Here is a 57,671-nt window from a genome sequence, read left to right as displayed (position 1 = left end):
GAAAGCTTGCATTGCAGGATTGTTTGGACTACCATTTTCAACCATGTGGAATACATTTTTAAATAATGTTTTTTCTGGTTGATTGATCCAGAAATCATCAGTTAAGTTTGGTCCAATTCCTCCTTTTCCACCTTCACTGTGACATGATACACAGTTTGTTTTGAAGATTTGTTCTCCTTCTGCAATATTATCTGCATTGTATTTTGCAGTTTCGATAGTCGCTTTAGGAGTAACCGCGTCATAAGCTGCGATATCTGCTAATTGCTGTTTGTGCTCTGCTTCATATTCTTTGTCTGGGTGAGCAAAATCTGAAACTGAGTATGCAATTAAATAAACTACTGCATAAATTACGCCAAAGTAAAATAGACCTAACCACCATTTTGGTAATTGATTATCTAATTCTTTGATGCCATCAAAACCGTGGTCAATAAGGATGTCTTTTTCTTCAACATCTGATTGTTTTTTGAAAGCACTATCATATAATCTTTTGAAATATGGTATTTCTTTTTCTTTTAAGAAAGTTGCTTTTTCTGCATCTGTCATTTGCTTGAATCTTTCGTTTTCAGCTAATGCACCGATTGCATTGAAAATGTATGCTAAAACAATACCAATTACTATGGTTCCCCAGAAATAAGGAGAAGATAAGAAAGAGGTATTTTGTATAAACATGTAGAATAAAAATACTAAGATAAATAATATTGCTACTATGTTTACAAGTACGGGTGTTCTATGTTTCATGACTCTTGTTTTTTAGAACTTTTAATTGTTATGATCATCTTCTAAAGGAGCTCTTTCAACTTCGCTGTAGTGTTTTTTCGGTCTAGAAAGAACGTATAACACAGTGCTGATGAAAAATATGATAAAGATAATCATAGACAATGTTTGGTAGATTCCTGCATTATCTATATTTGCTAAGATATCTTTTATATTACTTGGTATCATATTGAAAAAACTCCTTTATTAGATTATTAATTATTGCTTGCTGTCTTTACTTCGGTAGTTTTAATATCTGTACCTAATCTTTGTAAATAAGCAATTAAAGCAACGATTTCTCTCTTTTCTACAGGAACAAATGCTGCACCTTGCTGAGCTTTTTGAGCATCAAATGCTTTTTTGATTTCAGCATCACCAGAATAGATTCCTTCTACAATTTTAGCAGCTTGTTCGTCTACTAATTTGTCTACATTATTGATTTCTTCATCTGTATAAGGGTGACCAAATACATTTTTCAATAATACTAATTTATCCTTAGTTTTAGTTCTGTCTAGTTCGTTATAGATTAACCATGGATATCTTGGCATGATAGAACCTGGAGAAGTTACTCTTGGGTTTAACATGTGTTTGAAATGCCAAGTATCTGGGTTTTTACCACCTTCTCTGTGTAAGTCTGGTCCAGTTCTTTTAGAACCCCATAAGAATGGTCTGTCATAAATAAATTCACCAGCCTTAGAGTATTGTCCGTTTTTACCATTGTAACGTACAACTTCATCTCTAAAAGGTCTAATCATTTGTGAGTGACAAGCATTACATCCTTCTCTGATATATAAATCTCTACCTTCTAATTCTAGCGGAGTATAAGGTTTCACAGACGCGATTGTAGGAACATTATCTTTTACAGTTAATGTAGGGATAATTTCTACCATACCACCAATTGCTAATGCTACGAAAGATAATAGAGTTAAATATAATGGCATTCTTTCTAACCAAAGGTGTTTTCCTTCCCCTTCTTTTCTAGCATCAGAAATTTTTGCTAATGCAGGAGCTTCTACTGGAACATCTTTTTCGAATGAACCTTGTCTTACTGTTGCAATAAGGTTAACGACCATTAAAATAGAACCAGAAATGTACAATAATCCACCTACAAATCTCATTTGATAGTAAGGAATAACCGCAGTAACTGTATCTAGGAAGTTTTTGTAAACTAAAGTTCCGTCTGGGTTAAATTGTTTCCACATTAAACCTTGTGTAAATCCAGAAACGTATAATGGAATTGCATAGAAAATAATACCTAATGTACCTAACCAGAAATGCCAGTTAGCCAATTTTACCGACCAAAGTTTTGTTCTCCAAAGGATTGGTAGTAAGTAATAAAGCATACCAAATGCAATGAAACCATTCCATCCTAATGCACCTACGTGAACGTGACCAATTACCCAGTCTGTATAGTGACCGATTTTATTTAAAGTTTTTGTTGCTAAAAGTGGTCCTTCGAAAGTTGCCATACCATAACAAGTAACTGCTACTACGAAGAATTTAAGAACCGGATTTTCTCTTACTTTATCCCAAGCTCCTCTTAAAGTTAATAAACCATTAAGCATACCTCCCCAAGATGGTGCGATAAGAGCAATAGAGAATGTAGTACCTAAAGCTTGAGCCCAACCTGGTAATGCAGTATAAAGCAAGTGGTGAGGACCAGCCCAGATGTAAATGAAAATTAATGACCAGAAGTGGATGATAGATAATTTGTATGAAAATACAGGTCTATCAGCAGCTTTTGGCATGAAATAATACATTAAACCAAGTACTGGAGTTGTAAGGAAGAATGCTACCGCATTGTGACCATACCACCATTGTACCAAAGCATCTTTTACACCAGCATAAGCTGAATAAGATTTCCATCCTGCAAATGATAATGGAACCTCTAAGTTGTTGAAAATGTGTAACATTGTGATTCCGATCCATCCTGCGATGTAGAACCAAATCGCTACGTAAAGGTGTCTTACTCTTCTCTTGGCAATAGTACCAAACATATTGATACCGAATACTACCCATACTAGAGCAATCATAATATCGATTGGCCATTCGTGTTCTGCGTACTCTTTAGAAGTGTTAATTCCCATAAGGAAAGTAACTACTACAGTAACGATAATTAATTGCCAACCCCAGAAATTAATCCAAGAAAGAACATCACTGAACATTCTTGCCTTTAATAATCTCTGAATAGAATAATAAACTCCTGCGAAAATACAGTTTCCTACGAATGCGAAAATTACTGCACTGGTGTGAAGCATTCTCAATCTACCGAAACCAAATGCGCCTTGAGTTTTTACTAATCCCATAATATTACTATTTGCACTAATAGTAACATCATCTGTACCGAAAATATATTCCGGAAGTGAAGGGAAGAAGAGCAATGTTGCAACGATTAACCCTACCAAGAAGCCTACTACACCGAAGACTACCATTGCGTAAAGAAATGCGCGCACAATGCTGTTGTCATAACTAAACTTTTGTGTTTCCATATTAACTAATCACTTTAATTTTTTTCTGTTTCTTCTTTGTTTTCTGTTTCTTGCTTCTTGTCTTCAAGAAGTATTCTTACAGCGGGAGATTCGTCATCGTCAAACTGACCATTCTTGGCACTAATAATAAAAACTATTAGAAAAATTACAGCAATAGAGACGCTGCAGATGATCATTAAATAGAGAATTTCCACGATTTTACAAATATAAAATGAATTTGCGCTTCAAAATTAATGTTTTTTAATGACTTTCATCATGGTCTGTTAAAAAAACGTTAATTTAAAAATATTCTAAATAAGATTTTTTTATCTTATTATTAAAATTTGAAGTATTTTCTTGACCTTAACCATGTTGATAATGAGGTAAATGCGACTACACTTATCGAGCTTAAAGGCATCAAGATTGCAGCAAACAAAGGAGACATCTCACCCAGAACTGCTGCAGTTAAACCTACCACATTATATAGAAAACTAATCCCAAATGTTAATTTTACAATGATCATAGCATCTTTTGTGAGTGCAAAATAGTCATGCAACTTTGTCAAAACACCTCCATTCATGATGACATCTGAACTAGGCGTGAAAGAATTGGTGTCATCTGCAATCGCAATTCCTATGTTACTTTGTTTCAGAGCACCTGCGTCATTTAATCCATCTCCAAGCATAGTTACTTTTTTACCTTGATCTTGTAAAGACTTGATATACTCTAACTTATCTTCCGGAGATTGACTAAATCTCATCTCAGTGATATTTGGAATAAGATTTTTAAGTGTTTGTTCTTCCGAAGAATTGTCTCCACTTAGTACATGGATTTTATAATCTTTCAGTTCTTTTGCCATTTCGGCTAAACCATCTCTGTATTCATTCTTGAAGATAAATTTTCCTAAAAACTCACCATCTCTTTCTATGTAAACGGCAGTTTCTAGTGATTTAGCTTCTTGATGAGTGAATTTTGCAGAACCAATTTTGTAAACTTTTCCTCTTACTGTGGCTTCGTAACCTTTTCCGGCAGTTTCTTTGAAGTTTTCAATTGGTAAATATTCATCTTGTACTTCTAAAAATTCGTAAAGCGATTTAGAAAGCGGATGATTAGAATTTTTGAGTAAAGATTTTATGTTTTTTAAATCAAATTCAGCGATCTCTTTACCTTCAAAACTGATGTTGGCTTTTTTGTTATAAGTAATTGTTCCCGTTTTGTCAAAAACCAAAGTGTCAATTTTTGCCATTTTTTCAATGGTGTGAGCATCTTTCACATACATTTTATTTCTGCCCAAAATTCTCATGATATGTCCCATCGTAAATGGAGTAGAAAGCGCCAATGCACATGGACAGGCAACAATCAAAATCGCAGAAACCACTTGGAACATTTTTTCAAAATCTATTTGATACCAATAAATTCCAGCGAGAAGCGTAATTCCTAAAATGATAAAGGTGAAATATTTAGAAATTTGATTCACTAACGTATCGAGTCCTAATTCTTCTTTTCTGAAGGCTTCTTTATTCCAAAGTTGAGTTAAATAACTTTGGTTCACAGTTTTGATGACTTCCAGTTCTAGGATAGAACCAATTTGTTTACCTCCTGCAAAAATTTTATCCCCAGGATTTTTGGTAATCGTAGCACTTTCACCAGTGATGAAACTATTGTCTATGTTTCCTTCTCCATTAATTAAAACCGCATCTACAGGAATAATTTCTTGGTTTCTTACTAAAATTCTGTCGCCAACTTTAATGTCAGAAAGTAAAATGTTTTGTTGTTGTCCTCCGAAATCTACTTTGGTTACCGCAATTGGATAAAAAGATTTGTAATCTCTATCATAGGAAAGTGCAGAATAAGTTCTCTTTTGAAAAATTTTACCCAATAACATGAAGAATAACAATCCACAAAGCGTATCAAAATATCCAGGACCGTAATTGGTTGCGATTTCGTAGACACTTCTAAAGAATAAAACGAGAATTCCTAAGACAATCGGGACGTCTATGTTTACAATTTTATTTTTCAAACCAAACCAAGCAGATTTGTAATAATCTGATGCAGAATACACAACCACTGGAATGGAAAGTAAGAAGGTTAAAAATCTGAAAAACGGTGCGAACTCTTCTAACCAGAAATCTACGGAAGAACCCGTGTTTAAATATTCTGGGAACGCAAACATCATCGCATTTCCGAAGGCAAATCCTGCAACTGCCACTTTTATCGTGAGACTTCTGTCTACTGCGGCTTCTTTTTTGTCTGCCGTTTCTAATGAAATCACAGGTTTATAACCAAGATTCGTAAGGAATTTTGCCAGTTCACTCAGAGGTAATTCATTTTGGTTAAAAGAAACTTGTAGTGTTTTCTTGGTGAAATTTACCTGAGAATATCTAATATTCATATTTAAGTCCTGTAAACTCTCTAATAACCAAATACAAGAGCTACAGTGAATCACTGGGATTTTAAAAGTGACTACACTTGTATTCCCTTCAGAAAAATCTACTACTTTTTCGAAAATTTCTGGAGTATCTAAATAATCAAATTGAGAGAGATTTTCGTCTGGTCTAATTCCAGAATTTTTATTTAATTCATAAAAATTTCCGAGATTATTTGCATTAAGAATTTCATAAACAGATTTGCATCCGTTACAACAAAATGCCTTCTCATCGAAGAAAATTCTATCTTTATCTATTTCTTGTCCACAATGGAAACAATTTTCTGCCATCTGTTTTTATTAAATGTGCAAAAATAATACAAAAATTCTTTATGATTAATAAGAAAAAAATGATAATTTTGCTGACGAAAATCATAAAAATTCATCTATGTCTTTAGAAAAACAAATTTTTATTGAAAACAAGTTTCTAAGTGTTTTTAATGACAAGGCTTTTAAGGAAATTCTATCTAAAGAAGATTACACTAAATATATCAATGCTAAGCAAACTCTTTTCTTTAACAAAGGAGAATCTCTTTTCGAGGAAGGAAGAAATGTAGAAGGTGTTTTTTTTATAGAAAGTGGTACAGCAAAACTTTATAAACTAGGTTTTAATAGAAAAGAACAAATCTTAAGATTCATCAAAGAAGGTGATATTATTGGTTATAGAGCATTGTTAATTGGTGAAGCTTATCAAGCAACTGCTGAAGCGATGAGCGATTTACAAGCTACTTATATTCCTGCAGATGTATTTCTTCATTTGCTAGAAGTAGACCCTCAATTGTCTTTTGCAATGCTTCAGAAAATCTCTTTCGAATTGGGCGAAAGTTCTAATACGGTAACTTTCTTGGCTCAAAAAACAGTAAGAGAAAGATTAGCAGAAGTACTTCTTCTTCTAGAGCAGAAATTAGGAACAGACCCAGAAGGTTTTATCAAAATTTCTTTAACAAGAGAAGAAATAGCTAACTTAATCGGAACTGCTACAGAAAGTGCCATCAGATTAATTTCAGAATTTAAACAAGATAACTACATAGAAGTGGAAGGAAGAAACTTAAAAATCTTAAACCACGAAAAACTAAGAAAATTAGGACACGTAGTTTTATAAAAATCAAAAATGTCGACCGCGAGTCGGCATTTTTTTATACATTTACTCTTTAAAATTTATTCCCATGTCAGTACATTCCGAAATTAAAAAAGTAACGACCGAAACCTTACGAAAAATGAAATTCGATAAGGAAAAAATCACAATGCTTACTGCGTATGATTATACCACTGCCAAAATGGTAGATGCAGGTGGAGTAGATGCTATTTTAATAGGAGATTCGGCGGCGAATGTAATGGCAGGTCACGAAACTACTTTGCCTATTACTTTAGATCAAATGATTTATCACGCTCAGTGTGTAGTAAGAGGAGTAGATAGAGCATTAGTAGTTGCAGATTTACCATTCGGAACGTATCAGTCAGACCCGCAAAAAGCTTTGGAATCTGGCGTAAGAATGATGAAAGAATCTGGAGCTCATGCTGTGAAAATAGAAGGCGGCGAAGAAATCGCAGATTCTGTTTCTAGATTAATTAATGCAGGAATTCCAGTAATGGGACATTTAGGTTTAACACCACAATCTATTTATCAATTTGGAACTTATAAAGTTCGTGCTAAAGAAGATTCAGAAGCCGAAAAACTAATAAAAGACGCTAAAATTTTAGAAGAACTGGGTTGTTTTGCTTTAGTTTTAGAAAAAATTCCTGCTGACTTAGCGAAGAAAGTTTCAGAAAGTATTTCTATCCCAACGATAGGAATTGGAGCTGGACCAGATTGTGATGGTCAAGTTCTGGTTTATCATGATATGGTGGGAATGAATAAAGGGTTTTCGCCGAAATTTTTAAGAAGATATTTAGACCTTTATACAGAAATTACAGGCGCCGTTTCGCAATATGTAAAAGATGTAAAAAACGTTTCCTTCCCGAATAAGAACGAAAGCTACTAGATAAATAAAAAGTTGAGTTTTTTGCTCAACTTTTTTTATTTTCTAACTTTGCAACTTTCAACTGAAAATGCAAAATATAAACTCAAATATTGCTTCTCAAATCATCTATGAAGATAATCACCTTCTGGTTATCAATAAAAAAGTGGGGCAATTGGTTCAAGGTGATAAAACTGGCGACGAATCTCTACTAGATTCTATTAAAAATTTTATCAAAATAAGAGATAATAAACCTGGAAATGTTTTCCTAGGATTAGTTCATAGAATTGATAGACCAACTTCTGGTTTAGTAATCTATGCCAAAACTTCTAAAGCGCTTTCTCGTCTCACACAAATGGTGAAAAATCGTGAGATTAAGAAAACATATTGGGCAGTTGTAGCCAAGGAAATGATTCCGCCTTCTCAAAGATTGGTTCATTATCTCAAAAAAAATGAGAAAAATAACAAAGCAATTGTTTTCCCGAAACCTACTGAAGGTGCAAAAGAAGCGATTCTTACTTATAATATTGTTAAATCTTTAGACAATTATCTTCTTTTAGAAATCGATTTGGAAACGGGAAGACATCACCAAATCAGAGCACAATTGTCTAAAAACGGAACGCCCATAAAAGGCGATTTAAAATACGGATCACCACGCTCAAATCCTGATGGTGGCATTCATTTACACGCCAGAAAATTAGAATTTATACATCCTGTTACGAAAGAAAATATAGAAATTACAGCGCCAGTTCCTCAGAATGATGCAATTTGGCGTGCTTGCGAAGGTTGATTTTCTGCTTTTTTATAAAGACTTGCAAAACAATCAAAACAATCACCAATTAGATGCAGTTGGTTTTGTGAATCTACCATAAAACTGTCTCTAAAACCACTATTGTAAATAATCATGTCTTTAACTTTATTGTCGAGAACAGATTTTTCTCGTGAAATTTTATAACTGTTTTTTTGTTTTAAAACGCTATTCTCATAAACTTTTACAGAATCTTTTGTAATAACAATTTTCACTTGTTTTTCTATAGAAACGGGCGTTTCTGTTCTGCCATCAATTCCACCTGTAGAAGAAATCCATTCCCAGTTTCCTATTAATGATTCTTTAGCAGAATTTTCATCTTGTCTTTCGCATGATATTGCCCAAACAAGAACTAGAAGTAAAAATAATTTTTTCATGGTGATTTAATTTAAAATTTATAAACAAAACCAGTATAAACGCCAATGAAATAAGGCGAAAACGAGTTTTGTTTGTCTTTGAATGTATTAAAATGATATTTAAAAGTAGGTTCTAATTTCAAGTCTAAATTTTTAGAAAAAGGATAAGAAAAACCGAGTCCTAAATTCCCTGTAAAATGTACATCGTTGATATTGTTAGACTTACCTATTTCTGTTTTCGTATTATTAGATGAAACGGAAACTGCATTTTTATTTAAAATGACAGAACTGAAACCCGTTATAGTATTGATTTTCAATTTTTTATTGAGTAAATTGTAAGAAAATTCAATAGGAATTTCTATAAAACTCATCTCTTGGTTCAGTGTCCCTGAATTTACAGAACCTACTACATCTGCATTGTAAAAAGAGGCATTATTATTAAGGATAACCATATTCTGTCCGTTTTCATTTAAAGACAATGTTTTGTAGCTATTGTTGTAACTAATAGAAGCCGTACTGTTGGCTTTAAAGAAAATTATATTTTCGGTTTTATGATTAAGGCTATAATTATTAACGCCCGTTCTTACAGAAATTTTATCATTAATAGCATACTGAATCCCAACTCCAAAACTGTTATTATCATCAAAAGTTTTAGTATTGTTATCAAAGGAATTACTTATCGCAGAACCTTTAGTAGAAGAAGCAAAAAGTGGAGTATAATTAGCAAAAACGGATAATTTTTTAGATTTTTTTTGCGTTACTTTTTGCGTTTCTTTTTCTAGTTTTGTTTTAAAAATATCTTCTTCTGAATTATTTTGAGCTAAAATATTTTCTTCTTTTTTCAAAACTTCTTGTTCTTTTTTAGCCGAATTTTCGAGATTGTTTTCAGCTAAAACAATTGGCGATTTTTCTTCTTTATTTTGTTGATTTGGTGTAATTTCTGGTTGAAGATTTTTCGCCAATTTTTTTTCCTCTGAAGATGGATTTTCAAGATTTGTCTTATTTTTTTCTACAGAATTTAGGGTATTGTTTGTTAATTTTATATTTTTTGAAGTATTGCTTTTAGTCAAAGAACTTTCTGCAGTAATTGTATTAACGGAAAAATTTGTGTTTTTAGAATCGGTAATGTTGTTTTGATGGTTAATGATTTCAGCAGTCTTTGCATCTATTTTTGAATGATTATGTAAGTTGTTTTCTGTAATTTTTTGATTCTGAATTTCAGTATTTTGATGAGCGATTTCAGTGTTGTTTTTTGGTAAATTGCTGTCAATGTTATCATTAAATAAGAAATAACTTATCAATAAAACCGCGGCTACGCTAGTAGAAACAATTGCAGATTTCAACCAAAACAGAGGGATAATCCTTCTTTTCTCTTCTTTTTCATTTATTTTTTCGGAAATAAAATCCCAAGATTCTTGTGGCGGATTGGCTTCAAAATCTCCGAGTTTTTCCTGAAAAATTTGCTCTATATCTTTTTTATTTTTCATGGTAATAAAGCGTATTTTTCTGTTGTGATGTAATTTTTTGTTTCAAAATCATTTTGGCTCTGCTCAAATTAGATTTGCTGGTTCCTTCTGAAATATTAAGCATTTCTGCGATTTCACGATGGCTATAATGGTCTAAAACATAGAGATTAAAAACCATTTTGTATTGAGGAGGTAGTTCTTGTACCAATTTTAGAAGTTGGTCTATAGAGAATTCCTCTTCTTCATTTATTTCTTCATGGGTTTCTATAGTTTCTAAGTCTGTAAAAGCTAAATTCTTGTTTTTTTTGAGTTGAGAAATACAATGATGAATAGTGATTTTTTTTGCCCAAAAAAACAAATCGCTTTTAAAGTTAAATTGATGTAAATTTTTGAAAATTAAAATAAAACTTTCCTGAAAATAATCTTTGGCATCATCTTGATTTTGAGCGTATTTTAAACAAGCACCAAAAAGTTTTGGTGCGAGATAATCATACAATTCACGTTGTGATTGTGCGTTTTTTTGTAAACAAGAAGAGATTAGTTCTTTAAAATTCATGTAATACAAATTACAATACCGAAAATAGTGATTTTATTCTACAACTATGGTTTTAGTAATCCATAAATCATTTCCAGCATTGTCTTTTCCGTTCCAAAACTTAAAAGTGTAGGTTCCTTTATCTACAGGTTTAAAGTTAAATTGATTAGCGCCTACATAAGCAACTTGTGTACAAACATTATTTTCTTTGTAGGTGTAAGAAGTTACAAATCTATTCAGATTATCAATTCTATAATCATAATCATAAAATCTATCACAACCAGAAGTATAAGTAGAGTAAGTTTTAATGGTTTGAGTAGTAAATAAATCCATTTTCTCTTGAGGGATTTTCACACTATCTATTTTAATTATAGAAATACTAATGTTGTTTTCTTCTCTAGTATCACAAGAAAATAGAAATCCAAGAGTGCATAAAGCCATTGTAGTAAAAAATAATTTTTTCATAATCTTAATCTTTTCTTATATAGAGATGAAATCAATGCAAAGGTTGCGTCTTAAAACAAAAAAAGATTTCTAAAATTTAGAAATCTTTTTGATATTTACTGATTGGGTAATCCAGAATCTTCTTTCTTGTCTTGTTTTAACAAGTTCGGATCTTCTTTTACCAATTTATTCTTAGTAGGAAGTTTATAATTGATAGAAATTCCAAAATTTTGAGAATCAAAATTATTTCCTAAATAAAGATTAGAATTGTTATAAAGCGAGGTTACCGCATTTACGTTGCTTCTAAACAAGTCATTTGCAAAAACAGATACGGTAAGTCTATCATTCAAGAATTTTTTAGTAGCAGTAAGGTCGAAGCTATTCATCCACGGTTTTTCCATTCTGTAGTAGTACCAGTTTCCTTTGGTCATGGTTCCGTAATTAGCAACTAGTTTAATGTCTTTTGGCAAAATAAATTGAGCCATGATGTTAAAAATCCAGAATCCTTTATTGTCATTATCTGGCAACTGATGAAGTTGATAACCTGTGTAAACGTATAAGAAGTTCATTTTATCTGGATTGATATTAAATTTCATTGTTTCCTTTAATCCTTTAGTAAAAAGCATAAAAGGAATAGGTAAACCGAAATTAAAATTATGAACTTTCATAGAAGAAACGTTTATAAAACCATTACTTACACCATAAGCTTCTCTATTTTCTATGATGGGTTTCTCTGCAAAGAAATATTTCTTTTCTGCAAATTGTATAGATTGATTTTCGGCGATACTTAGATTATAGCCAATAAAAGCATAATCAAAGACTGAAAATTTTGCTTCGAAATTATTAAAAATAGTAGGTTGTAGATTAGGATTTCCTCCGAAACTGATGTTTCCGTTTTGGTAATTGGTGTTATTTGGGTTAAGCCAAGAAATATTAGGCAGTTGAATTTTTCTGTTGTAATTCAGTGCAAAATAGACTTGTTTCCCAAAGTTATATTGAATGCTTGCATTCGGGAAAAAGCTGAATTTTTTAAAAGGAATTAGATCTTTAGTAAGTTTTCCGGTGGTTAAATCTATGGTTTTTCCAGAAATATCATACGCTTCTGCTCTGGTTCCTAAAATAAAATCAAAATTCTTTTTCTTTGCTTGAAGTTCTGCATACGAAGAAGTAGTTTGTCTTTGGTATTCTAAATTGGTAATGCCGAAAAAATCTGTGTCGTAGTTTAATTTTTCAAACAAACCACCGAAAGAAATTTTCCCTTCGTCTAAAATTTTAATAGGTTGTGAATAATCAATTCTAAGTGTAGCTACGTTTTGGGTAGAACTTGTTTCTAAATTGTTATTTTGAGTAGTAGAGTTGATAAATTTTTTGCCATCAAGATTATAGTCTGAGTCAAAAGTGTTATAACTGGCGTTCAAATCTAATTTTTTATTTTTATCGTCAAATTTTATTTGATACGTTGCGCTTAAATCTTTTCTCCAGTTTTCGGTTTCTCCGAAATCTTTGGTCGTATAATCGTCTATACTGTAAATGTAATTAGGAGCAGTTCCTGTTCTATTGGCTATAAAACCAGAACTGCTATTTTCGGTGTCATTATTATTATGGTTGATGTCATAATTTACCAATAATCTATCTTTTCCAATGTTAAAAGTAAGTGCAGATTTCACAAAATAACCTCTATTCACTTGCTCCGAAAATACGTTAGAAACCTTGTCTATGATAGATTCTCTGTAAGCTTCTCTATAATTTTGCCCAAAATTTAACTGCCACCCGAAATATTTATTTTTGGCATTTAACAAAATAGAATTATTGGTTCTGTTTCTGTATTTTTCGTAATTGGTGAAAGCGTATCTCCCGGTGTAAGTTGCAGAAAGATATTTTTGTGCGTTTTTATTGGTAATAATGTTAATGATTGCACCACCAGAAGTTGCAGGGAATTCTGAGCCAGGTTGGGTTACAATTTCTACACGCTCTACAGAGTTGGCAGGCATTCCTTCTAGAAAAGCTTGCAGCTGATTACCGCCAATATTTAGCGGTCTTCCGTCCATGTAAACATCTAATTGCTTCCCTTGATACATCATTCCAGCAACATCAGAGACGATAAGTCCTGGCAATTTTTTAAGACCTTCACTTACATTTCCAGTGTTGAGATGAGCTTGTTCTGAAAAATCAAAAATAGTTCTGTCTGCTTTTTGTTCTACTGCTTTTTTGGCTTTGGTAAGGGTTACACCGTCTATTTGTTTCTCTTTTAGTGTTTCATTTTTAGTGTTTTGAGAAAAAAACAAAGTTGAGGTGAAAAGAAATCCAACAGCGATGATATAATTTTTTTTCATATTCATTTTTAAATTCTTCTATAAGACTGCCTAAACTTTATTTTGTTACAAAAGTTGTTATAAATAAAGAAAATGAACTTTAATTAAATTTGCGATAAGTAAGTTTTTTAAACATTTTTTAAATTTTAACCAAATAAGAAAACCACCCGAATTTTCGAGTGGTTTTTTAGTATTTATGAAAAAAAAACTTATGCTTTTTTAGCTTCTTCAGCGATTAGATTAAGCGCAGAACCGGCTCTAAACCAACCAATTTGCTGTTCATTATACGTGTGATTAGCAAGAATAGTATCCGTAGTTCCGTCTGAGTGTGTAATCTGAATTTGAAGTGGCGTATTGGGTGCGAAACCTTCTAGATTTAAGAAATCAAAAGTATCATCTTCTTGGATTTTATCATAATCCTCAGGATTTACGAAAGTTAATGCAAGCATACCTTGTTTCTTAAGGTTCGTTTCGTGAATTCTCGCGAAAGATTTTACTAAAACTGCTTTTACACCAAGATGTCTTGGTTCCATTGCAGCGTGTTCTCTAGAAGAACCTTCTCCGTAGTTTTGGTCTCCTACTACAATTGAAGGAACGCCTGCTGCTTTGTAAGCTCTTTGTACTGCAGGAACTTCACCATATTCTCCAGTTAATTGGTTTTTAACTCTGTTGGTTTCTTTGTTAAAGAAGTTTACAGCACCAATCAACATGTTGTTAGAAATATTATCTAAGTGACCTCTGTATTTTAACCAAGGACCAGCCATAGAAATGTGGTCAGTAGTACATTTTCCTTCAGCTTTAATGAGAAGTTTAGCTCCTGTAATATTTTGACCATCCCAAGGAGAGAAAGGCTCTAATAATTGCAATCTGTCTGAAGTAGGAGAAACAATTACTTGAACAGCAGAACCGTCTTCCGCAGGAGCTTGGTAGCCGTTATCTTCTACGTCAAATCCTTTTGCTGGAAGTTCAGAACCTTTAGGTTCATCTAGTTTTACTTGTTCACCATTTTGGTTGGTCAAAGTATCAGTAATCGGGTTGAAATCTAATCTGCCAGAAATTGCTACAGCAGCTACCATCTCAGGAGAAGCTACGAAAGCGTGAGTATTTGGATTTCCATCAGCTCTTTTAGCAAAATTTCTGTTGAAAGAATGGATGATAGAGTTTTTCTCTTGTTTTTCAGCGCCTTCTCTGTCCCATTGTCCGATACAAGGACCGCAAGCATTGGTAAAGATTCTAGAATTTTCAAATTTTTTGAAAGTATCTATCAATCCGTCTCTTTCTGCTGTAAATCTTACTTGTTCAGAACCTGGGTTAATTCCTAAGATAGCTTTTGGTTTAACACCTTTTGCTACCGCATCTTCTACAATAGAAGCTGCTCTAGATAAATCTTCGTATGATGAGTTGGTACAAGAACCAATTAAAGCCCATTCTATATCTAGAGGCCAGTCATTTGCAATAGCTTTATCTCTCATTTCAGCAACTGGAGTTGCTAAGTCTGGAGTAAAAGGACCATTAAGATGAGGTGTTAATTCAGAAAGGTTAATTTCAATTACTTGGTCGAAATATTTTTCTGGTTCTGAGTACACTTCAGCATCACCAGTTAAGTGTTCAGCAATTTTATCAGCAGCATCTACTACTTCTTGTCTTCCTGTTGCAGCAAGATATCTTCTCATAGAATCATCATAACCGAAAGTAGACGTAGTAGCTCCAATTTCTGCACCCATGTTACAGATAGTACCTTTTCCTGTTGCAGAAAGAGATACCGCTCCTTCTCCGAAATATTCTACAATAGCACCAGTTCCACCTTTTACAGTAAGAATTCCTGCTACTTTTAGGATTACGTCTTTAGCTGAAGTCCAACCGTTTAGTTTACCAGTAAGTTTTACACCAATTAGTTTTGGCATTTTAAGTTCCCAAGCCATTCCTGCCATTACGTCTACTGCATCAGCTCCTCCAACTCCAACTGCCACCATTCCTAATCCACCTGCATTTACAGTGTGAGAATCGGTGCCAATCATCATTCCACCAGGGAAAGCATAATTTTCTAAAACTACTTGGTGAATAATACCTGCTCCTGGTTTCCAGAAACCAATTCCGTATTTATCACAAACTGAACTTAGGAAGTTGAAAACTTCGTTATTTTTATTCAGTGCTTCTTGTAAATCTTTATCAGCTCCAATTTTTGCTTGAATTAAATGGTCTGCGTGAACTGTAGAAGGAACGGCAACTTTAGTTTTTCCTGCTTGCATAAACTGTAAAAGCGCCATTTGCGCAGTTGCATCTTGCATTGCAACTCTATCCGGAGCGAAATCTACATAAGAATTTCCTCTTTCGTAAGCTTCTATTGCGTTACCTTGCCAAAGGTGAGTGTAAAGAATTTTTTCAGCGAGTGTAAGAGGTTTTTGTACTACTTGTCTTGCCGCAGCAATTCTTTCAGGGTAGCGCTCGTACACTTTTTTGATCATGTTGATGTCGAATGTCATATCTATTTATTTTTTGTTTAAAGTTTGCATTTGAGAATCAAATGAAAGGATAATGATGTTATTATTCTCCATCAAATTCTATTCCTACAGGATTGATAAAATATTAAAATAGTCTATGGTTTGAATTTTTAATACCAATTAATTCACTTTTGAAATTGAATTTTATTTAAAGCTAAAATTAATATTATTTTGTGAAATGTAATATTTTATGATAAAAAAAATTGGAAGACTTCTCAAGAAATCTTCCAATTTATATTTAAAAAGTCTTTCGACTTTAGTTTACAATGTATTAAAAATGACCAACAGTTACCAGTTCTTTAATAGATGGAACGAAAGTAGTTAAGTTGATTCCTTCAACAGCTGTTTTGTACTCGTCAATACTTGGAATACGACCTAAGATTGCAGACAATACTACAACTGGAGTAGAAGCCAATAGAGATTCTCCTTTTTTACGGTCAGAATCTTCAACTACTCTTCCTTGGAAAAGACGGGTGGAAGTTGCCAAAACAGTGTCTCCTTTTTCCGCTTTTTCTTGGTTACCCATACAAAGATTACAACCTGGACGCTCAAGATACATCATATTTTCATATTGAGTACGAGCTTCGCCTTTTGGAGCTGCATCGTTAAATTCAAAACCTGAATATTTTTCAAGTAATTCCCAGTCACCTTCAGCTTTTAATTCATCAATGATGTTATAAGTAGGAGCGGCTACAACCAATGGCGCTTGGAATTCTACTTTACCATTTTGTTTTTCAAGATTTCTCAACATTTGAGAAACGATTTTAAGGTCACCTTTGTGAACCATACAAGAACCTACGAAACCAAGGTCAACTTTTTTCTCACCTCCATAATAAGTAAGGTCTCTAATGGTATCGTGTGTATATCTTTTAGAAACGTCTTCGTTGTTTACATCTGGGTCTGCAATCATTGGTTCAACGATTTGATCTAAATCTACCACAACTTCAGCGTAATATTTAGCATTAGCATCTGGAGTTAAAGCAGGTTTGTCACCAGTTCTGATTTCCTCAATTCTCTTATTTGCTTTATTGATTAAACCTTGTAGAACGTGATTTTTATTGTCCATTCCTTTATCGATCATAATCTGGATTCTGCTTTTTGCAATTTCCAATGATTCGATCAAAGTATCGTCTTCTGAGATACAAATTGAAGCTTTCGCTTTCATTTCTGCAGTCCAGTCTGTGAAGGTAAATGCTTGGTCGGCAGGAAGCGTTCCGATATGAACCTCAATAATTCTACCTTGGAAAACGTTTTCTCCGTCAAATTGCTTCAACATCTGAGCCTGAGTTGCATGAACTACATCACGGAAATCCATATGCTTTTTCATTTCGCCTTTGAAAGTCACTTTTACAGATTCAGGAATTGGCATTGAAGCCTCACCTGTTGCCAAAGCAAGCGCTACAGTTCCAGAGTCAGCGCCGAAAGCCACACCTTTAGACATTCTTGTGTGAGAATCTCCTCCGATGATGATTGCCCATTCGTCTACCGTAATATCATTAAGAACTTTATGAATAACGTCTGTCATTGCGTGATATTCACCTTTCGGGTCACGAGCTGTGATAACCCCGAAATCGTTCATGAATTTCATTAATTTAGGAATGTTAGCCTGCGATTTTTTATCCCAAACTGAAGCGGTGTGACAGCCTGACTGATACGCTCCATCTACAATTGGAGAAATCACCGTTGCAGCCATAGATTCTAGTTCTTGAGCGGTCATTAAACCTGTAGTATCTTGAGAACCAACGATGTTTACTTCAACTCTCACATCAGAACCAGCGTGTAAAACTTTACCTTCTGGAACACCTACTGCATTTCTGTTGAAGATTTTTTCAACAGCGGTAAGTCCTTGTCCTTCGATAGAAATTTCTTTAGAAGGTGCAAAAACCGTTGGTGCAGTAATTCCTAAAGTTTTTGCAGCAAATGTTTGGATTTTTTTACCAAAAACGATGGCGTAAGAACCACCAGCTCTTATAAATTCTAATTTTTGAGGAGTAAATGATTTTGAAATATCTTTCAATTCAGTTTCTCCGTTATATAATTTCTTTTCTTTGGTATTGATGGTCAAAACAGTTCCTGTAGCGACTGAATATTTTTCTTCTAAAATGATATCACCGTTTTCATTTCTAACAGGGTTTCCGTTTTCGTCCACTTTTTTCACCCAGTTTTGAAGGTCGATTCCGATACCTCCAGTTACATCAACTGTAGTTAAGAAAATTGGAGAAATTCCATTAGTTCCAGCTACAATTGGAGCGATGTTTACGAAAGGTACGTAAGGACTTGCTTGTTTCCCAGTCCAAAGTGCAACGTTGTTCACACCAGACATACGAGAAGAACCAACTCCCATTGTTCCTTTTTCTGCAATAAGCATTACACTTGCATCAGGATGTTGAGCTTGTAAAGCTTTTATTTCTTCCTGTTGAGCAGGAGACATCATACATTTTCCGTGTAATTCACGGTCAGAACGTGAGTGAGCTTGATTCCCTGGAGATAATAAATCAGTTGAAATATCACCTTCTGCAGCGATATAAGTCACAACTTTAATTTCTTCTGGAACTTCTGGAAGTTTTGTGAAAAACTCTGCTTTTGCATAGCTTTCCAAAATATCCTTAGCGATTACATTTCCTGTTTCATAAGCTTCTTTTAAACGCGCTGTATCAGCATCATACAAGAAAACTTGAGTTTTAAGAACTTCAGCGGCTTGTTTTGCAGTGGCTTCATCATTTCCTAAAGCTAAATCAAGAAGAACTTCGATAGAAGGTCCACCTTTCATGTGAGACAAAAGTTCAAATGCAAACGTAGGAGTGATTTCTTCAACTACAGATTCACCAAGGATGATTTCCTTTAAAAACTTAGCTTTTACACCAGCTGCACTAGTTGTGCCCGGTAAAGTGTTAAAGATGAAAAAGTTAAGAGAATCAGCTCTGTACTCATTTGCTGTATCTTTAATTTGCTCAATAATTTCGCTTAGTAATTCTGCACTGTCAATAGGTTTTGGGTGAAGACCCTGTGCTTTTCTTTCTTCGATTTCCTGGATGTAATCCTGATAAATATTCATAATTTTTGAAGTCTTTTTAAACTTAATAATTAGATGATTTACTGTTCTTTAGTAGTTAAAATTTTTATAATCATCAATCTTTTTATAATGATGCTCAAAAGTAAGAAAATTTAATTTGCAGAGGATATCTTTTTTTAAAATTTTATAGATGAAGCATATTATTTAAATCAATCTTGTAAAATTTAAAGTTTAGAATTACATTTGTTTTATGTACAAGGGTGAAAAAAAATGGATTTTTGTAGTTATAATACTAGTTATAATGGGTTATTATTTTTTTCTAAATCCTTATGAACAAGAGTATTTTTTTATTTCTTGTCCTTTTTATAAGATTACGGGTTACCAGTGTTCAGGTTGTGGTTCACAAAGAGCGTTTCACGAAATTTTACATTTGAATTTCAGAGAAGCATTTCACCAAAATGCACTTGTATTAATCGCAATTCCCTATTTTTCATTGATTTTCTTTACCAGTTTTTTTCAAGAAAAATTTGCTAAGTTGAGACAGTTGCTCATCGGCAAGAAAACAATACTAATTTTGTTCTTTATCGTAATTCTTTTCGGTATTTTTAGAAATTTATAAAAATTTTATACATTTGCACTCAAGAAAAAGGGGTGCTGTAAAAAGCTGAGATTATACCCAAAGAACATAGAACAGGTAATGCTGTTTATGGAAACGTCTTTGATGTATTTTTCACACGTGGCATCCTTTTATTCGATTTGTTTAATTTTTTGCAACATCAGAATGAAAGGATTTATTATTTTAGGGCTTGGAATGAGCTCTGTTCTTTCTGCGCAAATAGATACAGCGCAAGTAAAAGAAATTCAAGAAGTTAGCTTTACGAAAAGGCTGCCGGTTTCCAAAGAAATTATTAACGTACAAAAAGATTTAGGAGCCAAAAATCTAGGTCAGGATTTGCCTATTTTGCTCAAAAATCAAATGTCAGTAGTTGCAACTTCCGATGCTGGAAACGGAGTGGGTTACACTGGTTTCAGAATTAGAGGAAGCGCTGGAACAAGTATTAATGTAATGCTGAATGGTGTTCCGTACAATGATTCAGAAAGTCAAGGAACTTTTTTTGTGAATATTCCAGACATGGCAAGTTCTGCATCGCAGATTGTCATCCAAAGAGGAGTAGGAACTTCTAGCAATGGAACAGCAAGTTTCGGAGCAAGTGTGAATATTTTGACCAAAAATCCAGAGGAGAAACCTTATTTTTTGACCAATCAAAGCGCAGGAAGTTTTAATACCTTTAAACATTCCTTTGAAGCAGGAACAGGAAAGTTTTTGAACAATTTACTTTCGGTTTCGGCAAGATATTCTATCATTAATTCAGATGGTTACATTGATAGAGCTTTTTCAAAATTAAATTCTTACAATATCAATGCGCTCTTCGAAAAAGGCAATACGAAATTGAGATTTTTAACTTTCGGTGGAAAAGAAAAAACGTATCAAGCGTGGAATGGAATTGATAAAGCTACCTATGAATCTAACCCAAAATTCAATTATTCTGGAGCAATTTATGATGCTAATTGGGAAAATATTATTGGGTTTTATGATAATGAAACCGATAATTACAGACAAAACCATTATCATTTACTTTGGGAACAAAAATTCTCTGAAAAATGGAATCTGGAAACAACTTTTCACCTTACGCACGGAGAAGGTTATTACGAAAATTATAAGCAAGATGCTAAATTTTCTAAATATGATTTGCCCAATATCGTAGAAAACGGAAATACCATTACCAGAACAGATTTCATTAGAAAAAAATGGTTAGACAATGATTTTTATGGTGTGGTTTCTAATCTTTATGGGAATTTTGAAAATCTGAATTTGAATTTCGGAGTGGCTGCAAATCAATATTTTGGGAGGCATTTTGGTAATGTATCGGGAGTGAAGTATACTAATATTTTCGAGCACGAATATTACAGAAATAATGCTTTGAAAAATGAAGTTTCAGGTTTTGCGAAGGCCATTTACAAAATGGAAAAACTAGAGTTTTTTGGAGATTTACAACTTAGAAATATTGACTATAAAACATATATTTTAGATGAAAATGCAGAAGAAGGAGCAGATTTAAGTCAAAAATGGACGTTTTTTAATCCAAAATTCGGGGTGAATTATCAGATAGAAAATGGGAAATTATTTTTCTCTTATGCTCATGCTCACAGAGAACCTAACCGTGATGATTTATTTGCCAATCCTAATACGAAGCCAGAAAAATTGCATGATTTTGAGCTCGGTTTAGAAAAAACGTTTGGAAACGTTTCTTTTACAGCAAACGCTTATTACATGAACTATGTAAATCAATTGGTTTTAAGTGGACAAATAAACATGGTGGGAGAATTTATCAAAATGAATTCAGGCAAATCTTACAGATTAGGTTTAGAATTGGGAACTTTGGCTAAAGTTTCAGAAAAACTGAACCTATTAGGAAATATTACTTTGAGTCAGAATAAAAATGTAGATTTCAAAATTGAAGAAAATTCTACAGTAACCAATTTGGGCAATACTGACATTTCTTTCTCTCCTAATATTATTGCCAATGCTATAATTCAGTATAAGCCTATTAAAAATTTACAGTTAAATATTAATAATCAATATATTGGAAAGCAATATTTGGACAACACAGAAACCCAATCACTACAACTGAATGATTATTTCTTGACTGATTTTAATGCACAATATGAGTTTAAAATTGCAAAACAAGACGTGAGTTTACAATTTTTACTGAATAATATTTTTGACAAAAATTATGTAAATAACGGTTTTGTGTATGATGGACCTTACTATTATGCACAAGCTGGCAGAAATTTTACGTTAGGATTAATGTTCAAAGTTAAATAATTGAAATTTAAAAATCTAGTGATTTTTTATAGTTAGAATTTCCTTTAAATGGATAAAAATAAAAATGACTGTTTCTTTAAGCAGTCTTTTTTATTTCAACTCAACAAAAAATATTAAATTTGTGCCAAATGAATTTAGGATTACATCTATACAATTATTTGCAAGAAAAAGGAAGCGCAGAACTTCCTGGTTTTGGTGTTTTTACCCTCAAGAAAAAATCGGCTACTTTAGATGAGCAATCCTCTAAAATCTTGCCACCTACCTATGAAATTTCTTTCGTAGAAAATAAAAATGTTTTCAATGCAGATTTTGCTAAATATATTGTTGAGAAGACAGGCGAAAATTTATTTGTAGTACAGTCTCTAATCAAAGAAGAAGTAATTTCTTGGGTAGAAGCATTACAAGCCGAACAAAAAATTACAATAGACGAAATAGGTGAATTTTCACGAGAGGAAAATGTTATAAAACTTTTAGACCAAAAAAAATATACCAATACGCCTAAATTTTTTGGACTCGAAGAAATCAGTTTAGAGCAAATTCAAAACAGTGAAAACTCTGAAGACTTACCAGAATCAGATAATCAATACGTTTTTAATAACTCTATTCTTTGGATTTTCCTATTCATTTTACCAGTAGGAGCTATTATTTATTTGGCAATTAATTATCAGGACCAAATTTTTGGAAAAAAATCTTTTGATAAAGTTTCAGTGAAAACTTCTACCCACAGAATTCCCGAAAAGCCAAAGGTAAATCCTATTGTACCAAAAGATTCATTACAAACTTCAAAAACAGATTCATTAAGAATTTCTAAATAATTTCTATGGAAAAAAATGCGAAAACTCCTGCAGAAACCAGGACTATTATGACCAATATTGTGCTTCCCAATGAAACCAATGCATTAGGAAATATGTTTGGTGGTGAGCTTCTTTCTAGAATGGACAGAGCGGCTGCTATTGCAGCGCAAAGACATAGTGAATCTACCGTAGTTACCGCTTCTGTAAATCACGTTTCTTTTAAATATCCTATTCCAGAAGGTGGAGTGGTAGTGGTAGAAGCCAAAGTTTCTAGAGCGTTTTCTACGTCTATGGAAATTTATTGTGATGTGTGGTTAGATAATCCCATCACCAAAGAAAAAATTCATACCAACGAAGGAATTTATACTTTCGTAGCGGTAGATAAAAATAACCATCCAGTTGCTATTCCTGAGCTTATTCCGCAATCTGATGTTGAAAAAGCAAGATTTGATGCAGCGCTTCGTAGAAAAGAACTTTCTCTAATTCTTTCGGGAAAAATGAAAGCTCAAGATTCTATAGAACTTAAAAAGTTATTTGGTTAGACTATTTATTGTAAAGTCGCAGAGTCGTTAAGTTGTAAAACTGTGAAATTGCAGTTTTAAAATTTTCAATAAATGATTTTACGGTTTACAAATCAACAATTTTACCATTTCAAAAAATGAAAATTCTCCTTCTTGATAGCAATCATCCATTAATTACCGAGCAACTTCTAGCAAAAGGTTTTATTTTGGAAGAAGATTTTACTTCGTCTTATGATGAGGTTTTGCAGAAAATCAATCAATATGATGGAATTATCATCAGGAGCAGAATTCCTCTCGATAAAAATTTTCTAGAAAATGCCCCAAATCTCAAATTCATTGCTAGAGTAGGAGCAGGAATGGAGAATATAGACCTAGAAACCGCCAAAAATCTAGGAATTTCTTTGATTAATTCTCCAGAAGGTAATCGAGATGCAGTAGCAGAACATGTAGTGGCGATGCTGTTGATTCTCATGAATCGTCTGTTCATCGCTTCAGAAGAAGTGAAAAACGGAATCTGGAAACGTGAGGAAAACAGAGGTGATGAATTGTTAGGGAAAACCTTTGGAATTATTGGCTATGGAAACATGGGAAAAGCTACTGCAAAAAGACTATCTGGTTTTGGCGTGGAAGTTATTTTTTATGATATTTTGCCAAATTTAGAAGATGAATTTGCCAAACAAGTTTCCTTAGAAGAATTACAGGAACGCTCAGATATTCTTAGTTTGCATATTCCTTTAGATGCTTCAACGAAATATTTAGTTGATGGAAATTTCATCTCGAAAATGAAGAAAAATTTCTATTTGGTAAATACTGCAAGAGGTAAAAATGTGAAAACTTCTGCATTAGTAGATGCTCTAAAATCTGGCAAAATAAAAGCTGCAGCATTAGACGTTTTAGAATACGAAAAATCTTCTTTCGAAAACCTAGATACTTCGACTTCGCTCAGCACAAGAAACAAAGAAGATTTGCAATTTCTTTTGGATTCAGAGCAAGTCATTGTTACACCGCACATTGCAGGTTGGACGCATCAAAGCAAGGAAAAACTGGCGCAATTTATCGTAGATAAAATCGTACAGCAATTCTGTTAAAAAAATCTTAATATTACCGCAATCATAAAACACTGCTTCAAAAAAATGCTAAATTGCCCCGCCTAAATAATTAATCAGAAGATGAAGCAGAAAATTGTAGTAATTCTTATCCTTTTATTGACTTTGGTTTCTTGTAAAAAAGAATTTAATTTTTTTCAACAAGAGAATGAAAATGGTTTGCCTAATTACGGAAACGTAGATGTAGAAAATGTATTTACTGCAGAAGATTCTCAGCTTCAAGATAAACAGAATGTGGTTAATGCCATTCAGCAATACTATGATAAAGTTTGGGAAAAAGGGGATTTGAGCGGAGGTTTTCTCGTGGCAAAAGGTGATAAAATTCTCTTTGAAAGCTATAGAGGTTTTGCCAAAGAAAACAATCAAGTTCCCATCAATAAAGATGTTCCGCTTCATATCGCTTCTATTTCTAAATCTCTTACCGCGATGGCAGTTCTTAAATTGGTAGAAGCTAGAAAAATAAATCTTCACGACAAAGTCACCCATTATTTTCCGAAATTCCCTTACAAAGAAGTAGAAGTGATTCACTTGCTGAATCACAGAAGTGGACTACCAAAATACGAATATTTCATAGAGAAATTAGGACTTAAACCCAAAAATAAATATTTCACCAACCAAGAAGTTCTCGATTTACTTATTCAGCATAAACCAGATTTGGCAAGAAATACCAACACTGGCTTTATGTATTGTAATACCAATTATGCGCTTCTTGCACTGATTGTAGAAAAAGTTACTGCACATCCTTTTCCTTTGGCGATGCAGAAAATCGTTTTCAAACCATTAGGAATGGAACATACATATATTTTTCAGCAAAAAGATTCACTGCGAGCTGCTCAATCTTTTTACTATCAAGGAAGCAGATTGTATCCTACAGATAAATTAGATGGGATTTATGGGGACAAAAACTGCTACACCACGCCAAGAGATTTATTTAAGTTTTCAAAAGCGATGTACGCCGAAAATTTCTTGAGAAAAAGTCTTAAAGATTCTATTTTTACCCCTTACAGTAATGAAAGAAGAGGCGTAAACAATTATGGAATTGGTTTTAGAATGAAAGTTTTTGACAATGGAGAAAAACTTACGTTTCATAATGGTTGGTGGCATGGAAGCAATACCGCTTTTGTTCATTTACAAAAATCTAAAGTCACGATTATTGCTCTTGGAAACAAATTTTCTAGAAGAGTGTATTCTGCGCTCACGCTTTCTTCATTGTTTGAAGATTTTCCTTTAGAAAGAGAAAAATTGGATAAACTCATGAACAAGGAAATAGACACTACAAAAGAGAATCACGATGCTGTGGCAGAATCTACCGAATAATTAACGCATATTTCTTAATTTTGCTCAAATTTCATCAATGAAAAAAATAATTTTTCTTCTTTTGCTTAACCTTTTGCTTTTTTCGTGTGCTAGAGTTGGCGCACCAAATGGCGGTACTAGAGATTCTTTGGCTCCTAAATTTTTAGGTTCTAATATTGATACTACTCGATTAAATGTTTCTAGAACGGTAAAGGAATTGAGGCTGGATTTTGATGAATACGTGATGCTGAAAGATTTTAATAAAAATTTTAATGTATCGCCACCGATAAAAAAAATTAAAAAAGTCATTCCTTCTAATCTGGCGAATAAATATGTTTTGATACAGTGGGAAGACACGCTTCAAGCCAATACTACTTATAATTTTAATTTTGGAAATGCCATTGTAGACAATAATGAGTCTAATCCTTTGCCTTATTTTAATTTTGCGTTTTCTACAGGAGATAAAATTGATGAACTTTTCGTGAGTGGAACCGTGAAAGATGCCATGACGCTCATCAAAGAAAATCAAACAGCAAAAGACAATAAAATGGTAGTGGGACTCTATAAAGCAGGCGAAAATCTAGACTACAAACAGAAACCCGATTATATTACCAAAGTAGACGAAGAAAATTATTTTGAACTCAATTTTTTACCAAAAGGGGAATTTGTAATTATAGCTTTTGATGATGAAAATCAAAACTCTGTTTACGATGCAGGAAAAGAAAAAGTTTCTTTTTTGAAAGAAAAAATTACCTTAGACAGCACAAGTATAAGAGGTCTGAAATTGAAACTTTACCCTTCTAAAAAAGTGGTAAAATATAAAGAAAGTAAAGCCATCAATGGCGGTTTATTGATGACTTTTGAAGGAAATCCGGAAACGGTAGATGTAAAATCGCTTTCAGAAGAACTGAAAGATTTCAAAGTGACACATGCAAAACGTTCGGATTCCGTGAATGTCTGGTTTGATGCAGAGAAGAGTAATTTGGGTGGAACTGTTTCTAAACAATTGAAATTAAGTTATTTTACGCCTACGATTAGCGATACCATTTCCGTGAGTTATAAAGCAGTGAAAGATGAGTTTAAACTCTCTAATGAAGCCGGGAATTTAATCGCTCCGGAAAATAATTTTGTGATTAATACATCGTTGCCCATAGAAAATCTCAACACTTCTTCTTGGAAATTGGAGAGCGATAGCATAGCACAAGATTTCACTGCAAAAATTTCAAAGAAAAATCCGTTTAAAATTCTAGTGAATTCTAGTTTTAAACCGACGAAAAAATATGTTTTAACCATACCAAAAGAAACCGTTTCTTCTTATTACAGCAGTAATGATAAGTCGTTCCAATTTCAATTTGAGATTGATAAACCAGAAAATTATGGTTCTTTCACGGCTGTGATTAAAAATAAACCTACGGCTAAATTTTGGGTAGAATTGACCAATGAAAAAGGCGAAATCTTGTATTCTCAGTTCACCAATGCCTCAGAAGTTTCCTTTAAAAACCTGAAACCAGCGACTTATATTGCCAGAATTAGAGTAGACAATAATGGAAATGGATTCTGGGACGAAGCAGATTTTGCACGAAATATCGCTGCTGAAGACGTTTACATTTTTGAAAAAGAAATTAATGTAAGACCACTTTGGGAAATTAAGGAAGATTGGGAACTTACCAATCGTTAAAAAGTAGAATTTTAGAATATTTTGAACTCATAAATATATTCAAATGAAAAAAGTACTCATCGGAATTGTTGTTTTCTTGGTTTTAATACAACTTATTCCTATCGACAGAACCAATAAACCAGTAGACCCGAAACAGAATTTTGTAGAGGTGCTCAAAACTCCGAAAGATGTTACCGAAATGCTGAAAAATGCTTGTTACGATTGTCATAGCAACGAGGTGAAATATCCTAGTTATGCTTACATTGCTCCTATTTCTTGGTCGATTAAGCATCACGTAAATGAAGGCAAAGAAAATGTGAATTTTTCTGAATGGTTGACGTATAACAAAGATCAAAAAGACCACATTTTAGATGAAATCATCGAAACGATAGAGAATAAAGAAATGCCATTTAAAGGTTATATTCCAATGCATCCAGAAGCTAATCTTACTGATGCTCAAAGAAAAATATTGATTGACTATTTTAAAGGATTACAAAAATCTGGTCAATACTAAAAACTAAAAAAGCTCCTTTTCGAAGCTTTTTTATTGATATTTTCCTAGAAATTTTCTCTGCGAATCGAAAGCGATTTCCTCAAGATTGAGTTCTGAAATTTTTACCCAAACGGTTTCAGAAATTTCGTGAGCTTCTAGTTTTTTGATTGCTATTTTTTCTTCTACTTGATATTCAAAGAATAAGTCTAAAGTATTATAGTCTACTTCTTTGTAATGATAAACATTGGGTAGACTTCCCACGAATTTTAAATTGTTGAGGTCTATTTCTATTCCTAATTCTTCCTTTAATTCTCTGGAACAAGTTTCTTCGGCGCTTTCTTTTGGGTCTGTAAAACCACCCGCCAAATCTAGTTTCCCGATTTTAGGATTTTGATTTCTCTTGGTCAGTAATAATTCGTCTTCGCATCTTATTAATACTGCAACTGCGGCGGCGCAATTATGATACATCACAAAATCACATTGTGAACAAAAAAATTTCTTTTCTCCATCAAAAATCAATGTTTCTTGACCGCACTTTGGGCAATATTTTAAGTGTTTCATTTGTTTCTTGGGTGGTATTTCAGAATTACATCATGCAATTCTTCGGTTTTTAAATGGGTATAAATTTCTGTGGTGGTAATGCTAGAATGTCCCAGCATTTCTTGGATAAATCTTAAATCTACACCGTTTTGTAAGAGATGCGTAGCAAAAGAATGACGGAAAGTATGTGGAGAAATACTTTTTCTGATTCCCGCCTTTTCTACCAATTCTTTGATGATGATAAAAACAATCACTCTAGACATAGAAGAACCTCTACTGTTTAGGAAAATGTGGTCTTCATATTTTTTGCCAATTTTATTGTTTGCTCTTACATTATTGATGTAGTTCAAAATAAGATTTGCAGTGTAATTAGCAAGCGGAACGTATCTTACTTTTTTTCCTTTTCCCTCTACTTTTATAAAGTTTTCTTTGAAATTAATATCAGAAATTTTAAGTTCTATTAATTCAGAAACTCTAAGACCGCAACCATACAATACTTCTATGATGCAGTGATTTCTCACGCCTAAATCAGTGCTTAAATCAATGGCATTAATGATTTTTTCTACATCTTCGAAGCTTAGCGTATCAGGTAAATATAAACCTAATTTTGGGCCTTCAAGAAGTGTGGAAGGATTGTCTTCTCTGATTTCTTCTTCGATAAGATATTTAAAAAAAGATTTAATGGAAGATATTCCTCTTGCTTGAGTTCTTTCGCTTATTTTTTCTTTGGTAAGATGAAGGAGAAATTCTTGTAAGTTTTCAAAAGTTATTTTGTCGGGATTAGTGATGTCTAGTTTTTCCTCTGAGAAAGCTTTTAGTTTCTTCACATCTCTTATGTATGCGTCTAAAGTATTGTCAGAGAAATTTCTCTCAAATTTGAGAAAATGTGAAAAATTCTCAATCGTTTCATTCCAGGTCATTTGTGTTTTTTTCTTTATTGTGTTTTTTAATTGTGTATTTCAGGTGCAAATATCATGCTAGTTTTTTTATTTTAAGTTTTCTTCTTTAATTTGAAGAACTTCTACTTGAGCATTTTCTAAAAATTCTAATCCTTCTGTATCTGAGTATTGGTCTATATAAACGAGCCTTTTGATGCCAGATTGTAATATAAGTTTGCTGCATTCTTTACACGGCGAAAGTGTAAGGTAAAGAGTAGCGCCTTTTGCAGACTGAGTACTAGAAGCTAATTTTAAAATGGCATTTGCTTCTGCATGAAGCACGTACCAATGCGTTTTTCCGCCTTCGTCTTCACAACAATTTTCTGCACCAGAAGGAGTTCCGTTATAGCCATCAGAAATAATCATTCTGTCTTTTACAATGAGTGCTCCTACTTTTTTTCTTTCGCAGTAAGAAAGTTTTGCCCATTCTTTAGCCATTTTAAGATAGGCTAAGTCAAATTTATTGTGATTCATTTTAAAATTTTTAAAATTAGCTTCTTACTCTTTCTAAGTTTTTAGAAATTAGGCTTTCTTTTTTCTAAAAATGCAGAAACGCCTTCTTTTTTATCTTCCATTTCGAATAATTCTCCGAAAGATTTAATTTCTAATTCATAACCTTCAGCAGAATCTGATGCATTTACCGCTTCAATGGCTTTAGAAATTCCTTGCGGTGAATTTTTAGAAATAAGGATGGCTAATTCTTTGGTTTTTGGTAATAATTCTTCTAAACTAAAAACTTCGTTTACCAAACCAATTTCTTTTGCTCTACTCGCCGAAATCATCTTAGCAGAGAAAATCATTTCATTCGCAAGTCCTTTTCCTACTAATTTTGGGAGTCTTTGGGTACCTCCATAACCAGGAATAAGACCTAAAGTAACTTCTGGTAAACCTAATTTTGCATTTTCTGAAGCATATCTTATGTGACATGCCATCGCAAGTTCTAAACCACCACCTAATGCAAATCCATTTACAGCGGCAATAACAGGTTTTCTTAGATTTTCTATTTTATTGAATAGCGAATTTTGTCCGTTTCTGGCTAATTCCTCTGCTTTGTCTTGACCGAAATCAGAAAACTCTTTAATGTCTGCTCCTGCTACAAAAGATTTTTCGCCACTTCCTGTAATGATGATGACTCTGCAATTAGAATCTTGTTCTAGCTGAGATAAAGCTTCGCTCAATTCACTGATAGTAGTTCCGTTTAAAGCGTTTAAACTCTGTGGTCTATTAATGGTAATGGTAGAAATTTGACCTTCGTTTTCTAGGAGAATATTTTGGAAATTCATGGTAGAGTAGTATTAAATTTACGATTTTTAGGATAAGTGCAAAATAACTAATTTTTGACCTAAAATACAAAAAAGCCAAGCACTTATATACTTGACTCTTTTAAGTTTGGTATAAGTTTGTTCTTATTTGGCGTGGTTCATAATTCCATCATCTAGTTTTACTTGGAGTCCTGCCGCAATTCTCATTCCCATTTCTACATTCGCTCTAAAGAAATGACACAATTGTCTGTTGATGATTTCATCTCTTTTCGGTCCGTCAATTTTTTTCATGTGACCAATGATGTTATTCACCAAATTGGTTCTGTCTTCTTGGTTCATCGCTTTGGTGTAGAGTAGGCCTGGCTGTGTATAATGGTCGTTATCATTTTCATTTCTATCGAAATGCGCTACACGATTGCTGTCTAGTTCCTCTTCAAATTTTTTGTAAGAAGGATCAGGTTTTATGTCGTCAAAACTGTTAGGATGGTAGTTCGGTGCGTCTTCATAGTCTCTTGAATCTGCCATAAATCCGTCTCTTTGATAATTATGAGTTGCAAAAGGACATCTGTTAACTTCTAATTGATGTGCATTCACGCCCACTCTGTATCTGTGAGCATCCGGATAAGAAAATAATCTTCCTTGAAGCATTTTATCTGGCGAAAAACTAATTCCATCGATCAAATTACTTGGCGAAAAAGTAGATTGTTCTACATGAGCAAAATAATTTTTAGGAATTTCATTGAGTTCCATTTCACCGACTTCAATCAGTGGAAATTCTGCTTGAGGCCAAACTTTAGTAATGTCAAAAGGATTCCATTTAAATTCTCTAGATTCTTCTTCGGTCATTACTTGTATGTACATGGTCCATTTCGGGAAATCACCATTTTCTATAGCATTGCAAAGATCTTCTTGTGCAAAATCTGGATTTTCTCCAGCCATTTGAGTGGCTTCAGCATCGGTGAAGTTTTTAATGCCTTGTTTGGTTTTTAGATGAAATTTCACCCAAATTCTCTCATTTTTATCATTAATCATCGAAAAAGTATGAGAGCCAAAACCGTGCATGTGTCTGTAACCATAAGGAGTTCCTCTGTCGCTCATTAAAATTAAAACTTGATGTAAACTTTCTGGATTTAAGCTCCAAAAATCCCACATCATGGTATGAGATTTCAAGTTGGTTTTTGGGTGTCTTTTTTGAGTATGAATAAAATCTGGGAATTTTTTAGCGTCTTTGATGAAAAACACTGGAGTGTTATTTCCTACTAAATCCCAATTTCCCTCTTCTGTATAAAATTTTAGTGCGAAACCTCTAGGATCTCTTGCTGTATCTGCACTGCCTTTTTCTCCGCCTACAGTAGAAAATCTAGCAAACATTCTACAAGTGTTTCCTACTTTCGAAAATAATTTGGCTCTGGTGTATTTTGTAATATCGTGAGTTACGGTAAATTTTCCGTAAGCGCCTGTTCCTTTTGCGTGAACGATTCTTTCTGGAATTCTTTCTCTTACAAAATGCGCTAGATTTTCTTGTAGAATAAAATCTTGCAACAAAACAGGTCCTCTTGCTCCAACCGTTTGAGAATCTTGGTGTTCAAAATACGGTATTCCTGATGAATTGGTTAGCTTCTTACTCATGATGGTTGTTTTTTCTGGATAACAAAGTAACAAATAAAAATTAAATTTTGAGAGGAAAAATTGAGAGTAGTTTTATTTATAAAATCAATTAAAAATTAGAATTCAACGCATGACGTCTATCATGTAGAAATATTATTTTTTCTCGCATATCTTCTCTATATTTGTAATAGAATTTATAAATAAGTACCCTACAAATGAATATTCAACAATTAGAATATCTTATCGCAGTAGATAAATATAAACACTTCGGAAAAGCAGCTCAAGCTTGTTTTATTACCCAACCTACTTTAAGTGCAATGATTCAGAAGTTCGAGGATGAAATGGAAGTAAAAATCTTTGATAGAACTACCCATCCTATTAGAACTACAGATATTGGTGCTCAAATCATAGATCAAGCAAAAGTAGTAGTAGATTCTGTAATGGAACTGAAAAACAAAGCAAGTATTTTAAACAATGTTCTTGCTGGTAGAATTAATTTAGGGATTATTCCTACCGTTTCCAGTTTTATTTTGCCAACAGAAATTTTTGATTTTCTTTCTAAAAACCCAAAAATTGAGTTGAATGTAAAAGAAATGACCACTGAAAATATTATTAAAGCACTGAAATCAGGAGAATTAGATGCAGGAATTATTTCTACGCCCTATTCTGATGCAGAAGAGTTTTTCAGCGACTTTTTGTTCAATGAAGAGTTGATGGTGTATTCTGCAGATAAAATTGCGAATGATAATAAAGATGAATTCATCTTGCCAGAAGATGTAGATGTGAATAAAGTTTGGCTTTTAGAAGAAGGGAACTGCTTAAGAACACAATTCGAAAATATCTGCAACCTTAAAGAAAACTCTTTGAAGCCTAAAAATCTTGATTTCATGGCGTCTAACATTAATACTTTGGTACAGATGGTAGATAAAGTAGGAGGTTTAACTGTTTTACCAGAATTAGCAGTGTCTCAACTTCAGGAAAATCAAAAAGATAAAATTCACCGTTTCAAAAAGCCTTTCCCAAGTAGAGAAATCAGCATGATTTATTACAAGCCTACTTACAAACAAAAAATTCTAGACGAATTGGTTAAATCTATTAAAACTTCCCTAGAACCGAAGTTGAATTATACCCAATTCCCTCAAGATTTTGTAAAAATAAAACCACAATAATTTTTGTCAAGAAGCTCTTCAAATTTTGAGGAGCTTTTTTTCTAAGTATTTTGATATTAATAAAATACTCTGTAATTTTGCCCAACAAATTTTAGAGGAAAAATTTGGACTGATTGCAACCTCAATAAAAAATGCTAAAACAGATTTCTTCTTTTTAGTTCTCATAAGGTTTGCCTTCCATTTTTTTCTATTTTAATCCTTAAAAAGAAAATAATAATATGCCTTATTTATTTACATCTGAATCTGTTTCAGAAGGACATCCAGACAAAGTAGCAGACCAAATTTCTGATGCGCTTATCGATAATTTTTTAGCTTATGATAGAAATTCTAAAGTCGCTTGCGAAACTTTAGTCACTACAGGACAAGTTGTACTAGCAGGAGAAGTAAAATCAGAAGCTTATCTAGATGTACAAACTATCGCCAGAGAAGTGATCAATGGAATAGGTTATACCAAAGGTGAATATATGTTTAATGGTGATTCTTGTGGAGTAATTTCTGCAATTCATGAGCAATCTTCAGATATTAATCAAGGAGTTGATAGAAAATCTGGAGAATCTTTTGAAGAAAAAGCAAATGCTCAAGGAGCAGGAGACCAAGGAATGATGTTCGGTTATGCAACCAATGAAACCGAAAATTATATGCCACTTGCATTAGATTTAGCTCATTCTATTTTAAGAGAACTATCAGCAATCAGAAGAGAAGGAACAGAGATTAAATATCTTCGTCCAGATGCGAAGTCTCAAGTAACAATTGAATATTCAGATGATCATAAACCGCAAAGAATAGACGCTATTGTAGTTTCTACGCAGCATGATGATTTTGCAGAAGATGAAGAAATGTTAGCGAAAATTAGAAAAGATATCATCGAAATTTTAATGCCTAGAGTAATCGCTCAGCAAAAGCCAGAAATCCAAGCATTGTTTAATGACCAAATTAAATACCACATTAACCCAACTGGGAAATTTGTAATTGGTGGACCTCACGGTGATACTGGTTTAACAGGTAGAAAAATTATCGTAGATACTTACGGTGGAAAAGGAGCTCACGGTGGTGGTGCTTTCTCTGGAAAAGACCCGTCAAAAGTGGATAGAAGTGCTGCTTATGCAACAAGACACATTGCTAAAAACTTAGTTGCTGCAGGAGTTGCAGATGAAGTTTTGGTGCAAGTTTCTTACGCAATTGGTGTAGCAGAACCTTGTGGATTATTTATCAATACTTACGGAACTTCTAAAGTAGGAATCAATGATGGTGAATTAGCGAAAAAAGTTCAAGAATTATTTGATTTAAGACCTTACGCAATTGAGCAAAACTTGAAATTGAGAAATCCTATTTATCAAGAAACCGCAGCTTACGGACACATGGGAAGAGATTACTACGTAGGAAGCAAGACTTTCAATAAAGGTCAAAAAAATGAAATTACACTTGATAATCTAGAATTCTTTACTTGGGAAAAGCTAGACAGAGTAGAAGATATTAAGAAAGCCTTCAACTTATAATCAAGAAACCGTTCAGAAATGAACGGTTTTCTTATTTTTACAAAAATTTTTACAATGCAATTTCTTAAACATATATTTTTCTTCGGTATTTTCTTCATTGGATTTCGTGGGCAATCGCAGATTACAGTTCATCCAATGGTTTTTGCAGGTTACGAATATCAAAACTCAAACTTTGGAGAAGTTGGAGCGAGATTCATTTTTCTAAAGAACGATAATGTTCTTTACAGAGTTTCTGGTTCTGCTTTGATGGGAAAAGTAAACAGTGAATTTGCAGTTTTGCCTAAAATTCAAGGAGATATTTTATTGAACTTCGAAAAAAACGTAGATATACAGCATTCTTATTATTTTCTTGCGGGAGCAGAAATTACGCCTCAATTTGTTGCGCCAAAAGCAGGAATCTCCCTTTTCGGAATTATAGATTTTACTGGTGGTTACGCATTTCAGTTGGGAAATAGCCAGTTGAATGATAGAGTAATGGAAGGTCTTAATTTGAATTTCACGGTTAATATTCCGTTAGTTGTTTTCAGCAAATCAAAGAAAAATAAATAAGCAAACAACGATTTTTTTGAAAAATTATTTTGAATATTTAACATTTTTTATAAATTTGTCATACAAAACGTAAATCGAATCGCCTATTGAGCAAACTTTACTTCATTTAATAAACTGTAAAAACCAGAAATAGCTAGCATTTGTTAGTCTGTTTCATAATAATGAAGTTAAAGTTATGGAAACACTTACTGATAGTTTGCTGATTTCGAGATATCAAAAAGGCGACGAAAACGCACTTTCTATTCTTATTTCAAGACACCAAAAAGAACTTTTCTCTTTTATTTTCTATAAATTGATGGATGAGGAACTCGCTAATGATGTTTTTCAAGATACCTTCATGAAAATCATTGTTTCCCTAAAAGAAGGAAGATATAATGATGATGGTAAGTTTATTCTTTGGGCAAAAAGAATTGCGCACAATCTTATTATAGACCATTATCGCCTTAAATCTAAACACATAAAAGTTTCTGAAACAACTTATGAAAACGAAGAGTTTTCTATTTTTGATTTGCTTAAAGAAACAGAGGAAAACATCGAAGAAAGGTTAATCACGAATCAAATTTATGATGACCTGATGAAAATGCTCGTTTTCTTACCCGAAAACCAACAGGAAGTCATCAAATTAAGATTTTTTGATGGATTAAGTTTTAAAGAAATTGCAGAGCAAACCAACACAAGTATTAATACTACACTAGGTAGAGTTCGTTATGCACTAATTAACATGAGAAAAATTATGGAAGAAAATCAAATAATTTTAACGAGGTAATACAATAAAGGCCAAATAGTTCCGTTCTTGTAAAAAACGAATTTTTTAGCCTATGAAAAATAATTACTCTCTTAAAAATCCTGTTTTGAATCCTAAAAAATCAACAGTAAATTTTTTATTAAATTATTCTAAAAGTATAGCAGTTTTAACTTCAAATGAAAAGAAATTTATCATTTCTAAAAATTAAATAAACCGCTTATTTTACTTAAATTTGTGCCCTATGAAAAACATAAGGCACATTTTTTTTGACCTCGATAATACACTTTGGGATCACCGTAAAAATGCAGTTCTTACCTTAGAAGAATTGTTCCAAAGAAAAGAAATTTCAGACAAGTATAACATCCTTTTTCATGAATTTCATGCTAAATATGATGAAATTAATGAAGATTTATGGGTGAAAATTAGAGACGGAATTATTGATAAGGATTTCTTGAGAAAACATAGATTTTATGATACTTTTCTGCATTTCGGGATAGATAATGAACAATTAGCGCAATATTTCGAGAAACATTTCTTAGACGAAATCATCAATTTCAATGAATTGATTCCGCAAACCATCGAAGTTTTAGAATATTTAAAAGAGAAAGGGTATCAACTTCATGTAGTTTCTAACGGTTTTCACGAAGTGACGAACAGAAAAGTAGAAAAATCTGGACTTAAAAAATATTTCGAAACCGTAACGAGCGCTGAAGATGCTCATGCTATGAAGCCAGATGAAAGAATTTTCGAATATTCCTTGAATTTAGCCAATGCAAAAAAATCAGAATCTATCTTCATAGGAGATGACTGGGTTGCAGATGTAAAAGGAGCTCAGAATTTTGGTTTAGATATTATTTTCTTTGATGCACTGAAAGAAGATAAATCTGAAGAAGGACTGAAAACCATTCAAAATTTGGAAGAAATTAAAAACTATTTATAAAACAAAAACCTTTCAGATTTCTGAAAGGTTTTATATTATAATTCATAATTCATAACTCATACTTAAAGAATCACATTCCCAAACTCGCTCTCACTCTTTTTAAAGTTTCTGCGGCAATTTTTCTGGTTTTTTCTGCGCCTTCTTGCAGTTTAGCGTCCAGTTCAGAAAGATTGTTCATGTAATATTCGAATTTTTCTCTTTCTGTTTTGAAATTTTCAAGAATTAAATTGAATAATTCTGTTTTAGCATGACCATAACCGTAATTTCCTGCCAAATATTTAGCACGCATTTCTGCGATTTGCGTTTCATTTGCGAGTAAAGAATAAATGGCAAAAACTTTACAAGTGTCAGGGTTTTTCGGTTCTTCTAGCGGGGTAGAATCCGTTTCGATAGCCATCACTTGTTTTTTTAATTGCTTTTCTGGAAGGAAAATATTGATGATATTTCCTCTAGATTTAGACATTTTATGGCCATCAATTCCCGGAACGTATTTCGTGTTTTCTTGCAATTCAGCTTGTGGAAGCACGAAAATTTCTCCCATTTGATTGTTGAATCTCGCACCTACATCTCTCGCCATTTCCAAATGCTGTAACTGGTCTTTTCCTACAGGGACGATTTCTGCATCATACAATAAAATATCTGCCGCCATCAACATAGGATAGGTGAAAAGTCCTGCGTTTACATCTTCTAAACGGTCTGCTTTATCTTTGAAAGAATGCGCCAGTTGTAATCTAGAAAAAGGAAAGAAGCAAGATAAATACCAAGAAAGTTCACAAACTTCAGGAATATCACTTTGTCTGTAGAAATAAGTTTTTTCGGTATCTAAACCGCAAGCTAACCAAGCTGCTGCGATTTCGTAGGTGTTTTGTCTCAGTTCTTCTGCATTTTTAATTTGTGTTAAAGAGTGCATGTTTGCGATAAACAAAAACGATTCGTTTTCAGATTTTTTAGATAATTCTATGGCAGGAATGATGGCTCCCAAAAGATTTCCTAAATGTGGAGTTCCTGTTGCTTGTATTCCGGTGAGGATTCTTGACATTTTGATTAATATATGTTTTTTTTGTTATAATTCTAATATTACTTGACCATTTTTATCATAATTATAAGACCATTCACTTATATTTTCTGATGTAAGCATAGTGTCTTCATTGTAGGTTTTAGTTACAATTTTACGGCAGTTATTTTTTGATAATCCTTGGTAAAAGTATTCATTAAAAATTGTGAGCCTTTTAAAAGGATTCTTTGCATTGTCATAGTTGCTAAATATTTTCTCTGTACTATTTTTTGTAGGGATGTCATTTTTAAGAACAGTTTTTATTGAACTAACAAGGTTGCTATTACTGTAAGTGAAAATTTCTTTATAACTCAAGATGAAATCTGTAGGATCATTTGGATCATAAGGATAATTGGGAAACTTTGTTTCAATTTCAATTAATTGCCCTTCTTTATTGTACTTATAATAATAGTATTCGTCAAAAATAGGGCTTGATTTAAATAATTTATTTGATTCTATAACTCTTCCAATATTGTCAGTTTTATATTCTTTTACATCTGGAGATACATATATATTTGTATCATCACTTTTTTTAGTGACAATAATTTTATTAGGAAGATAATTTATATCTGTAATAACTGCATTTGAAAAAATACCTAAAGCTCCAGATGTAGTAGGAGCAGAAATTTGCCCTCCTTTTCTTTTTATTACTCTGCCTTGATTATCATAAATAAAATAGTAATTGAGGTCAGAATTTGGCATAATAAAATCATACCTTAAATAAGGCAATAATATGCCGATTTTTTCTGGTTTTAAGTCCTCTTCAATTGTGATAAATTCATTATCTCTAGAACAAGATATATATGATAATAAAATAAAAAAATATAAATAAAACTTCATGATTTATTAATTTTATACAAAAATATAAAAAACTCCAAGAAATTTCTTGAAGTTTATATAGTAAAAAAATTAATCTTTACAGTTCAAATCCATTAGGAAAAGCTTTCCTTTTGAAAATAAGTAAGAAAATGGCACCGATGGTGATAGCAGAATCAGCTACATTAAAGATATAACTGAAAAACTCGAAATGCTTACCAAAAAGATTGAATGAGAACATAGGAAAATGGAACATATCTACTACACAACCTTTCATGAAATGTGAATAGCCTTTCCCGAATTCTGTAAATTGAGAAATCCCGTCATAACCAATCCATCTATCAATCGTTGAGTCATAAACCATTCCAGAATCGAAAATTAATCCGTAGAACATTCCGTCAATCAAGTTTCCGATGGCTCCTGCAAAAATCATAGACATCGGGATTAGTAAATAATTAGAAGCGCCTTCTTTGAGCCATTTTCTAAAAAGGTAAATCATTCCTCCAATTAAGAAAATTCTGATGATCACAAGTGCATATTTGCCAAGTAAACCACCAAATTGCAAACCATAAGCCATTCCAGGGTTTTCTACGAAAGTAAATCTCCACCAATCTTGCCCGAAAACTTCAATGCTTTCATTGAGATTAAAATGAGTTTTTACATAAATTTTAGACAATTGGTCGATTAATAAAACGATAAAAGTAACAAGTACGATTTTTTTCATTATAATCCTGGTTTTGGTTTTTCTTTAAAGTTTTTAGTGGCTTTTACCGCTTTTTTTGCTGAAATTTTCTTTTCTATAAAAGGGTTTGTTTTATTATTTCTGGTGTGAAATTTTTCATATTTAATGCCCATTTCTTTCATTACACTTTTCAGTGCATTGAGTTCCATTTGGTTTTTTAGGTGAACGATAAGTGATTCCATTTTTTTCGAGTATTATGTACTATGTATAATGTACAAAGTATTTTAAATTTCTGTTTTTTGCAAAATTATTTGTTTCTAACTATAAAAGTGTTTTTTATACATTGTACTTTTTACATTGTACAATTATTTCTTAGATAATTCTTCTAATCTTTTTCGGTCTTTTTCGCTTAAATCTGCAATTCCGTTTTTGCCTATTTTACTTAAGAGTTGGTCTATTTCTTTTTCTCTTTCGCGTTTAGCAGCATTATATTTATCGTCTATGGTGTAGTTTTTAGTTTTGTCAGGATTTATTTTTTCTTTGATGTCTTTTCTAAAGAAAAAAATAAAAATGACTGCAATGGCAAGGACTAGAAATAAAAGTTCCATAGTTGATGGTATAAAAATATAAAATGCACAAGGTACAATGAATCTTTTTCAAAACACATTATACATTGCACATTATACGTTGTACAAAGTACAAATTTATCTTTGCATATTTTTCGCTTCAATGCTTAATGTAGCATGAGGAACTGCCATTAATCTTTCTTTTGGGATTAATTTTCCAGTTACTCTACAAACGCCGTAAGTTTTATTTTCAATTCTTATTAAAGCGTGTTTTAGGTCACGAATGAATTTTTCTTGTCTTCCAGCCAAAATAGAATTTTGCTCTTTGCTTAGCGTTTCGGCTCCTTCTTCGAAAGCTTTGAAGGTAGGAGAAGTGTCATCTGTACCATTATTTTGGTCATTGATGAAACTTTCGTTAATAAGGGCTAAATCTTTTTCAGCCTTTGCTATTTTGTCTTGTATGATTTTCTTAAATTCTTGTAACTCAGCGTCACTATATCTTACTCTTTCTTCTGCCATCTTTGTTATATTTTTTCAATATTAACATTAAATTTAACTTCGTCAATTTCGATTTCTTCAAAATTTGCGAGTGAAATTACAAATTCTATTTTATCTGACAATACTTCTGTACAAATATATTGTTCATTGTTAGTAAGTTCTTTTCTAAACGGACAGTTTTCTTCTAAACTGATTGAAATTCTGTCTGTTAGGTCGAAATCTTTGTCTTTTCTTAAATTCTGAACTCTATTGATGAATTCTCTCGCAATTCCTTCAGATTTTAATTCATCTGTAATGGTTAAATCAAGCGCTACGGTTGTTTTTCCTTCGCTAGCAACCGTCCATCCTGGGATATCTTTTGTGGAAATTTCTACATCTTCTAAACCGATTTCGTAACCTGCGATGGTCATTTTTCCTTCTTTTTCAATAGTGGAAATTTGCTCCGAAGTCATATTAGTAATTTCACCAGCAACTGTTTTCATATCTTTTCCTAGTCTTTGACCTAAAGATTTGAAATTAGGCTTAATTTGTTTTACAATCAAGTGAGAAGCTTCTTCTGCATTAATCAATTGCAATTCTTTTACATTCACTTCTTGTTTGATGAGTTCTGAAACCGCTAAAATCTGCTCTTCGGTTTTCTTGTCTAGAACAGGGATCATCACTTTTTGAAGTGGTTGACGAACTTTCACGTTTTCTTTCTTTCTCAAGGAGAATACCATAGAAGTGATGGTTTGAGCTAAATGTGTTTTTTCTACCAAATTTTGGTCGATTAAGCTTTCGTTCACTTTCGGGAAATCTGTTAAGTGAACAGATTCTGCTGCATCTTTTCCTGTAACTGCGTTCAAATCTTGGTACAATTGATCCATAAAGAACGGAGCAATTGGCGCCGAAATTTTAGCAACGGTTTCTAAGCAAGTATATAGAGTTTGGTAAGCAGAGATTTTGTCTTCAGAATAATCTCCTTTCCAGAAACGTCTTCTGCACAATCTTACATACCAGTTACTTAAATTGTCATTCACGAAATTATTAATCGCTCTCGCTACTTTCGTAGGTTCGTAATCTTCATAGAATTCGGTAACATCTTTTACCAAAAGATTCAATTCTGATAAAATCCATCTATCAATTTCAGGACGATTTTCTACTTCTTTTTCTTCGTACTTAAATCCATCAACATTCGCATACAAACTGAAGAAAGAATACGTGTTGTAAAGCGTTCCGAAGAATTTTCTACGAACTTCATCAATTCCTTCTAGGTCGAATTTTAAATTTTCCCAAGGATTGGCGTTAGAAATCATGTACCAACGCGTTGCATCAGGACCGTATTTTTGTAAAGTTTCGAACGGATCAATTGCATTTCCGAGACGTTTAGACATTTTTTGTCCGTTTTTGTCAAGCACTAAACCGTTAGACATTACATTTTTATAAGCAATAGAATCAAAAACCGTAGTTCCAATAGCGTGAAGTGTATAAAACCAACCTCTAGTTTGGTCAACTCCTTCTGCAATAAAATCTGCAGGGAAAGCTTTTCCGCTGTCAATCATTTCCTTGTTTTCAAAAGGATAATGCAATTGTGCGTAAGGCATAGAACCAGAATCAAACCAAACATCAATCAAATCAGATTCACGTTTCATAGGTTTTCCGCTGTCTGAAACCAAAGTGATGGCATCTACAATATTTTTGTGTAAATCTATTTTTGCATAGTTTTCAGCAGACATATTTCCTACTTCAAAATCTTTGAAAGGATTTTCGGTCATAAAACCTGCATCTATAGATTTTTGAATTTCATTTACCAATTCTTCTACAGAACCAATAACTTTTTGCTCTTTCAAATCTTCGCTTCTCCAGATTGGCAAAGGAATTCCCCAATATCTTGAACGAGAAAGATTCCAGTCGTTTACATTTTCTAACCAGTTGGCAAATCTTCCTTCACCTGTAGATTTTGGTTTCCAATTGATGGTTTCATTCAGTTCTACCAAACGATTTCTTACTGAAGTCATTTTTACAAACCAAGAATCCAAAGGATAATACAGCACTGGTTTATCAGTTCTCCAACAATGCGGATAACTGTGAACGTATTTCTCTACTTTGAAAGCTTTGTTTTCGGTTTTTAACAAAATCGCGAGTTCTACATCCCAAGATTTTTCGGGAGCAGTTCCTTCGTAGTAATATTCGTTTTTAATATATTTTCCGCTGAAAATTTCAGGAACGTTTTCGCCTTTTAAAAATCTACCAGTTAAGTCAACCAACGGAACCAAATTATCATTTTCATCTTTTACCAACATTGGCGGTATTCCGTTTTCTTGAGCAACTCTGTTATCATCAGCCCCGAAAGTTGGCGCAATGTGCACAATTCCCGTTCCGTCTTCCGTAGTTACAAAATCCCCGATAATTACTCTAAAAGCTTTTTCGGCGTTTTCCGCGGGTAAAAACCAAGGAATCAATTGTTCGTAAGTTGTTCCTGCTAAATCTTCCCCTGTAAATTCTGCTAAGATTTGGTAAGGAATGGTTTTGCTTTCAGCGGTGTAGTTTGCGAAATCTTCATCTGTTCCTTCTACAAATTTTTTACCGAATTGTTTTTCCAATAACGGACGAGCCAAAATAATATTAATCGGCTCAAAAGTATATTGATTGAAGGTTTTTACCAAAACATATTCTATGTCTCTACCAACTGCAAGAGCCGTGTTAGAAGGCAAAGTCCAAGGAGTTGTTGTCCAAGCAAGAATGCTTAGGTTTGAGATTTGAGATTTGAGATTCGAGATTTTTTCTGATGCTTTTTCAGAAAGATTTTTTACTGAAAATTGAGCTACAACTGTAGTGTCAGAAACGTCTCTGTAAGTTCCAGGTTGATTGAGCTCGTGAGAAGAAAGTCCAGTTCCTGCTTTTGGAGAATACGGTTGAATGGTGTAACCTTTGTACAATAAATCTTTGTTGTACAATTGTTTTAGCAACCACCAAACTGTTTCCATATATTTTGGTTCGTAGGTAATGTAAGGATTGTCTAGATCTACCCAATAACCAATTTTTTCTGTCAAATCATTCCAAACGTCTGTATAACGCATTACTGCATTTCTACACGCTTGGTTGTATTCTTCTACGGTAATTTTTTTACCGATGTCTTCTTTGGTAATTCCGAGTTCTTTTTCTACACCTAGTTCTACAGGTAAACCATGCGTGTCCCAACCAGCTTTACGGAAAACTTGCTTTCCGTTTTGCGTTTGATAACGGCAAAAAATATCCTTTAATGCTCTCGCCATTACGTGGTGAATTCCCGGCATTCCGTTTGCAGAAGGCGGTCCTTCGTAAAAAACGTATTCAGGTTTTCCTTCGCGTGTTTCTACGGATTTTTTAAAGGTTTGATTAGTTTTCCAAAAATTGGCAACGTTTTCTGCTACAGCATTTAGGTTAAGTTGCTTGTATTCTGTGAACTTCTTCATTATATCTCGGTTTCTACTGTTAAAATTTAAGTGTGCGAATATAATGAATTTTCGTGGATTTTTTATTAATTTTTGGTTAAAAATATTGGTTTTAAGTGAGTTAAGACGTACTTTCTTTTCGGAAAAGATTCAATAAATAGAAAAATGTAAAACCAAAACTAATCGCTAACAAAGTGGCGAAAATAAAACTTCCCACTACATATTGTAACAGGTTGTGTTTTACCATTTCTAAATTCAATTCTTGATGAGAAAAATCGGTTTTCCCTTCCACGAAAAACGAACCAAAATACATAGAAATCCCTATAATAAAGGGAATGAAAGGCGCTAAACTGATTTGAGAAAATACAAATGTAAGAAACTTATTCAGCTTAAAAACTGTTGCCAACGAAAGCGCTAAAACAGTATGAAATCCCCAAAAAGGAGAAACTCCAATAAAAATTCCTAAGGCGATAGAAAGTGCTTTACTTTTGTTGTCTCCATCACTTTCTAAGATATTTTCTTTGAAAAGTCTTTTAATACCTTTCCTACGAAAATATCGATAGAATACTTTCTGACTTTTAATGGAATTTTGAATGAAGTTTTTCAATAAAATAAGATTTGTATTCTACAAAAATAGTAGAATTTAGTGCAGTTGTACCTTTTGAAAATGTTAAATAAATGCTATTTATTTTTGATGTGATAATAAGCATTGTAGACATAACATCCTACGCAGAAATTGAAAAACGCTTCCAGACCTGCGCAAATCAGCAAAATTCCGCTTACAATAAGACTGTTGATTTCGAGAAGATTAAAAACCAATAATGTCAATGAAAAAATAAATCCGACTTGTGCAGCAAATTGTTTCGGAGGAAAATAAATGGGTTTTTGTTCTAAATTAAAAATCGAAACTATTTTTTCTGCTAAGAATCCTAAAATACTCCATTTTCCGTATCCAGAACCTCTGAAAGCGAAATCTATCAATAGAAAAAGAGGAATCCAAATGGAATGAGTTGTGATGTATAAAATGGTTAAGATAAATACTAAAAATGCGGTTATTCTGATTTTGTTTTCTGTGGGCATAAATGAAAATTTTAAAAAATTAAATAAAAAAAAGTCCTCATTTCGAGGACTCAGTGATATATGATAACATGTGTGTTTTTAAAAAAATACATAACCTAATCTGTCCTCTTTTGGTTTTTAAAGGGACAACAGCAATTCATTTTTTGAAGTTTTGTTAAAGTAGATGTTGAGGTTTTCATATTTTAATAATGCAAAAATAAATCATTGTCAGAATTTCATCAAATTAAATGCCAAAAAAAACCAACTTCTTATTATAGAAAAAATGAATGAAACGAAGATAAAATACTTTATTTGAAGAAAAGATAGTCGTAAGAAAATTGCTAAAAACGATTGTTTAAAAAAAAGTTTCTACTTTTGCAAAAATTTTGTGCATGTCAAAAAATCTAGTAATCGTAGAGTCACCAGCAAAAGCGAAGACCATTCAGAAGTATCTCGGGAAAGATTTCGAAGTGAAATCTAGCTTCGGTCATATCCGAGATTTACCCAAAAAAGGAATGGGAATAGACCTTAAAACCTTCACGCCAGATTACGAAGTTTCTGCGGATAAAAAGAAATTAGTAACTGAACTGAAAGCAGCGGTGAAAAAAGCGGAAATCGTTTGGTTGGCTTCCGATGAAGACCGTGAAGGAGAAGCTATTGCTTGGCATTTAGCACAAGAATTAAAACTCAAAGAAGAAAATACCAAACGTATTGTTTTCCACGAAATTACCAAAAATGCAATCCTGAAAGCGATTGAAAACCCTAGAAAAATTGACCAGAATCTCGTAAATGCTCAACAAGCAAGAAGGGTTCTCGACAGAATTGTAGGTTTTGAAATGTCGCCAGTACTTTGGAAAAAAGTAAAAACAGGACTTTCGGCAGGTAGAGTACAATCTGTTGCAGTAAGATTGGTGGTAGAAAGAGAACAAGAAATTAGAAATTTCAAACCGAGTTCTACTTATAAAGTGGAAGGAACTTTCTTAAATGCCGAAAAGCAAGAAATTGCTGCAAAACTGAAAAAAGATTTTGCTCAAGAAAAAGAAGCAGAAGCATTTTTAGAAAAATCTCAAAATACTGAATTCAAAGTTTTAAATGTAGAAAAAAAGCCAGGAACACGTTCTGCTTCTGCACCTTTTACTACTTCTACATTGCAACAGGAAGCGTCTAATAGATTAGGATACAATGTAACTTCTACCATGAGAATTGCACAGCGTCTCTACGAAGAAGGGTACATTACTTATATGAGAACAGACTCTGTAAATCTATCTCAAGATGCGATTAGCGCTGCTAAAGATTTCATCGAAAAAGAATTTGGGGCAGAATATTCTTCGCCTAGAAATTATACTACAAAATCTGCATCTGCTCAAGAAGCGCACGAAGCGATTCGTCCGACTGATTTTGGAGTGAAAACCATTGGTGATGCGCAACTCAATAAATTATATCAACTCATTTATAAGAGAACTTTAGCTTCTCAGATGGCAAATGCAAAAATTGAAAAAACTGTAATTGAAATCGGGAATTCTGCTTTGCCAAGTCATTTCGAAGCACAAGGTGAAGTAATTGTTTTCGATGGTTTCCTAAAAGTCTATGGAATTTCGAAAACTGAAGAAGATGATGAGGAAAACAACGAAAAACTATTGCCAAAAGTAAATGTAGGCGAAGTTTTAAGCTATAAGAAAATTACAGCCACCGAAAAATATACCAAACCTGCTGCAAGATATACGGAAGCTGCTTTGGTAAGGAAATTAGAAGAATTAGGAATTGGAAGACCTTCTACTTACGCACCAACAATTCAAACGATTCAGAATAGGGGATATGTTGACAAACGCGAAATTCTTCCGCAAGAAAGAGAAATCGTGAAACTTTCTTTGGGAAAATCTGGACTGAAAAAAGAAGTTTTGACGGAGAAATTTGGTGGAGATAAAAATAAATTCGTTCCTACAGATATTGGCGAAGTGGTGAATGAATTCTTAATCAATAATTTCAATGAAATTTTAGATTATGGTTTTACTGCAAAAGTAGAACAAGATTTTGATGATATTGCCAATGGTTCAGAAAAATGGAAAGAAACACTGAAACATTTCTATGATAATTTCCACCCGAAAATTGAAGATGTAGAAGAACATGCAGACAGAGCTACTGGCGAAAGATTATTAGGTGTAGATCCTAAATCTGGCAAAAATGTTTACGCTAGAATGGGAAGATATGGTGCGATGATTCAAATTGGGGAAAATGATGATGAAGAGAAACCGACTTATGCTTCACTTTTGCCAACGCAAAATATCAATACCATCAGTTTTGAAGAAGCGCTAGAATTATTTAAAATTCCTTTTGATTTAAATGAATTCCAAGGAAAACCAGTTTCTGTTGGCGTAGGAAGATTCGGGCCTTATGTAAAATGGGGAGATGCTTTTATTTCTATTGGAAGAGGAACAGATCCTTTTTCGGTAACTCAAGAGGTTGCAGAAAATTTTATCAAAGAAAAAATAGAAGCAGATGCGCCAATTGCCACTTATAAAGGTGAACCTGTGACGAAAGGAACAGGAAGATTTGGACCATTTGTAAAATACAAAGATTTATATGTAAATGTTCCTAAGAAATATGATTTTGATAATCTTACTCAAGGAGATATTGAAGAACTCATTTCTGCCAAATTAGAGAAAGAAGCAAATCGTTATATTCAGCAATGGGAAAAAGAAAAAATTTCTATTGAAAACGGAAGATGGGGTCCTTTTATTAAATTCGGAAAAGGAATGTTCAAAATCCCTAAAAAAGAAGACGGAAGTAAATTTGAAGCAGAAGAATTGCAAGCCGTTTCTTTGGATGAAGTAAAAAAATGGATTACCGACCAAGATAAAACAGCTTTTGCTGAAAAGAAAAAACCTGCGGCAAAGAAAACAGCTGCTAAAAAACCTGCAACGAAGAAGAAATAATTTGTTTCACGCAATGTCGCAAAGGTTTTTCGCAATGAGCACAAAGATTTTTATAAAATATTATCAATAGGAGCGGACTTTAGTCCGCTTTTTTTGTGGAGAAACTATTTGGCTTTAGCCAAAACTTAAATTTTTAGGTGAAGAACTTATTTTGTAAGTTTGTAGGAAAGGTTTTTAAATAAACTGATTTTAAAATTTGACACAAAAACCAATGAACATAGAAGACATTATCATTTCACCAAAAAAAATAGAAACTCAACCTTGGCAATTAGGAAGTGTGATTACGAATGAAATTCCAGAAAACGGGATTTTGTTGGTTTTTTGTAGCGATTACAGAGGCGGAAAAGGAAATGCTGTTGCCAAAAATTTTGATACAGTAAGAGAAGAGTTTTACAAACTTTCGAAGTTTGATTTTGAAATCCCTATTTGTGATTTGGGAGATCTTATTTCTGGGAAATCACTTCAAGACACGCACTATATTTTGCAGGAAATTCTTTCTTCTTGTTTGTACAAAAATACAGTTCCTATTGTTGTAGGTGGTGGAAATGATTTGTCTATTGCGATGATTCATGCTCTTAATTTTCATCAAAAAAACATCAGATATACTCAGATTAATAATAAAATTGACCTTTCCAATGAAGGCGATGAAATTTCAGAACAAAACTTTTTACAGAAAATTTTCAATTCTAAATTATTGAGCCTTAAAGATTATCATCATCTTGGCTATCAGAAGCATTTGAACGAAATAGATGCGGTGAAATTGATGAAAAGTGTAGAGTTTGATGTGATAAGATTAGCCGAAATGATGGGAAATACCGACCGAATTGAACCGTTTTTCCGAAGAGCAGATTTGGTAACGCTCAATTGTGATGCGGTGGAAAGTTTTGCAGAACCTTTTTCGGTAAATCCTCAAATTAATGGCTTGAACAGAAGAGAAATTTGTGCGGTGATGAAAGAAATTGGTTTAGGTGAAAATCTGAAAATGGCAGGAATTTTTAATTTCAATGTAGATGCAGAAAATATCTTGAATCATCAATTGTTGGCACAAATGCTTTGGTATTTGTTGGAAGGAATAGATATTCAAAAAACGCATCCGAAAGAACGTCATTACGATACTTTTTGGGTGTTGATAGATGATCAGGAATTTGCTTTCAAAAGAGACAGTTTCACGGGATTGTGGTATTTCGGAAGTGATGAAAATATTCAAAAATGTGTTCCTTGTTCACAATATGAGTATGATTTGGCAAAGAATGGAGTTTTGAGTGAAAGATTGATGAAATAGCTTTTTTGAAAGAATAAAAAAAACTGTATTGTTAAACAGAGTTTTCAAGAGGATAAACAATATTTAAAACGTATTTCGGTTTAAATGAAAAATATTTAAATAAAATTTATATTTTAAGTGGTGATATTTAACTAAACATTAAGATAATTCTTAATATAAAAATATGTTATATTTGCAGATTATAATACCGCTGAAGTTGTACAATAGCAAACAGCACCATGAAGAGAAAAACATTAGTAATCATTATTCTATTCTTTTTTAGTTTTTTAGCGTATGCTCAAAGACATGAGATAGGTATACAGTTAGGAACAAGTAATCTCACTGGAGATATTGGCAAGACCAAATATATTAATCCATTACCAGATGGAAATAGCTTTACAAAGGATAAACTTCCTTTTTATGGTGCTATTATGTATAGAATGAATTTTAACCCTTATCAATCTGTAAGATTTAGATTAGCCTATAATCGTATTTCTTTTGATGATAGATATGCTCAAGAATTATACAGATTAAGTAGAAAAGCTAAAGGTTCTAATTCTGTTTATGAAGCTTCAGCCATTTTTGATTATAATTTTTTTCCTGTTAATGAAGAACAAAAAAGTATGATTAGCCCTTATATTTTCGGAGGAATTTCTGGCTTAATGTTTAACACGACTTTAGAAGGAAATAAATTTGGTTTTGCCATTCCTTTTGGAGCAGGTCTTAAATATAAATTTAACTATAATTGGGCATTGTTCGGAGAATTTATGTTCCGCGCTACCAATAGTGACACACTAGATTATAGTGATGAATACAATTTAGGAAATTTAAATTCTAAAGATTGGATGAATTCTCTTTCTCTGGGGCTTTCTTATTCTTTCGGAAGGCCACCATGTTATTGTCAATAAGTAAATAATGATGCAGGATATATTAGAAAAAATAGATAAAGATAGTCTTCCAAAACATGTCGCAATAATCATGGATGGAAATGGAAGATGGGCGAAATCTAGAGGAGAAGAAAGAACCTTTGGCCATAAAAGTGGCGTTACTTCTGTAAGAAATGCAATTTCTGCATGTGATAAGGTAGGAATAGAGTATCTTACGCTATACACTTTTTCTACTGAAAATTGGAATCGCCCATCTGATGAAGTAAACACTTTAATGAGTTTGCTTTCTGAAACTTTACTAGAAGAAGCCGAAGAACTTTTCTCTAAAGGAATTAGATTACATGTGATTGGAGAAATAGAAAAACTGCCTTACTTGGTAAAAGAACAATTGCTCAATGTAGTAGATCTTACTAAAAATAATACTAAAAGTAATTTGGTTTTAGCATTAAGCTATGGTTCGCAAAGAGAAATTCTAAACGCAGTAAAAGAAATTGCCCAAGAAGTAAAAGAAGGAAAAATTTCTACAGAAGATATAGACGAAACACTATTCGAAAATCATCTTTATACTAAAGATTTACCTCCAGTAGATTTATTAATCAGAACCAGCGGAGAAGTGAGAATCAGTAATTTCTTACTTTGGCAAATTGCCTACGCAGAATTACAATTTTTAGATATATTTTGGCCAGATTTTCAAGAAGAACATCTTTACCAATGCGTCATAAACTACCAAAACAAAGAAAGAAGGTTTGGTAAAACCAGTGAACAAATCACTAATTAATTTTTTATAGAATATTATAAACAATGAGATATATTTTAATCCCAATTTTATTATTTTTTGTGTCTGTAGACCTTTCGGCGCAGGTAACTCCTAACCAAGAAACTGCCGCTGCTCAAAATCAGCCTTCTTCTTATATCTTAAAAGACATTGTAGTAGATGGTGTAAAAAAATACACTCCTGCTCAAATTTTGAGATTTACAGGACTCAGCAAAGGAGAAGTAGTAGATATTCCTGGGCAAAAAATCAGCAGCGCTGTTAAAAAACTTTGGGAAACAGAATCATTCTCAGAAGTAGAAGTATATGTAGAAGATGTAGAAGGACAGAGCGTAATTCTTAAATTCTACTTACAAGACCTTATGGAATTAGGCGAAGTGAAATTCGTAGGAAAAGGAGTAGGAAAATCTAAAAATGAAAAACTCATTAAAGATAATAATCTAAAACCTGGAACTAAAATTACCAATGACTTAATTTCGTCACTTAAAAATAAAATTCCTCAAGAATATGTGAAGAAAGGTTTCGCGGATGCTAAAATCACTATTCAAGATAAAATTAATGCAAATGACCCTAACCTTGTAGACTGGACTATAGAAGTGGCTAAAGGAAAAAGAGTTAAAATTGCAAAAATAGAATTTGATGGAAATGACCAAGTTTCTGATGCGAAACTTAGAAAAAAAGGTTTCAAAGAAACAAAACAGAAAAGATTTGGTATCAAAGGAATTCTAAAACCATCAAAATTCATAAAAGATAAGTACGAAGAAGACAAGATAAATCTTATCAGCTATTATAACTCTTTAGGATTCAGAGATGCTAGAATTGTTTCTGACTCTGTTTGGAGAAATGATAAAGGATTTAATATCAATGTAAAACTAAACGAAGGAAAGAAATATTACATTGGTGATGTCAATTTCATCGGAAATACTTCTTATTCTACAGAAGTTTTACAAAAATTATTGGGTTACAGAAAAGGAGAAATCTATGATGCGGTAGGTTTTAACAAAAAAGTAGGTGAAGATGGTGGCAAAGAAGATGATACAGATATCAAATCACTCTATTTAAATAATGGATATTTATTCTCTACTGTTGTTCCCGTAGAAAAAGCAGTAAGAGGAGATTCTATCGATATAGAAATTAGAATTAAAGAAGGAGAAAAAGCAACTTGGAATAGAGTAACTTGGTCTGGTAACACGACTACTCATGACCATGTAATTCTTCGTTCACTAAGAACAAAACCAGGGAATTTATTTTCTAAATTAGATATCAAAAGAACTTATTTTGATTTAGCAGGGATGCAATTCTTTGACCCACAACAAATTGGTCAAGATATCCAACCGAATCAACAAGATAATACGGTAGATGTTCATTGGACTTTAGTAGAAAAAGGTTCATCACAGGTTCAGTTACAAGCTGGTTACGGTGGTAACTCATTTATCGGAACTTTAGGGTTAACTTTCAATAACTTTTCACTAAGAAATTTCTTGAAATTTAAAGATTTCAAACCAATTCCACAGGGAGATGGACAAATGCTTTCTGTACAAGCGCAAGCTGGTCAATATTTTAAAAACTACAGTTTATCATTTACAGAACCTTGGTTATTTGGGAACAGACCTACAGCTCTATCAGTAAGCCTTAACCAATCTATGGTTAATTATAAAGATTATACGGGTTCTAGTCAAAAATTAAATATCTTCTCTGCAAGTGCAGGTTTGAATAGACTTTTAAATTGGCCAGATAACTATTTTTCTCTATATACAGGGATTTCATTCCAGAGTTATAATTTCAAGAATTATCCATTCCAGTTTGGTTCTACTACTGTGAGCAATGGTAATGCAAACAACTTCAGTTTCAATGTTGGATTAAGTAGAAATTCTGCAGGGTATGACCCAATTTTCCCAACTACAGGTTCTAATATTGAAGCTACAATTAAATTTACGCCGCCTTATTCATTGTTCCAAAATAAAGATTATTCATCTATGACTCCACAAGAGAAATACAGATGGATGGAATTCTATAAAATTAAGTTTAAAGCAGATGCTTATAACGAAGTAATTGGCAAGTTAGTTCTAAGAAGTACCGCAGAAATGGGATTCTTAGACGGATACAATAAAGATTTAGGAGCTCCACCTTTCGAAAGATTCTATGTAGGAGGTACAGGTTTATTTGGTGGTAGATTTGATGGTAGAGAATTGGTTCCGTTAAGAGGTTACGAAAATGCTTCTACAGAAGGTGGTTCATCTACAGATATTACACCAATTGGTGGTGGAACAATTTACAGCAGATATGCAGCAGAATTAAGATATCCTATTTCTATGAACCAAACTGCAAAGATTTTTGCATTAACTTTTGCTGAAGCAGGAAACACTTGGAACAATTATTCTGCATTTAATCCGTTTCAGTTAAAAAGATCTGTAGGAGTGGGGATTAGAGTTTACATGGGTGCATTCGGTTTAATAGGATTTGATTTCGCTTATGGATTTGATAAAACTATTGGCGGCTCAGAACCTTCAGGATGGCAGACTCACTTCTTGATGAACCAGTCATTATAACACACAATCATCATTAATATGAAAAATTTAAAAGTTTTTTTAATATTTTTAATTTTTTTAACTGCTAATTCTGTTACATTTGCACAAAAAATAGGAGTGGTAGATACCAATTATATATTGAGTAAAATGCCACAGTACACAGAAGCACAAGCGAGACTAGAAGAACAAATCAAAGCTTGGGAAACAGAATTGCAAACCCTACAAGCAGAATATGATGCAAAAAAAGCAGCTTTTGAAAACGAAAAAGTGCTTTTAGTAGGAGAGCAATTAAAACAAAGAGAGGCAGAAGTAAAAAACCTCGACAAAAAAATTAAAAAATTTATTGCTGAAAAATTCAGCGGAGAAGGAGAAATTAATAAATTTAGAGCCAATTTAGCAAAACCATTTCAAGACCAAATTTGGAATGCCATCAAAACAGTTACTGAAAAAAATAGTTTGGGCATAGTTCTTGATAAAAGTAGTAATATGAGTGTTATTTTTCTTGATAAAAGATATGATTACACCGACAAAGTTTTAGACCAATTACTTAAAGGTCCTTCTAAAGAAGATACCAAAAGTAAAGACGCTAAAGGAAAAAATAAAAAATAGTAAAATAATAAACAATTTAAATTTTTAGAAAAACATGAAAAAATTAAGCGTATTATTTGCAGCAGTGATGATGTTTATGTCGTTCGGAGTTGCAAAGGCTCAGAAGATAGCTACAGTAGATGTGGCAGCTATTCTTAACATGATGCCAGAAAAAATAAAAGCTGACGAACAATTAAAAGCTTTCTCTACTGCAAAACAAGCAGAATTAGAAAAACTAGCGACTGCTTTCCAGGCAGATGTTCAGAAATATCAACAAGAAGGAGCTAAACTAACTGCTCAACAAAGAGAAGCTAAAGAAACTGAATTGGGTAAAACTCAACAAAATCTTCAGCAAATGTCTCAGACTGCTCAAAAAGATTTATTAGAGAGACAAGACGCTGCTTATGCACCAATCGAAAAAAGATTAAACGATGCTATTACCAGAGCTGCTAAAGCAAACGGTTGGGATTTCATCTTTGATTCTGCAACTAATGGATTAATCTACAAAGCTGGTCCAGATGCTACAGCTGCTGTAAAAAAAGAATTAGGAATTTAATTTATATCCTAAATATTATAAAACCACCTTACCATAAGGTGGTTTTTTTATTTATTTTTGTACCATCATTCTTTATAAAAAAATAAAGAACATTAATCTTAAATTATGAAAATGGAAAAAGAAGTTTCGAGTGTTGTAAAAATTAGATTCAGCGATTGTGACCCAATTGGTCATCTTAATAATGTAAAATATTTGGAGTACATGCTCAATGCTAGAGAAGATCATGTAGAAGAATTTTACGGCTTCACTTACGAAGATTATTTCAGAAGAACAGGTTGTACTTGGGTAGCGGTTCAGAATGAAATTGCCTATTTAAAAGAAGTAAAAGCAAATACCAAAGTTGTGATCAGCAGTAAAACCATCGAAATGTCTGACAGAATTTCTAAAGTAGAAATTCTGATGAAAGACGAAAACGAAAAAGAAGTTTTTGCAGTACTTTGGATTACGGTTATTTATTTCAATATGAAAACAAGAAAATCTGAAGCATTGCCACCAGAAACTAAAGAGCTTTTTTCTCAATATTTGGTAGAAATTCCTCATCAAGAGTTCAAAGACAGAGTTCAATATTTCAGAATTTTAAATAAAGGATAAGATGGAGCTAGAAAATACACCTCTTTTAGATTGTTTTATTTTAAAACCGAAAATCTGGAACGATAATCGCGGTTATTTTTTCGAAAATTATAATAAAAATATTTTCCAAAAACTTTCTGGCAAAGAAGTAGATTTTGTTCAAGATAACCTTGCGTTTTCACATTACGGAGCAATCAGAGGTCTACACATGCAGCTTCCACCTTATGCGCAAGCTAAATTAGTTTATTGTGTACAAGGTAGAATTTTAGATGTTGCAGTAGATGTTAGAAAAAATTCTCCCACTTTTGGTCAGTCTTTTGCTGTAGAACTCACCGAAGAAAACAGATGGCAATTATTTGTGCCAAAAGGTTTTTTACATGGATATTCTGTACTTTCAGAAACAGCATTAGTTGGATACAAGTGTGATGATTTTTATAATAAAGAGTCAGAATGCGGCATTCATCCATTAGATAAAACTGTAAATATTGATTGGAGAATTCCAGCAGAGCAACAATTAATTTCCGAAAAAGATTTAAATGCTATTTCTTTTTTAGAACTTCCTGAAATTATTTTATAATGAAAAAAATTTTAGTTACTGGAGCAAACGGACAATTAGGACAATGCCTTCAGAAAATTTCTTCTCAATTTGAAGAATTCGAATTTATTTTTACAGATTCAGAAACACTAGATATTACCAATAAAGAAGAAGTAAATGATTTCTTTTGGCAAAATGCTCCTGATTTTTGTATCAATGCTGCAGCTTACACTGCGGTAGATTTAGCAGAGACAGAGGTAGAAAAAGCTTTTTTGGTCAATGCAGATGGTACAGAAAACTTGGCAGAAGCTTGTTCAGAAAATAATGCTCAGTTTATTCATGTTTCTACAGACTATGTTTTTGATGGCGAAAATAATTTAGCATATACAGAAGAAGATTTTACCAATCCTTTGGGAGTTTATGGCGCATCCAAATTAGCGGGAGACGAGTTGGCTTTGGAAGTAAATCCTTGTTCGGTTATTCTCAGAACGTCATGGGTATATTCAGAATTTGGCAAAAATTTTGTAAAAACCATGTTGAATCTTTTCGCTGCCAAAGAAGAATTAAATATTGTAGCAGACCAATTTGGTCAACCAACCAATGCCAATGATTTAGCCGAAGCGATTATGAAAATCATTAAATCAGGAAAAATCACACCTGGGATTTTTAATTTTTCTAATTTGGGAAGAATTTCTTGGTTTGATTTTGCCGAAAAAATTGCAGAACTTTCAGAAGCTAAGATTAAATTAAACGCAATCGAGACTTCACAATATCCTACACCAGCAAAAAGACCAAAAAATAGCGTTCTAGATTTAGACAAAATTTCTAAAACCTATGCTATCCAATTAAAATCTTGGGAAGAAAGTCTAGAAGGCTGCGTTCAAATATTACAAAATAATTAAAATGAAAAAAATCTTATACATATATATAGTATTATATAGTAGTTTTTGTTTCTCTCAGAATATTTTCCTTACAGAAGCCAAAGAAATTCATGCCAATAGCGATAAATTTCTTTATGCTCTCAAGGAAGAACCCAAAACAGATGCTCAATATTTAGGAAAAATAGAAGTTTCAGGATTTTCTAACGATGATGCTGCTGTTTTTACAGAAATTTACAAAAAAGCAAAATCTATCGGTGGCAATTCCTATTTTATGAAGCCCGCCGAAAATATAGAAGGTAATTCTACCTTTAATCCGCATCACTATATATTATATATATATTATAAGGAAAAGCAAACCATTCCTCAAAAAGAAAATACAGTCTACCTCATTAATCCAGAAAAAGAAACCGAAGTAAGGATTAATAATGAAAAAATAAAACTACCACAGAGAAGTTTTCTTCAGTTAGATTTATTTCAACAAGAGATTACAGATATTTCAGTGGGTAAATTTTTAGGCGCTAGAATAAAACTTCAGGCAAAAAATAACCAGCCCGAACAATATTTTCAGATTTCAGGGAAGAAAATCTCGACCAATTCACCAGTTTCTCCAGGGATAAATTATAAGACAGGAGACATTATTGCCCTCGAAAAATCATTTGCACAGTTTCTTTTAACGATTTATGAGAAAATTTAGGAGCGATTTCCCGCTTTCCACTTCAATCTTTTAGGCAGGTCAAGGTCAGTTTCTAAAAAAGGATTTCCGTTTCAATCGGGGCTAAATGGAACTTGCTAATTGAAGTTCTCTATTTAACATAACATAAAATTAAATTTTTCCTATTAGTTTTCAGTAAGTTGTGATTTATTTCATAAAAAACATGTAAATAAATTTGGGGATTGTGTAAAACTTCGTACTTTTGCCATCCGAAACAACGGGAAGCGCAGGAGCTAATTAAAGAAAAAGATACGAAACGAGAACTTAAAAATATTTAAAAAAATATTTGGAAGTTTAGAAAAAAGAGTTACCTTTGCAGT

The 57,671-nt window shown here is 32.8% G+C and carries 52 protein-coding genes (1 of these 52 running past the window's edge); 27 read left to right on the top strand and 25 right to left on the bottom strand.

Going from position 1 to position 57,671, the window contains the following annotated elements; all coding sequences use genetic code 11:
* From C3729_RS03240 to C3729_RS03220, 4 genes are all read right to left on the bottom strand, one after another.
* On the bottom strand, positions 1-738 hold the 5' portion of the coding sequence (locus tag C3729_RS03240) for a cbb3-type cytochrome c oxidase N-terminal domain-containing protein (RefSeq protein ID WP_104792847.1). 132 nt of this gene lie to the left of the window's left edge; the window shows 738 of its 870 coding nt (coding positions 1-738); the start codon lies at positions 736-738; its stop codon lies off the left edge, out of view.
* A gap of 230 nt (positions 739-968) precedes the next feature.
* Complete coding sequence (gene ccoN / locus C3729_RS03230) at positions 969-3,242, bottom strand: cytochrome-c oxidase, cbb3-type subunit I (RefSeq protein ID WP_104792846.1); 2,274 nt, start codon at positions 3,240-3,242, stop codon at positions 969-971.
* 14 nt (positions 3,243-3,256) lie between these two features.
* On the bottom strand, positions 3,257-3,436 hold the full coding sequence (gene ccoS / locus C3729_RS03225; RefSeq protein ID WP_069800303.1) for a cbb3-type cytochrome oxidase assembly protein CcoS: 180 nt from the start codon (positions 3,434-3,436) through the stop codon (positions 3,257-3,259).
* Between the two features lie 122 nt (positions 3,437-3,558).
* On the bottom strand, positions 3,559-5,937 hold the full coding sequence (locus C3729_RS03220) for a heavy metal translocating P-type ATPase (RefSeq protein WP_104792845.1): 2,379 nt from the start codon (positions 5,935-5,937) through the stop codon (positions 3,559-3,561).
* Positions 5,938-6,034: 97 nt separating this feature from the next.
* Here C3729_RS03220 and C3729_RS03215 point away from each other — a divergent pair, with 97 nt between their 5' ends.
* The 3 genes from C3729_RS03215 (at position 6,035) to C3729_RS03205 (ending at position 8,394) form a co-directional block, all read left to right on the top strand.
* A complete protein-coding gene (locus C3729_RS03215; RefSeq protein WP_074650861.1) occupies positions 6,035-6,748 on the top strand; it encodes a Crp/Fnr family transcriptional regulator in 714 nt (237 codons plus the stop codon).
* Positions 6,749-6,812: 64 nt separating this feature from the next.
* Positions 6,813-7,628 (top strand): 3-methyl-2-oxobutanoate hydroxymethyltransferase, encoded by an 816-nt coding sequence (panB, locus tag C3729_RS03210; RefSeq protein WP_104792844.1) that lies wholly within the window; start codon positions 6,813-6,815, stop codon positions 7,626-7,628.
* Between the two features lie 67 nt (positions 7,629-7,695).
* On the top strand, positions 7,696-8,394 hold the full coding sequence (locus tag C3729_RS03205; protein WP_069800295.1) for an RluA family pseudouridine synthase: 699 nt from the start codon (positions 7,696-7,698) through the stop codon (positions 8,392-8,394).
* On the opposite strand, the gene C3729_RS03200 is transcribed toward C3729_RS03205, so the two are convergent.
* The 7 genes from C3729_RS03200 to C3729_RS03170 all read right to left on the bottom strand — a co-directional run bounded on the left by C3729_RS03200 (position 8,358) and on the right by C3729_RS03170 (position 19,081).
* Positions 8,358-8,789, bottom strand: coding sequence for a hypothetical protein (locus tag C3729_RS03200; protein WP_104792843.1), 432 nt, complete (start codon positions 8,787-8,789; stop codon positions 8,358-8,360). The two genes, C3729_RS03205 and C3729_RS03200, sit on opposite strands and share 37 nt — an antisense overlap.
* A gap of 11 nt (positions 8,790-8,800) precedes the next feature.
* Positions 8,801-10,255 carry a hypothetical protein gene (locus tag C3729_RS03195; RefSeq protein WP_104792842.1) on the bottom strand — a complete coding sequence of 485 codons (1,455 nt, stop codon included), beginning with the start codon at positions 10,253-10,255 and terminating at the stop codon, positions 8,801-8,803.
* The gene (locus C3729_RS03190) at positions 10,245-10,790 is read right to left on the bottom strand and encodes an RNA polymerase sigma factor (RefSeq protein WP_104792841.1); all 546 of its coding nucleotides are present in this window, start codon (positions 10,788-10,790) and stop codon (positions 10,245-10,247) included. The genes C3729_RS03195 and C3729_RS03190 overlap by 11 nt, the downstream gene beginning before the upstream one ends.
* 33 nt (positions 10,791-10,823) lie before the next feature.
* Positions 10,824-11,234 carry a hypothetical protein gene (locus C3729_RS03185; protein ID WP_104792840.1) on the bottom strand — a complete coding sequence of 137 codons (411 nt, stop codon included), beginning with the start codon at positions 11,232-11,234 and terminating at the stop codon, positions 10,824-10,826.
* Between the two features lie 95 nt (positions 11,235-11,329).
* Complete coding sequence (locus C3729_RS03180) at positions 11,330-13,546, bottom strand: TonB-dependent receptor domain-containing protein (protein WP_104793202.1); 2,217 nt, start codon at positions 13,544-13,546, stop codon at positions 11,330-11,332.
* Positions 13,547-13,734: 188 nt separating this feature from the next.
* Positions 13,735-16,008, bottom strand: coding sequence for an aconitate hydratase (locus C3729_RS03175; RefSeq protein WP_104792839.1), 2,274 nt, complete (start codon positions 16,006-16,008; stop codon positions 13,735-13,737).
* A gap of 289 nt (positions 16,009-16,297) precedes the next feature.
* Positions 16,298-19,081: a bifunctional aconitate hydratase 2/2-methylisocitrate dehydratase gene (locus C3729_RS03170; protein WP_104792838.1), complete on the bottom strand. Its 2,784-nt coding sequence runs from the start codon at positions 19,079-19,081 to the stop codon at positions 16,298-16,300.
* 259 nt (positions 19,082-19,340) lie between these two features.
* Between C3729_RS03170 and C3729_RS03165 the strand changes: the two genes are divergently transcribed.
* The 8 genes from C3729_RS03165 to C3729_RS03130 all read left to right on the top strand — a co-directional run bounded on the left by C3729_RS03165 (position 19,341) and on the right by C3729_RS03130 (position 27,814).
* Entirely contained in the window at positions 19,341-19,658 is a 318-nt protein-coding gene (locus tag C3729_RS03165; protein ID WP_165785704.1) for a DUF2752 domain-containing protein, read from the top strand.
* 162 nt (positions 19,659-19,820) lie between these two features.
* Positions 19,821-21,926 (top strand): TonB-dependent receptor, encoded by a 2,106-nt coding sequence (locus tag C3729_RS03160; protein WP_104792836.1) that lies wholly within the window; start codon positions 19,821-19,823, stop codon positions 21,924-21,926.
* A 128-nt stretch (positions 21,927-22,054) separates the two neighbouring features.
* Positions 22,055-22,741: a hypothetical protein gene (locus C3729_RS03155; protein ID WP_104792835.1), complete on the top strand. Its 687-nt coding sequence runs from the start codon at positions 22,055-22,057 to the stop codon at positions 22,739-22,741.
* 5 nt (positions 22,742-22,746) lie between these two features.
* Positions 22,747-23,262: an acyl-CoA thioesterase gene (locus C3729_RS03150; RefSeq protein ID WP_104792834.1), complete on the top strand. Its 516-nt coding sequence runs from the start codon at positions 22,747-22,749 to the stop codon at positions 23,260-23,262.
* Positions 23,263-23,378: 116 nt separating this feature from the next.
* Positions 23,379-24,329 (top strand): 2-hydroxyacid dehydrogenase, encoded by a 951-nt coding sequence (locus C3729_RS03145; protein WP_104792833.1) that lies wholly within the window; start codon positions 23,379-23,381, stop codon positions 24,327-24,329.
* Between the two features lie 81 nt (positions 24,330-24,410).
* Entirely contained in the window at positions 24,411-25,664 is a 1,254-nt protein-coding gene (locus C3729_RS03140; protein ID WP_104792832.1) for a serine hydrolase domain-containing protein, read from the top strand.
* Between the two features lie 37 nt (positions 25,665-25,701).
* Entirely contained in the window at positions 25,702-27,321 is a 1,620-nt protein-coding gene (locus C3729_RS03135) for an Ig-like domain-containing protein (protein WP_104792831.1), read from the top strand.
* Positions 27,322-27,364: 43 nt separating this feature from the next.
* Positions 27,365-27,814: a heme-binding domain-containing protein gene (locus C3729_RS03130; RefSeq protein ID WP_104792830.1), complete on the top strand. Its 450-nt coding sequence runs from the start codon at positions 27,365-27,367 to the stop codon at positions 27,812-27,814.
* A gap of 30 nt (positions 27,815-27,844) precedes the next feature.
* On the opposite strand, the gene C3729_RS03125 is transcribed toward C3729_RS03130, so the two are convergent.
* The 5 genes from C3729_RS03125 to C3729_RS03105 form a co-directional block, all read right to left on the bottom strand.
* Entirely contained in the window at positions 27,845-28,354 is a 510-nt protein-coding gene (locus C3729_RS03125) for an NUDIX hydrolase (protein WP_104792829.1), read from the bottom strand.
* Positions 28,351-29,253 (bottom strand): site-specific tyrosine recombinase XerD, encoded by a 903-nt coding sequence (gene xerD, locus C3729_RS03120; RefSeq protein ID WP_104792828.1) that lies wholly within the window; start codon positions 29,251-29,253, stop codon positions 28,351-28,353. Before xerD ends, C3729_RS03125 begins: the two co-directional genes overlap by 4 nt.
* A 66-nt stretch (positions 29,254-29,319) precedes the next feature.
* Positions 29,320-29,745: a deoxycytidylate deaminase gene (locus C3729_RS03115; protein ID WP_104792827.1), complete on the bottom strand. Its 426-nt coding sequence runs from the start codon at positions 29,743-29,745 to the stop codon at positions 29,320-29,322.
* Between the two features lie 41 nt (positions 29,746-29,786).
* Complete coding sequence (locus C3729_RS03110) at positions 29,787-30,554, bottom strand: enoyl-CoA hydratase-related protein (protein WP_104792826.1); 768 nt, start codon at positions 30,552-30,554, stop codon at positions 29,787-29,789.
* A gap of 123 nt (positions 30,555-30,677) precedes the next feature.
* Entirely contained in the window at positions 30,678-32,165 is a 1,488-nt protein-coding gene (locus C3729_RS03105) for a catalase (RefSeq protein WP_104793201.1), read from the bottom strand.
* 191 nt (positions 32,166-32,356) lie between these two features.
* On the opposite strand from C3729_RS03105, the gene C3729_RS03100 reads away from it, so the two are divergent.
* The 5 genes from C3729_RS03100 to C3729_RS03080 all read left to right on the top strand — a co-directional run bounded on the left by C3729_RS03100 (position 32,357) and on the right by C3729_RS03080 (position 37,040).
* Positions 32,357-33,310: a hydrogen peroxide-inducible genes activator gene (locus C3729_RS03100; RefSeq protein ID WP_069800253.1), complete on the top strand. Its 954-nt coding sequence runs from the start codon at positions 32,357-32,359 to the stop codon at positions 33,308-33,310.
* Positions 33,311-33,528: 218 nt separating this feature from the next.
* Positions 33,529-34,806: a methionine adenosyltransferase gene (gene metK, locus C3729_RS03095; RefSeq protein WP_104792825.1), complete on the top strand. Its 1,278-nt coding sequence runs from the start codon at positions 33,529-33,531 to the stop codon at positions 34,804-34,806.
* A gap of 135 nt (positions 34,807-34,941) precedes the next feature.
* Positions 34,942-35,355, top strand: a complete 414-nt coding sequence (locus tag C3729_RS13350; RefSeq protein WP_411266650.1) for a hypothetical protein — start codon at positions 34,942-34,944, stop codon at positions 35,353-35,355.
* Positions 35,356-35,530: 175 nt separating this feature from the next.
* The gene (locus C3729_RS03085) at positions 35,531-36,121 is read left to right on the top strand and encodes an RNA polymerase sigma factor (RefSeq protein WP_104792823.1); all 591 of its coding nucleotides are present in this window, start codon (positions 35,531-35,533) and stop codon (positions 36,119-36,121) included.
* 220 nt (positions 36,122-36,341) lie between these two features.
* Positions 36,342-37,040 (top strand): YjjG family noncanonical pyrimidine nucleotidase, encoded by a 699-nt coding sequence (locus C3729_RS03080; protein WP_104792822.1) that lies wholly within the window; start codon positions 36,342-36,344, stop codon positions 37,038-37,040.
* Positions 37,041-37,110: 70 nt separating this feature from the next.
* Here C3729_RS03080 and trpS read toward each other — a convergent pair whose 3' ends face one another.
* The 9 genes from trpS to C3729_RS03035 all read right to left on the bottom strand — a co-directional run bounded on the left by trpS (position 37,111) and on the right by C3729_RS03035 (position 45,149).
* The gene (gene trpS / locus C3729_RS03075; RefSeq protein WP_104792821.1) at positions 37,111-38,079 is read right to left on the bottom strand and encodes a tryptophan--tRNA ligase; all 969 of its coding nucleotides are present in this window, start codon (positions 38,077-38,079) and stop codon (positions 37,111-37,113) included.
* A gap of 24 nt (positions 38,080-38,103) precedes the next feature.
* Positions 38,104-38,934: a hypothetical protein gene (locus C3729_RS03070; RefSeq protein WP_104792820.1), complete on the bottom strand. Its 831-nt coding sequence runs from the start codon at positions 38,932-38,934 to the stop codon at positions 38,104-38,106.
* 76 nt (positions 38,935-39,010) lie between these two features.
* Complete coding sequence (locus C3729_RS03065) at positions 39,011-39,634, bottom strand: lipoprotein signal peptidase (protein WP_069800243.1); 624 nt, start codon at positions 39,632-39,634, stop codon at positions 39,011-39,013.
* The gene (locus C3729_RS03060; protein WP_104792819.1) at positions 39,634-39,834 is read right to left on the bottom strand and encodes a DUF2683 family protein; all 201 of its coding nucleotides are present in this window, start codon (positions 39,832-39,834) and stop codon (positions 39,634-39,636) included. The genes C3729_RS03065 and C3729_RS03060 overlap by 1 nt, the downstream gene beginning before the upstream one ends.
* 123 nt (positions 39,835-39,957) lie before the next feature.
* Positions 39,958-40,200, bottom strand: a complete 243-nt coding sequence (locus C3729_RS03055; RefSeq protein ID WP_104792818.1) for a DUF6576 domain-containing protein — start codon at positions 40,198-40,200, stop codon at positions 39,958-39,960.
* A gap of 96 nt (positions 40,201-40,296) precedes the next feature.
* Positions 40,297-40,677 (bottom strand): TraR/DksA family transcriptional regulator, encoded by a 381-nt coding sequence (locus C3729_RS03050; RefSeq protein ID WP_069800237.1) that lies wholly within the window; start codon positions 40,675-40,677, stop codon positions 40,297-40,299.
* Between the two features lie 5 nt (positions 40,678-40,682).
* Positions 40,683-44,090 (bottom strand): isoleucine--tRNA ligase, encoded by a 3,408-nt coding sequence (gene ileS, locus C3729_RS03045; RefSeq protein ID WP_104792817.1) that lies wholly within the window; start codon positions 44,088-44,090, stop codon positions 40,683-40,685.
* 100 nt (positions 44,091-44,190) lie between these two features.
* Entirely contained in the window at positions 44,191-44,676 is a 486-nt protein-coding gene (locus C3729_RS03040; RefSeq protein WP_165785702.1) for a DUF2062 domain-containing protein, read from the bottom strand.
* Between the two features lie 74 nt (positions 44,677-44,750).
* On the bottom strand, positions 44,751-45,149 hold the full coding sequence (locus C3729_RS03035; protein ID WP_104792815.1) for a DUF4395 domain-containing protein: 399 nt from the start codon (positions 45,147-45,149) through the stop codon (positions 44,751-44,753).
* A 371-nt stretch (positions 45,150-45,520) separates the two neighbouring features.
* On the opposite strand from C3729_RS03035, the gene topA reads away from it, so the two are divergent.
* The 11 genes from topA to C3729_RS02980 all read left to right on the top strand — a co-directional run bounded on the left by topA (position 45,521) and on the right by C3729_RS02980 (position 57,333).
* Positions 45,521-48,061, top strand: a complete 2,541-nt coding sequence (gene topA / locus C3729_RS03030) for a type I DNA topoisomerase (RefSeq protein WP_104792814.1) — start codon at positions 45,521-45,523, stop codon at positions 48,059-48,061.
* 211 nt (positions 48,062-48,272) lie between these two features.
* On the top strand, positions 48,273-49,343 hold the full coding sequence (locus C3729_RS03025) for an arginase family protein (protein WP_104792813.1): 1,071 nt from the start codon (positions 48,273-48,275) through the stop codon (positions 49,341-49,343).
* A 218-nt stretch (positions 49,344-49,561) separates the two neighbouring features.
* The gene (locus C3729_RS03020) at positions 49,562-50,230 is read left to right on the top strand and encodes a DUF6089 family protein (RefSeq protein ID WP_104792812.1); all 669 of its coding nucleotides are present in this window, start codon (positions 49,562-49,564) and stop codon (positions 50,228-50,230) included.
* A 10-nt stretch (positions 50,231-50,240) separates the two neighbouring features.
* Positions 50,241-50,987: an isoprenyl transferase gene (locus C3729_RS03015; RefSeq protein ID WP_104793200.1), complete on the top strand. Its 747-nt coding sequence runs from the start codon at positions 50,241-50,243 to the stop codon at positions 50,985-50,987.
* Positions 50,988-51,010: 23 nt separating this feature from the next.
* A complete protein-coding gene (locus C3729_RS03010; protein ID WP_104792811.1) occupies positions 51,011-53,530 on the top strand; it encodes an outer membrane protein assembly factor in 2,520 nt (839 codons plus the stop codon).
* An 18-nt stretch (positions 53,531-53,548) separates the two neighbouring features.
* Entirely contained in the window at positions 53,549-54,118 is a 570-nt protein-coding gene (locus tag C3729_RS03005; RefSeq protein WP_104792810.1) for an OmpH family outer membrane protein, read from the top strand.
* 34 nt (positions 54,119-54,152) lie between these two features.
* Entirely contained in the window at positions 54,153-54,653 is a 501-nt protein-coding gene (locus C3729_RS03000; RefSeq protein WP_104792809.1) for an OmpH family outer membrane protein, read from the top strand.
* A gap of 111 nt (positions 54,654-54,764) precedes the next feature.
* Positions 54,765-55,244: an acyl-CoA thioesterase gene (locus C3729_RS02995; RefSeq protein WP_104793199.1), complete on the top strand. Its 480-nt coding sequence runs from the start codon at positions 54,765-54,767 to the stop codon at positions 55,242-55,244.
* A gap of 1 nt (position 55,245) precedes the next feature.
* On the top strand, positions 55,246-55,800 hold the full coding sequence (gene rfbC / locus C3729_RS02990) for a dTDP-4-dehydrorhamnose 3,5-epimerase (RefSeq protein WP_104792808.1): 555 nt from the start codon (positions 55,246-55,248) through the stop codon (positions 55,798-55,800).
* Positions 55,800-56,660, top strand: coding sequence for a dTDP-4-dehydrorhamnose reductase (rfbD, locus tag C3729_RS02985; protein ID WP_104792807.1), 861 nt, complete (start codon positions 55,800-55,802; stop codon positions 56,658-56,660). Before rfbC ends, rfbD begins: the two co-directional genes overlap by 1 nt.
* 1 nt (position 56,661) lies before the next feature.
* Complete coding sequence (locus C3729_RS02980) at positions 56,662-57,333, top strand: hypothetical protein (protein WP_104792806.1); 672 nt, start codon at positions 56,662-56,664, stop codon at positions 57,331-57,333.
* Positions 57,334-57,671: the final 338 nt, after the last annotated feature.

Origin of the sequence: Cloacibacterium normanense, from assembly GCF_002943105.1 — a bacterium.
In the GTDB taxonomy this organism is placed as follows: domain Bacteria; phylum Bacteroidota; class Bacteroidia; order Flavobacteriales; family Weeksellaceae; genus Cloacibacterium.
Note: the sequence above shows the minus strand (reverse complement) of the source record. Positions and strands in the feature narration are given on the sequence as shown.

Bases quoted from the DNA above. Each gene is read 5' to 3' on its own strand.
- ccoN (WP_104792846.1), bottom strand. From the start codon at position 3,242: ATGGAAACACAAAAGTTTAGTTATGACAACAGCATTGTGCGCGCATTT.
- C3729_RS03220 (WP_104792845.1), bottom strand. From the start codon at position 5,937: ATGGCAGAAAATTGTTTCCATTGTGGACAAGAAATAGATAAAGATAGA.
- C3729_RS03215 (WP_074650861.1), top strand. From the start codon at position 6,035: ATGTCTTTAGAAAAACAAATTTTTATTGAAAACAAGTTTCTAAGTGTT.
- panB (WP_104792844.1), top strand. From the start codon at position 6,813: ATGTCAGTACATTCCGAAATTAAAAAAGTAACGACCGAAACCTTACGA.
- C3729_RS03205 (WP_069800295.1), top strand. From the start codon at position 7,696: ATGCAAAATATAAACTCAAATATTGCTTCTCAAATCATCTATGAAGAT.
- C3729_RS03200 (WP_104792843.1), bottom strand. From the start codon at position 8,789: ATGAAAAAATTATTTTTACTTCTAGTTCTTGTTTGGGCAATATCATGC.
- C3729_RS03195 (WP_104792842.1), bottom strand. From the start codon at position 10,255: ATGAAAAATAAAAAAGATATAGAGCAAATTTTTCAGGAAAAACTCGGA.
- C3729_RS03190 (WP_104792841.1), bottom strand. From the start codon at position 10,790: ATGAATTTTAAAGAACTAATCTCTTCTTGTTTACAAAAAAACGCACAA.
- C3729_RS03185 (WP_104792840.1), bottom strand. From the start codon at position 11,234: ATGAAAAAATTATTTTTTACTACAATGGCTTTATGCACTCTTGGATTT.
- C3729_RS03180 (WP_104793202.1), bottom strand. From the start codon at position 13,546: ATGAAAAAAAATTATATCATCGCTGTTGGATTTCTTTTCACCTCAACT.
- C3729_RS03175 (WP_104792839.1), bottom strand. From the start codon at position 16,008: ATGACATTCGACATCAACATGATCAAAAAAGTGTACGAGCGCTACCCT.
- C3729_RS03170 (WP_104792838.1), bottom strand. From the start codon at position 19,081: ATGAATATTTATCAGGATTACATCCAGGAAATCGAAGAAAGAAAAGCA.
- C3729_RS03165 (WP_165785704.1), top strand. From the start codon at position 19,341: ATGGGTTATTATTTTTTTCTAAATCCTTATGAACAAGAGTATTTTTTT.
- C3729_RS03160 (WP_104792836.1), top strand. From the start codon at position 19,821: ATGAAAGGATTTATTATTTTAGGGCTTGGAATGAGCTCTGTTCTTTCT.
- C3729_RS03155 (WP_104792835.1), top strand. From the start codon at position 22,055: ATGAATTTAGGATTACATCTATACAATTATTTGCAAGAAAAAGGAAGC.
- C3729_RS03150 (WP_104792834.1), top strand. From the start codon at position 22,747: ATGGAAAAAAATGCGAAAACTCCTGCAGAAACCAGGACTATTATGACC.
- C3729_RS03145 (WP_104792833.1), top strand. From the start codon at position 23,379: ATGAAAATTCTCCTTCTTGATAGCAATCATCCATTAATTACCGAGCAA.
- C3729_RS03140 (WP_104792832.1), top strand. From the start codon at position 24,411: ATGAAGCAGAAAATTGTAGTAATTCTTATCCTTTTATTGACTTTGGTT.
- C3729_RS03135 (WP_104792831.1), top strand. From the start codon at position 25,702: ATGAAAAAAATAATTTTTCTTCTTTTGCTTAACCTTTTGCTTTTTTCG.
- C3729_RS03130 (WP_104792830.1), top strand. From the start codon at position 27,365: ATGAAAAAAGTACTCATCGGAATTGTTGTTTTCTTGGTTTTAATACAA.
- C3729_RS03125 (WP_104792829.1), bottom strand. From the start codon at position 28,354: ATGAAACACTTAAAATATTGCCCAAAGTGCGGTCAAGAAACATTGATT.
- xerD (WP_104792828.1), bottom strand. From the start codon at position 29,253: ATGACCTGGAATGAAACGATTGAGAATTTTTCACATTTTCTCAAATTT.
- C3729_RS03115 (WP_104792827.1), bottom strand. From the start codon at position 29,745: ATGAATCACAATAAATTTGACTTAGCCTATCTTAAAATGGCTAAAGAA.
- C3729_RS03110 (WP_104792826.1), bottom strand. From the start codon at position 30,554: ATGAATTTCCAAAATATTCTCCTAGAAAACGAAGGTCAAATTTCTACC.
- C3729_RS03100 (WP_069800253.1), top strand. From the start codon at position 32,357: ATGAATATTCAACAATTAGAATATCTTATCGCAGTAGATAAATATAAA.
- metK (WP_104792825.1), top strand. From the start codon at position 33,529: ATGCCTTATTTATTTACATCTGAATCTGTTTCAGAAGGACATCCAGAC.
- C3729_RS13350 (WP_411266650.1), top strand. From the start codon at position 34,942: ATGGTTTTTGCAGGTTACGAATATCAAAACTCAAACTTTGGAGAAGTT.
- C3729_RS03085 (WP_104792823.1), top strand. From the start codon at position 35,531: ATGGAAACACTTACTGATAGTTTGCTGATTTCGAGATATCAAAAAGGC.
- C3729_RS03080 (WP_104792822.1), top strand. From the start codon at position 36,342: ATGAAAAACATAAGGCACATTTTTTTTGACCTCGATAATACACTTTGG.
- trpS (WP_104792821.1), bottom strand. From the start codon at position 38,079: ATGTCAAGAATCCTCACCGGAATACAAGCAACAGGAACTCCACATTTA.
- C3729_RS03070 (WP_104792820.1), bottom strand. From the start codon at position 38,934: ATGAAGTTTTATTTATATTTTTTTATTTTATTATCATATATATCTTGT.
- C3729_RS03065 (WP_069800243.1), bottom strand. From the start codon at position 39,634: ATGAAAAAAATCGTACTTGTTACTTTTATCGTTTTATTAATCGACCAA.
- C3729_RS03060 (WP_104792819.1), bottom strand. From the start codon at position 39,834: ATGGAATCACTTATCGTTCACCTAAAAAACCAAATGGAACTCAATGCA.
- C3729_RS03055 (WP_104792818.1), bottom strand. From the start codon at position 40,200: ATGGAACTTTTATTTCTAGTCCTTGCCATTGCAGTCATTTTTATTTTT.
- C3729_RS03050 (WP_069800237.1), bottom strand. From the start codon at position 40,677: ATGGCAGAAGAAAGAGTAAGATATAGTGACGCTGAGTTACAAGAATTT.
- ileS (WP_104792817.1), bottom strand. From the start codon at position 44,090: ATGAAGAAGTTCACAGAATACAAGCAACTTAACCTAAATGCTGTAGCA.
- C3729_RS03035 (WP_104792815.1), bottom strand. From the start codon at position 45,149: ATGCCCACAGAAAACAAAATCAGAATAACCGCATTTTTAGTATTTATC.
- topA (WP_104792814.1), top strand. From the start codon at position 45,521: ATGTCAAAAAATCTAGTAATCGTAGAGTCACCAGCAAAAGCGAAGACC.
- C3729_RS03025 (WP_104792813.1), top strand. From the start codon at position 48,273: ATGAACATAGAAGACATTATCATTTCACCAAAAAAAATAGAAACTCAA.
- C3729_RS03020 (WP_104792812.1), top strand. From the start codon at position 49,562: ATGAAGAGAAAAACATTAGTAATCATTATTCTATTCTTTTTTAGTTTT.
- C3729_RS03015 (WP_104793200.1), top strand. From the start codon at position 50,241: ATGCAGGATATATTAGAAAAAATAGATAAAGATAGTCTTCCAAAACAT.
- C3729_RS03010 (WP_104792811.1), top strand. From the start codon at position 51,011: ATGAGATATATTTTAATCCCAATTTTATTATTTTTTGTGTCTGTAGAC.
- C3729_RS03005 (WP_104792810.1), top strand. From the start codon at position 53,549: ATGAAAAATTTAAAAGTTTTTTTAATATTTTTAATTTTTTTAACTGCT.
- C3729_RS03000 (WP_104792809.1), top strand. From the start codon at position 54,153: ATGAAAAAATTAAGCGTATTATTTGCAGCAGTGATGATGTTTATGTCG.
- C3729_RS02995 (WP_104793199.1), top strand. From the start codon at position 54,765: ATGGAAAAAGAAGTTTCGAGTGTTGTAAAAATTAGATTCAGCGATTGT.
- rfbC (WP_104792808.1), top strand. From the start codon at position 55,246: ATGGAGCTAGAAAATACACCTCTTTTAGATTGTTTTATTTTAAAACCG.
- rfbD (WP_104792807.1), top strand. From the start codon at position 55,800: ATGAAAAAAATTTTAGTTACTGGAGCAAACGGACAATTAGGACAATGC.
- C3729_RS02980 (WP_104792806.1), top strand. From the start codon at position 56,662: ATGAAAAAAATCTTATACATATATATAGTATTATATAGTAGTTTTTGT.